The sequence below is a fragment of the Streptococcus pacificus genome, assembly GCF_016481305.1.
GTDB lineage: Bacteria > Bacillota > Bacilli > Lactobacillales > Streptococcaceae > Streptococcus > Streptococcus pacificus.
Window position 1 is genome coordinate 115,344 of sequence record NZ_JAENBO010000001.1, and the last position, 57,671, is coordinate 173,014.

56 protein-coding genes, 1 pseudogene and 1 riboswitch (2 of these 58 cut by a window edge) are annotated in these 57,671 nt (G+C 35.3%); of the genes and pseudogenes, 36 read left to right on the forward strand and 21 right to left on the reverse strand.

Features of this window, described 5'->3' with window-relative positions:
* Positions 1-123, forward strand: the 3' end of a protein-coding gene (gene ftsY, locus JHK62_RS00555; RefSeq protein WP_199574742.1) for a signal recognition particle-docking protein FtsY. 1,122 nt of this gene lie to the left of the window's left edge; 123 of the gene's 1,245 nt are visible here — the last part of the coding sequence; its start codon lies beyond the left edge, outside the window; its stop codon occupies positions 121-123.
* Positions 124-162: 39 nt separating this feature from the next.
* Here the strand turns inward: ftsY and JHK62_RS00560 are convergent, their stop codons facing one another.
* The 3 genes from JHK62_RS00560 to JHK62_RS00570 all read right to left on the reverse strand — a co-directional run bounded on the left by JHK62_RS00560 (position 163) and on the right by JHK62_RS00570 (position 2,155).
* On the reverse strand, positions 163-978 hold the full coding sequence (locus JHK62_RS00560; RefSeq protein ID WP_199575226.1) for a TIGR03943 family putative permease subunit: 816 nt from the start codon (positions 976-978) through the stop codon (positions 163-165).
* Positions 978-1,880, reverse strand: coding sequence for a permease (locus tag JHK62_RS00565; protein ID WP_199574743.1), 903 nt, complete (start codon positions 1,878-1,880; stop codon positions 978-980). Before JHK62_RS00565 ends, JHK62_RS00560 begins: the two co-directional genes overlap by 1 nt.
* 140 nt (positions 1,881-2,020) lie before the next feature.
* Positions 2,021-2,155, reverse strand: coding sequence for an SPJ_0845 family protein (locus JHK62_RS00570; protein WP_199574744.1), 135 nt, complete (start codon positions 2,153-2,155; stop codon positions 2,021-2,023).
* 127 nt (positions 2,156-2,282) lie between these two features.
* On the opposite strand from JHK62_RS00570, the gene JHK62_RS07965 reads away from it, so the two are divergent.
* From JHK62_RS07965 to JHK62_RS00620, 10 genes are all read left to right on the forward strand, one after another.
* Positions 2,283-2,393, forward strand: coding sequence for a hypothetical protein (locus JHK62_RS07965; RefSeq protein WP_425507440.1), 111 nt, complete (start codon positions 2,283-2,285; stop codon positions 2,391-2,393).
* A 91-nt stretch (positions 2,394-2,484) separates the two neighbouring features.
* Positions 2,485-2,874 carry a VOC family protein gene (locus tag JHK62_RS00580; RefSeq protein WP_199574745.1) on the forward strand — a complete coding sequence of 130 codons (390 nt, stop codon included), beginning with the start codon at positions 2,485-2,487 and terminating at the stop codon, positions 2,872-2,874.
* 161 nt (positions 2,875-3,035) lie between these two features.
* Positions 3,036-3,350 carry a TfoX/Sxy family protein gene (locus JHK62_RS00585; protein ID WP_199574746.1) on the forward strand — a complete coding sequence of 105 codons (315 nt, stop codon included), beginning with the start codon at positions 3,036-3,038 and terminating at the stop codon, positions 3,348-3,350.
* 213 nt (positions 3,351-3,563) lie between these two features.
* Positions 3,564-5,690 carry a Tex family protein gene (locus JHK62_RS00590; protein WP_199574747.1) on the forward strand — a complete coding sequence of 709 codons (2,127 nt, stop codon included), beginning with the start codon at positions 3,564-3,566 and terminating at the stop codon, positions 5,688-5,690.
* Positions 5,677-6,111 (forward strand): SprT family protein, encoded by a 435-nt coding sequence (locus JHK62_RS00595; RefSeq protein ID WP_199574748.1) that lies wholly within the window; start codon positions 5,677-5,679, stop codon positions 6,109-6,111. The genes JHK62_RS00590 and JHK62_RS00595 overlap by 14 nt, the downstream gene beginning before the upstream one ends.
* 104 nt (positions 6,112-6,215) lie before the next feature.
* Positions 6,216-6,485, forward strand: coding sequence for a PspC domain-containing protein (locus tag JHK62_RS00600; RefSeq protein ID WP_281389845.1), 270 nt, complete (start codon positions 6,216-6,218; stop codon positions 6,483-6,485).
* Between the two features lie 167 nt (positions 6,486-6,652).
* On the forward strand, positions 6,653-7,588 hold the full coding sequence (hprK, locus tag JHK62_RS00605; protein ID WP_199574749.1) for an HPr(Ser) kinase/phosphatase: 936 nt from the start codon (positions 6,653-6,655) through the stop codon (positions 7,586-7,588).
* A complete protein-coding gene (gene lgt, locus JHK62_RS00610; RefSeq protein ID WP_199574750.1) occupies positions 7,581-8,384 on the forward strand; it encodes a prolipoprotein diacylglyceryl transferase in 804 nt (267 codons plus the stop codon). Before hprK ends, lgt begins: the two co-directional genes overlap by 8 nt.
* A gap of 17 nt (positions 8,385-8,401) precedes the next feature.
* Entirely contained in the window at positions 8,402-8,791 is a 390-nt protein-coding gene (locus JHK62_RS00615) for a DUF948 domain-containing protein (RefSeq protein WP_199574751.1), read from the forward strand.
* An 11-nt stretch (positions 8,792-8,802) separates the two neighbouring features.
* Positions 8,803-9,336: a YtxH domain-containing protein gene (locus tag JHK62_RS00620; RefSeq protein WP_199574752.1), complete on the forward strand. Its 534-nt coding sequence runs from the start codon at positions 8,803-8,805 to the stop codon at positions 9,334-9,336.
* A gap of 104 nt (positions 9,337-9,440) precedes the next feature.
* Here the strand turns inward: JHK62_RS00620 and JHK62_RS00625 are convergent, their stop codons facing one another.
* Complete coding sequence (locus tag JHK62_RS00625) at positions 9,441-9,728, reverse strand: DUF3270 family protein (RefSeq protein WP_199574753.1); 288 nt, start codon at positions 9,726-9,728, stop codon at positions 9,441-9,443.
* A gap of 117 nt (positions 9,729-9,845) precedes the next feature.
* Here JHK62_RS00625 and JHK62_RS00630 point away from each other — a divergent pair, with 117 nt between their 5' ends.
* Together JHK62_RS00630 and JHK62_RS00635 are read left to right on the forward strand one after the other, a co-directional pair.
* Positions 9,846-10,775, forward strand: a complete 930-nt coding sequence (locus JHK62_RS00630; protein WP_199574754.1) for a peptidase U32 family protein — start codon at positions 9,846-9,848, stop codon at positions 10,773-10,775.
* A 22-nt stretch (positions 10,776-10,797) separates the two neighbouring features.
* Entirely contained in the window at positions 10,798-12,087 is a 1,290-nt protein-coding gene (locus JHK62_RS00635) for a peptidase U32 family protein (RefSeq protein ID WP_199574755.1), read from the forward strand.
* Between the two features lie 26 nt (positions 12,088-12,113).
* Here the strand turns inward: JHK62_RS00635 and JHK62_RS00640 are convergent, their stop codons facing one another.
* Positions 12,114-12,437 (reverse strand): hypothetical protein, encoded by a 324-nt coding sequence (locus tag JHK62_RS00640; RefSeq protein WP_199574756.1) that lies wholly within the window; start codon positions 12,435-12,437, stop codon positions 12,114-12,116.
* Between the two features lie 155 nt (positions 12,438-12,592).
* On the opposite strand from JHK62_RS00640, the gene JHK62_RS00645 reads away from it, so the two are divergent.
* The gene (locus tag JHK62_RS00645) at positions 12,593-12,805 is read left to right on the forward strand and encodes a YdbC family protein (protein ID WP_199574757.1); all 213 of its coding nucleotides are present in this window, start codon (positions 12,593-12,595) and stop codon (positions 12,803-12,805) included.
* A 3-nt stretch (positions 12,806-12,808) separates the two neighbouring features.
* On the opposite strand, the gene JHK62_RS00650 is transcribed toward JHK62_RS00645, so the two are convergent.
* Both JHK62_RS00650 and lysS read right to left on the reverse strand, forming a co-directional pair.
* Positions 12,809-13,348 carry a biotin transporter BioY gene (locus JHK62_RS00650; protein ID WP_199574758.1) on the reverse strand — a complete coding sequence of 180 codons (540 nt, stop codon included), beginning with the start codon at positions 13,346-13,348 and terminating at the stop codon, positions 12,809-12,811.
* 121 nt (positions 13,349-13,469) lie between these two features.
* Positions 13,470-14,960 carry a lysine--tRNA ligase gene (gene lysS, locus JHK62_RS00655; RefSeq protein WP_199574759.1) on the reverse strand — a complete coding sequence of 497 codons (1,491 nt, stop codon included), beginning with the start codon at positions 14,958-14,960 and terminating at the stop codon, positions 13,470-13,472.
* Positions 14,961-15,097: 137 nt separating this feature from the next.
* Between lysS and JHK62_RS00660 the strand changes: the two genes are divergently transcribed.
* Complete coding sequence (locus JHK62_RS00660; RefSeq protein ID WP_199574760.1) at positions 15,098-16,000, forward strand: HAD family hydrolase; 903 nt, start codon at positions 15,098-15,100, stop codon at positions 15,998-16,000.
* A gap of 34 nt (positions 16,001-16,034) precedes the next feature.
* Here the strand turns inward: JHK62_RS00660 and JHK62_RS00665 are convergent, their stop codons facing one another.
* From JHK62_RS00665 to pepF, 7 genes are all read right to left on the reverse strand, one after another.
* Positions 16,035-16,682 carry a histidine phosphatase family protein gene (locus JHK62_RS00665; RefSeq protein ID WP_199574761.1) on the reverse strand — a complete coding sequence of 216 codons (648 nt, stop codon included), beginning with the start codon at positions 16,680-16,682 and terminating at the stop codon, positions 16,035-16,037.
* Between the two features lie 43 nt (positions 16,683-16,725).
* A complete protein-coding gene (locus tag JHK62_RS00670; protein WP_199574762.1) occupies positions 16,726-17,202 on the reverse strand; it encodes an aminoacyl-tRNA deacylase in 477 nt (158 codons plus the stop codon).
* Positions 17,199-18,041 carry a DUF368 domain-containing protein gene (locus tag JHK62_RS00675; protein WP_199574763.1) on the reverse strand — a complete coding sequence of 281 codons (843 nt, stop codon included), beginning with the start codon at positions 18,039-18,041 and terminating at the stop codon, positions 17,199-17,201. The genes JHK62_RS00670 and JHK62_RS00675 overlap by 4 nt, the downstream gene beginning before the upstream one ends.
* Before the next feature lie 77 nt (positions 18,042-18,118).
* Complete coding sequence (thiT, locus tag JHK62_RS00680) at positions 18,119-18,664, reverse strand: energy-coupled thiamine transporter ThiT (RefSeq protein ID WP_199574764.1); 546 nt, start codon at positions 18,662-18,664, stop codon at positions 18,119-18,121.
* Between the two features lie 41 nt (positions 18,665-18,705).
* Positions 18,706-18,801, reverse strand: a riboswitch (TPP riboswitch).
* A gap of 75 nt (positions 18,802-18,876) precedes the next feature.
* Positions 18,877-19,722, reverse strand: a complete 846-nt coding sequence (locus JHK62_RS00685) for a glycoside hydrolase family 25 protein (RefSeq protein ID WP_199574765.1) — start codon at positions 19,720-19,722, stop codon at positions 18,877-18,879.
* A gap of 46 nt (positions 19,723-19,768) precedes the next feature.
* On the reverse strand, positions 19,769-20,245 hold the full coding sequence (locus JHK62_RS00690; protein WP_199574766.1) for a glutathione peroxidase: 477 nt from the start codon (positions 20,243-20,245) through the stop codon (positions 19,769-19,771).
* The gene (gene pepF / locus JHK62_RS00695) at positions 20,238-22,037 is read right to left on the reverse strand and encodes an oligoendopeptidase F (RefSeq protein WP_199574767.1); all 1,800 of its coding nucleotides are present in this window, start codon (positions 22,035-22,037) and stop codon (positions 20,238-20,240) included. Before pepF ends, JHK62_RS00690 begins: the two co-directional genes overlap by 8 nt.
* Before the next feature lie 162 nt (positions 22,038-22,199).
* Here pepF and ppc point away from each other — a divergent pair, with 162 nt between their 5' ends.
* From ppc to tpiA, 6 genes are all read left to right on the forward strand, one after another.
* Positions 22,200-24,896, forward strand: coding sequence for a phosphoenolpyruvate carboxylase (ppc, locus tag JHK62_RS00700; protein WP_199574768.1), 2,697 nt, complete (start codon positions 22,200-22,202; stop codon positions 24,894-24,896).
* Between the two features lie 108 nt (positions 24,897-25,004).
* On the forward strand, positions 25,005-26,255 hold the full coding sequence (gene ftsW, locus JHK62_RS00705; protein WP_199574769.1) for a cell division peptidoglycan polymerase FtsW: 1,251 nt from the start codon (positions 25,005-25,007) through the stop codon (positions 26,253-26,255).
* 78 nt (positions 26,256-26,333) lie between these two features.
* Positions 26,334-26,846 (forward strand): sigma-70 family RNA polymerase sigma factor, encoded by a 513-nt coding sequence (locus tag JHK62_RS00710; protein ID WP_199574770.1) that lies wholly within the window; start codon positions 26,334-26,336, stop codon positions 26,844-26,846.
* Positions 26,827-27,876, forward strand: a complete 1,050-nt coding sequence (locus JHK62_RS00715) for an anti sigma factor C-terminal domain-containing protein (protein WP_199574771.1) — start codon at positions 26,827-26,829, stop codon at positions 27,874-27,876. Before JHK62_RS00710 ends, JHK62_RS00715 begins: the two co-directional genes overlap by 20 nt.
* 126 nt (positions 27,877-28,002) lie before the next feature.
* Positions 28,003-29,199, forward strand: a complete 1,197-nt coding sequence (tuf, locus tag JHK62_RS00720; protein WP_199574772.1) for an elongation factor Tu — start codon at positions 28,003-28,005, stop codon at positions 29,197-29,199.
* A 157-nt stretch (positions 29,200-29,356) separates the two neighbouring features.
* On the forward strand, positions 29,357-30,115 hold the full coding sequence (gene tpiA, locus JHK62_RS00725) for a triose-phosphate isomerase (protein ID WP_199574773.1): 759 nt from the start codon (positions 29,357-29,359) through the stop codon (positions 30,113-30,115).
* Between the two features lie 48 nt (positions 30,116-30,163).
* On the opposite strand, the gene JHK62_RS00730 is transcribed toward tpiA, so the two are convergent.
* The 4 genes and pseudogenes from JHK62_RS00730 to JHK62_RS00745 form a co-directional block, all read right to left on the reverse strand.
* Positions 30,164-31,393 carry an aminoacyltransferase gene (locus JHK62_RS00730; RefSeq protein WP_199574774.1) on the reverse strand — a complete coding sequence of 410 codons (1,230 nt, stop codon included), beginning with the start codon at positions 31,391-31,393 and terminating at the stop codon, positions 30,164-30,166.
* Positions 31,393-32,607 (reverse strand): aminoacyltransferase, encoded by a 1,215-nt coding sequence (locus JHK62_RS00735; RefSeq protein WP_199574775.1) that lies wholly within the window; start codon positions 32,605-32,607, stop codon positions 31,393-31,395. Before JHK62_RS00735 ends, JHK62_RS00730 begins: the two co-directional genes overlap by 1 nt.
* Positions 32,607-33,416: a sugar-phosphatase gene (gene yidA, locus JHK62_RS00740; protein WP_199575229.1), complete on the reverse strand. Its 810-nt coding sequence runs from the start codon at positions 33,414-33,416 to the stop codon at positions 32,607-32,609. The genes JHK62_RS00735 and yidA overlap by 1 nt, the downstream gene beginning before the upstream one ends.
* Before the next feature lie 169 nt (positions 33,417-33,585).
* Positions 33,586-34,806 (reverse strand): annotated as a pseudogene (locus JHK62_RS00745) (HD domain-containing protein); the annotation flags it as partial.
* A gap of 125 nt (positions 34,807-34,931) precedes the next feature.
* Here JHK62_RS00745 and JHK62_RS00750 point away from each other — a divergent pair.
* The 6 genes from JHK62_RS00750 (at position 34,932) to ftsX (ending at position 46,661) form a co-directional block, all read left to right on the forward strand.
* The gene (locus JHK62_RS00750; protein ID WP_199574777.1) at positions 34,932-35,324 is read left to right on the forward strand and encodes a YwiB family protein; all 393 of its coding nucleotides are present in this window, start codon (positions 34,932-34,934) and stop codon (positions 35,322-35,324) included.
* Positions 35,325-35,511: 187 nt separating this feature from the next.
* Positions 35,512-38,193, forward strand: coding sequence for a calcium-translocating P-type ATPase, PMCA-type (locus JHK62_RS00755; RefSeq protein ID WP_199574778.1), 2,682 nt, complete (start codon positions 35,512-35,514; stop codon positions 38,191-38,193).
* A 184-nt stretch (positions 38,194-38,377) separates the two neighbouring features.
* Positions 38,378-43,459, forward strand: coding sequence for a mucin-binding protein (locus tag JHK62_RS00760; protein ID WP_199574779.1), 5,082 nt, complete (start codon positions 38,378-38,380; stop codon positions 43,457-43,459).
* Between the two features lie 465 nt (positions 43,460-43,924).
* Positions 43,925-45,020, forward strand: a protein-coding gene (prfB, locus tag JHK62_RS00765) for a peptide chain release factor 2 (RefSeq protein WP_199574780.1) whose coding sequence is annotated in 2 segments (ribosomal slippage) — positions 43,925-43,996 and positions 43,998-45,020 — 1,095 coding nt in all. Because the reading frame shifts where the segments join, the coding sequence is not laid out codon by codon here.
* Positions 45,021-45,046: 26 nt separating this feature from the next.
* Positions 45,047-45,739 (forward strand): cell division ATP-binding protein FtsE, encoded by a 693-nt coding sequence (gene ftsE / locus JHK62_RS00770; RefSeq protein WP_199574781.1) that lies wholly within the window; start codon positions 45,047-45,049, stop codon positions 45,737-45,739.
* The gene (gene ftsX, locus JHK62_RS00775; RefSeq protein ID WP_199574782.1) at positions 45,732-46,661 is read left to right on the forward strand and encodes a permease-like cell division protein FtsX; all 930 of its coding nucleotides are present in this window, start codon (positions 45,732-45,734) and stop codon (positions 46,659-46,661) included. The genes ftsE and ftsX overlap by 8 nt, the downstream gene beginning before the upstream one ends.
* A gap of 49 nt (positions 46,662-46,710) precedes the next feature.
* On the opposite strand, the gene JHK62_RS00780 is transcribed toward ftsX, so the two are convergent.
* Together JHK62_RS00780 and JHK62_RS00785 are read right to left on the reverse strand one after the other, a co-directional pair.
* Complete coding sequence (locus tag JHK62_RS00780) at positions 46,711-47,346, reverse strand: MBL fold metallo-hydrolase (RefSeq protein ID WP_199574783.1); 636 nt, start codon at positions 47,344-47,346, stop codon at positions 46,711-46,713.
* A 101-nt stretch (positions 47,347-47,447) separates the two neighbouring features.
* Positions 47,448-48,893: a UDP-N-acetylmuramoyl-L-alanyl-D-glutamate--L-lysine ligase gene (locus tag JHK62_RS00785; protein WP_199574784.1), complete on the reverse strand. Its 1,446-nt coding sequence runs from the start codon at positions 48,891-48,893 to the stop codon at positions 47,448-47,450.
* A gap of 89 nt (positions 48,894-48,982) precedes the next feature.
* On the opposite strand from JHK62_RS00785, the gene JHK62_RS00790 reads away from it, so the two are divergent.
* The 9 genes from JHK62_RS00790 to JHK62_RS00830 all read left to right on the forward strand — a co-directional run bounded on the left by JHK62_RS00790 (position 48,983) and on the right by JHK62_RS00830 (position 57,242).
* Complete coding sequence (locus tag JHK62_RS00790; RefSeq protein ID WP_199574785.1) at positions 48,983-50,620, forward strand: putative polysaccharide biosynthesis protein; 1,638 nt, start codon at positions 48,983-48,985, stop codon at positions 50,618-50,620.
* 136 nt (positions 50,621-50,756) lie between these two features.
* Complete coding sequence (gene upp, locus JHK62_RS00795) at positions 50,757-51,386, forward strand: uracil phosphoribosyltransferase (protein WP_199574786.1); 630 nt, start codon at positions 50,757-50,759, stop codon at positions 51,384-51,386.
* A gap of 79 nt (positions 51,387-51,465) precedes the next feature.
* Positions 51,466-52,056 (forward strand): ATP-dependent Clp protease proteolytic subunit, encoded by a 591-nt coding sequence (locus JHK62_RS00800; RefSeq protein WP_199574787.1) that lies wholly within the window; start codon positions 51,466-51,468, stop codon positions 52,054-52,056.
* A 276-nt stretch (positions 52,057-52,332) separates the two neighbouring features.
* A complete protein-coding gene (locus JHK62_RS00805; protein WP_199574788.1) occupies positions 52,333-52,584 on the forward strand; it encodes a DUF2129 domain-containing protein in 252 nt (83 codons plus the stop codon).
* A gap of 108 nt (positions 52,585-52,692) precedes the next feature.
* A complete protein-coding gene (locus JHK62_RS00810; protein ID WP_199574789.1) occupies positions 52,693-53,862 on the forward strand; it encodes an ABC transporter substrate-binding protein in 1,170 nt (389 codons plus the stop codon).
* Between the two features lie 80 nt (positions 53,863-53,942).
* Positions 53,943-54,812, forward strand: coding sequence for a branched-chain amino acid ABC transporter permease (locus JHK62_RS00815; protein WP_199574790.1), 870 nt, complete (start codon positions 53,943-53,945; stop codon positions 54,810-54,812).
* A 41-nt stretch (positions 54,813-54,853) separates the two neighbouring features.
* On the forward strand, positions 54,854-55,771 hold the full coding sequence (locus JHK62_RS00820) for a branched-chain amino acid ABC transporter permease (RefSeq protein ID WP_425507442.1): 918 nt from the start codon (positions 54,854-54,856) through the stop codon (positions 55,769-55,771).
* Positions 55,771-56,535 carry an ABC transporter ATP-binding protein gene (locus tag JHK62_RS00825; protein ID WP_199574791.1) on the forward strand — a complete coding sequence of 255 codons (765 nt, stop codon included), beginning with the start codon at positions 55,771-55,773 and terminating at the stop codon, positions 56,533-56,535. Before JHK62_RS00820 ends, JHK62_RS00825 begins: the two co-directional genes overlap by 1 nt.
* Before the next feature lie 2 nt (positions 56,536-56,537).
* The gene (locus tag JHK62_RS00830) at positions 56,538-57,242 is read left to right on the forward strand and encodes an ABC transporter ATP-binding protein (protein WP_199574792.1); all 705 of its coding nucleotides are present in this window, start codon (positions 56,538-56,540) and stop codon (positions 57,240-57,242) included.
* 68 nt (positions 57,243-57,310) lie between these two features.
* Here JHK62_RS00830 and JHK62_RS00835 read toward each other — a convergent pair whose 3' ends face one another.
* A protein-coding gene (locus tag JHK62_RS00835; RefSeq protein ID WP_199574793.1) for a sulfatase-like hydrolase/transferase crosses the window boundary here: on the reverse strand, positions 57,311-57,671 show its 3' portion. Its footprint extends 1,805 nt past the window's final position; only the last 361 of its 2,166 coding nucleotides appear in the window; its start codon lies beyond the right edge, outside the window — the gene reads right to left on this strand; the stop codon is at positions 57,311-57,313.

The following is a 57,671-nucleotide window of genomic DNA, read 5'->3' on the forward strand; positions in this document are numbered from 1 at the left end:
CTTGCTATTCGTGAAGAGCTTGATATTCCAGTAAAATTAATTGGTTTTGGTGAAAAAATTGATGATATTGGTGAATTTAATTCGGAAAACTTTATGCAAGGGTTATTAGAAGGACTTATCTAAAAAATCTCAGAGAGTTAATCTCTGAGATTTTTCATTCGATTAAAACACACGATAAACATAAGGATTATCAGGTTCTTGTACGGATTGAATGTTTTCAATAGAAAGTACTGGCAAGGTTTGGTCAAGATTTTGATTGTATTCGAGATTTAGTTTTCCCTTTACACTAACCCAGTTATTGTCTTCTAAATCAATATTTTCCCCCTTGGTTAGTAGACCATAGACACCCGAATCTGCGATACAGTGTATAATGCCAAAGCGAAAAAGGAATTGATAATTTTCTGTTTTTGGGTCATTATAGACAAAACCTAGATAGTTAATCTCACGACCAACAAATTCATCAGGGAAAAGATAAATCAGTTCCATGACTTCCATATAATTGTCACTTGTGATTTTTAAAGGTTTTGAGCCCTTATACTTGTTAAGTGCTTTTTTCATTTCGTTATTATAAGAAGCTTTAGTGAAATAAAGACTGGTATCCGGTTTTAAGTATTGAACACGCGTGCCATCACTGCTCTCGCCTGTTGGGGAGGAGCCACTGGCAAGTGGGAAGTGATAGCCTTTTGCTGAGACGGTTGTGGAATCAAGAGTGGCTGTCGGTACTAAAAGCCCAACTGCAATCGGAAATAGCAAGATAAAAACACTAGCTAATTTTGCCGACTTAGTCCTTAGATGACTAGGCATTTCAAGTTGTTTCATCCAGATAATCAATTGCACAATGGCAAGAATTAGTGATAAAACCATTGAAATGTATGCAAGATAGGAATAATGGATGTTGATGTATTGGTCCAACTTACCAGACAATTGCAAATACATCCCTAATTCAAAATAACCAACTAAAATTAAGAATCTAAACATCATATCACCCCCAATAATAAACAATAGAGAATAACCACCACACTAGAAGTTGTGATAAACTGAACGATAAAACATTTTTTGAATGAATTAACCATCATGAGCAGATTTTTAATGTCAATCATCGGACCAATCAGAAGAAAAGCCATGACGGGTGCCATTCCAAAAGTTGATAATAAAGAAGCACCAATAAAGGCATCTGCTTCACTACAAAGCGATAAAATGAAAGCAAGTAACATCATGATTAAAATAGCAGTTAATTGATTATGTCCAATAGACGTTAAAATGCGTGTTGGGACATAGATTTGCATACCTGCTGCCACAAGACTTCCAAAAATCAGATAGCGACCAACATCGAAAAATTCATCTACGGCATGTGCCAGCGCATAAAAGAGTTTTTGATGCCAGTTTTTATCCGAATAGTCGTGGAAATGAGTATTTTTTCGATCAGGTTTTTGAATGTTACTGTCAACCACAAAGCCTAACATAATGCCCAAACAGGTAGCAACAATCATTGCACCAATAAGTCTTAAAAATAAGAAGCGAAAAGAATTGCCAAAAGCTGAGTAAGTTGCAAATAAGACGATAGGGTTAATGATTGGAGCCGTCGCTAAAAAAGGAATGGCGGTGTAACTAGGAACCCTTTTTTCAATGAAGCGATTGACAATGGGCACTATCCCACACTCACAGGAAGGAAAGACAAAACCAATAACAGTGCCAAAGAAAATCCGCAGCCACTTGTTTTTTGGAAGGTATCTCGTTACCATATCAGGCGTTAGATAAACTTCAATCGCCCCAGCTAAAATACTCCCTAAAAAAACAAAAGGGAGAGCCTCAATAATGATGGATAAAAAGATTGCGAACCACTGCAAAACGCTACTTGGTAATTGATTGAAAATCGACATGAACTAAATCATCTCCTTATTGTTGGGATAACAAACAAGTTATCGTGAGATAAGTAGTATTCATTATAACATTTATTTTTTTTTTCATCAGTGTTTAAAAATAGAATGTTCATCAAAAAAGACCACCGTAAAGATGATCTTTATTTTTTGTCAGTTTGCTTATCTTCCTTTTTCTTTTCTGCATCAGGAGGAGAAGGCTTTGTTGCTGTTGGTAAGGTTGCAAAGTTTTCCAACATTTTTTCTAAATCATCTTGCTTTTTATGAGTAATTGCCATAGGAACCCAACTTTCTAGTTTAAGATATTTCTATTATACTACAAAATCAATAAGAAGACATCAATGCTTACTCATACTATTAACTGCAAAGGAATGATATATAGACATTAAGGAGGATAGTCAAAAGATAAATGAAAAGACCTTTGTAACCGGACTATATTTTGACAAAAATAGCAAAGAAATATTTCAAGATAAGCTATTTAAAGTAATACATTCTAAGGGAAATAGTAGCGAGTGAGTTGGAAGTATAGCAATAGAAAAAACACCTAAAAAATGCTATAATGGTAATCAATATTAATAAACAAATTTGAATTTGTCGGGGAGGGAATGTGGATTTTAATAGGATGATTCCTGAATTATCAGTTTTTGATATTGATCGGACTAAAAAATTTTATAGTGAATTAGGATTTAAAATTGAATATGAACGTGCTGAAGATAAATTTGTTTTCATGTCTTTTCAAGATAGTCAGTTTATGTTCGAACAAATTCACGATCATGGCTGGAATATAGGTGAGTTAGAATATCCTTTAGGAAGAGGAATAAATTTTTCAATAGCTGTCGATGATATTGAGGAGTTTTATCAATTAGTGACTAATTTGAACATAGAATTATACAGAGAACTAACTAGAAACATATATCAAGTTAATGGAATAGAAGAAATGCAAATAGAGTTTTTGATACAAGATCCCAATGGGTATTTGTTAAGATTTACAAATTAACAAATACCAGTTTGCGTAATTAACAAACTTAATAAAAAACAATCCAGGAATAGTAACACAGGTAAAAAAACAAGAATTAGATCTGTAAAACCAATTGAAAATATGGTATAACATTAAAAATATTGAGTGAAACAAATTAGAATTTGATGGAGGCAATCAAGGTGAATGAATTTAATGAATATGTGTGCGATAGTTTTTCTGAATCCGGTGATATTGTCATAAAATTTATGATGGGCGGATACCTTGTATATTTTAATGGTAAGCTGATAGGTGATATTTGCAATAATGAACTGTTTTTGAAGAGAACGCCAACATCGGATCGACTTCTTGCAGACTCAGAACTGCGATATCCTTATGATGGTTCAAAGACATTGATGTATGTATTTGATAAATTTGAAGATACTGATTTGATTGTAGAATTATTGGGAGGCATGTATGCGGAACTGCCCGAAAAGAAATCAAAGAAAGCCAAATAAGACTGACAAATCCCAGTTTGTCTAATTGAATATAACAATTTGAGAAACAGTAAATTAAAATAGGCTTACTGTTTTTTCTTTGCCTAAAAATGAAAAAAATCTTAAAAAAGGTAGTTAACAAAACGCTTCTTGAGGGAAAGAGCATTGCTTTTAAAACGTCAGAAAAATAGTAAATAATATCCATTCATTAGTAAAGATGATATAATATAGGGTATGGAAAATAGTCAAATTATCGCTCAAGAATTGGGCATCAAACAAACACAAATAACAACCGTTTTACAGTTAACGACAGAAGGAAACACCATCCCTTTTATTGCGCGTTATCGTAAGGAAATGACTGGTAATCTTGATGAAGTTGACATCAAAGCGATTATCGATCGAGACAAGCAACTGACTGCTCTTTCAGAGAGAAAAGAAACCGTTCTTGCTAAAATTGCTGAACAAGGGAAGTTGACTTCTGAGCTTGAAAAAGCCATTACTGAGGCTGAAAAATTAGCAGATGTTGAGGAACTTTATCTGCCTTATAAGGAAAAACGTCGTACCAAAGCAACGATTGCGCGTGAAAATGGTTTATCTGATTTAACACGTCTTATCTTGCAAAATGATGCGAACCTAGAAGAAAAGGCCAAGAATTTCCTCAATGAAACCTTTGATACAGTTGACAAGGCTTTAGCTGGCGCTACTGATATTTTAATCGAATTTATATCAGAAGATCTTAAATTGCGCTCATGGACCTATAACGAAATCTGGCAATACAGTACTTTAACGTCAAACTTAAAAGATGAGACGGCAGACGAAAAGAAAATCTTTCAAATCTACTATGACTTTTCAGAAAAAGTTAAAGATTTGCAAGGCTATCGTGTGTTAGCATTGAATCGTGGTGAGAAATTAGGTGTTTTAAAAGTTTCTTTTGAACATAACTTGGATAAGATGACACGCTTTTTTGAATACCGTTTTAAACAACAAAGCGATTATATTAAACATAGTATTCAGCAGGCCCTTAAAAAGAAAATTATTCCTGCTATGGAGCGTCGAATTCGTTCAGAATTGACTGAAAAAGCAGAAGATGGCGCAATCTCACTCTTTTCAGAAAACTTGCGCAATCTTCTTTTAATTGCGCCATTGAAGGGAAAAATAGTGCTAGGGTTTGACCCAGCCTTTCGAACTGGTGCTAAATTAGCCTTAGTTGATCAAACAGGCAAATTAATTTTGACTCAGGTCATTTACCCAGTAAAACCAGCCAGTCAAAAACAAATTGAAGATGCCAAGGTTGTTTTGAGACAATTAATTGAAAACTATGGTATTGAGCTGATTGCTATCGGAAATGGAACAGCTAGTCGAGAAAGTGAAACCTTTGTTGCTGAAGTTTTAAAAGATTATCCTCAGGTTTCGTATGTGATTGTCAATGAAAGTGGCGCTTCTGTTTACTCAGCAAGTGAGTTAGCAAGACATGAGTTTCCTGATTTACCAGTTGAAAAACGTTCAGCCATATCTATTGCCAGACGTCTCCAAGACCCTCTAGCAGAATTGGTTAAAATTGATCCTAAATCAATTGGTGTGGGTCAATACCAACATGATGTGAGCCAAAAGAAATTATCAGAAAACCTTGATTTCACAGTTGAAACTGTGGTTAACCAAGTAGGTGTTAATGTTAATACCGCAAGTCCAGCCCTCTTGTCTTATGTTTCTGGTTTTAATAAAACTATTTCAGAAAATCTTGTTAAATACCGTGAAGAAAATGGTGCCCTTACTTCTCGATTTGACATTAAAAAAGTACCTCGTTTGGGAGAAAAGGCGTTTGAACAGGCAGCAGGGTTTTTACGTATTCCAAATAGTCCAAACATCTTGGATAATACAGGTGTTCATCCAGAAAGTTATCCTGCCGTTGAGCGTTTATTTGCTTTGTTAGAAATTGATGAGCTTAATCAAGAAGCACAAATGAAACTAAAGGCACTTAATTATCAAGAAGTGGCCCAAAAAATTGCTATCGGAGAGGTAACCTTAAAAGATATTGTCCAAGACCTTTTAAAACCAGGTAGAGATTTACGTGATGATTTTGAAGCACCGACACTTCGTCAGGATGTTTTAGACTTAAAAGATCTTAAAATTGGTCAAAAACTTGAAGGAACCATCAGAAATGTAGTCGATTTTGGCGCATTTGTGGATATTGGTATTCATGAAGATGGCTTAATCCATATTTCTCAGATGAGCCGTCAGTTTATTAAGCATCCTAGTCAAGTGGTCTCTGTCGGTGATATTGTTACTGTATGGGTTTCAAAAATTGATGAGGAACGAGGAAAAGTTAATCTTTCCTTGGTAGAATTAGATGGATCTCACTGAATATGTTAAAAGAGTCTCTCTTGATGATTTCAAAAAACCATTTAAACACAAAGCCCTTTGGAATACTCGCTTAATAACAACAGGTGGTCGCTTTTTCCCAAAAGATGGCCACTTAGATTTTAGTTTAAAAATCTATCAGGAATATGGTCCAGCCTTGTTTCGAAAAATTGTTCGGCATGAATTATGTCACTATCATCTCTTTTTTGAGAAAAAAGGTTATCGTCACCGCGATAAAGAGTTTAAAGAGTTACTTAAAAAAGTTGATGGCATTAGATATGTTCCACGTAAAAAACAAGTAATAAGATATTATTATATTTGTCAAAATTGTGATTTTTTATACCCTCGTCATCGTCGTATAAATCCTGATAGGTATCGATGTGGCAAGTGTCAAGGCACTCTAATCTTAAAAAATCATTCGTAAGACGGATGCTTATTTTAACAATAAAGTTTATACTAAAATAGTATCCTAAAGATAATCATTTCTATTGGTGATAGTAGCAATAATTTAGCAAAAAGGGAGAGATTATGATGACAAAATGGTACAAAAAAAGAGAGAATAGTTGGCTTGCCGGTGTTCTTTCTGGAATATCAGATAAGTTTTCGATAGATTTAGGATTTTTAAGATTTCTCTTTCTTATCATTTTTTTATATGCTAGAGGTGCCCTATTAGTCTATTTCATTTTGGCACTTGTCCTACCTTACAAAGAAGATGAAACACATAAAGCTTATCATAAAGGGCCTCGTAAGAGAAAAGATGCTGAGCCTCTTGATGAAAAAGAAGATTGGTTTTGGTAAATCATCTAAATATTAGTTAGATAAAATATGGCTTTATTTAGGTATTTTTCAGAGCTACTTATACCCAGTAAAAAGTGACTGATGCGTTCAAAACTTCCTTTTTATTAGTAGGCATCCAAACTTATCATTTTCTCCAAAGTATGATAAAATGAATAAAAGGAGAAAAAATGAAAGTTACAGTAAAGATGTTAGCAGAAAAGATAAAGCTCAACGTCATTTATGGCAATGATTTGCTTTTAAATAAGGAAATTACTACGTCAGATATTTCCCGTCCTGGTTTAGAGATGACTGGTTATTTTGATTATTATACCTCAGAACGTGTTCAATTATTAGGGATGAAGGAATGGTCTTATTTAATGGCAATGACATCTCATAACCGTTATTCTGTGTTAAGGATGATGTTAAAACCAGAAACACCAGCCATTATTGTTTCACGTGGCCTAGAGATTCCGGAGGAACTTCATCAAACTGCCAAAGAAAATGGGGTTGCACTCTTACAAAGTCGTGTGCCAACGAGTCGTTTATCAGGAGAAATTTCCTGGTACTTAGATTCATGCCTTGCTGAGAGAACTAGTATTCATGGTGTGTTAATGGATATATACGGAATGGGCGTTCTCATTCAAGGCGATAGTGGTATCGGTAAGAGTGAGACAGGTTTAGAACTGGTTAAAAGAGGCCATCGTTTGGTTGCTGATGACCGTGTTGATGTTTTTGCCAAAGATGAAGAATCGTTATGGGGAGAACCAGCAGAAATCTTGCGTCACCTTCTTGAAATACGTGGTGTAGGAATTATTGATGTGATGAGTTTATACGGTGCAAGTGCTGTCAAATCTTCCTCTCAAGTCCAATTAGCTATCTATTTAGAAAATTATGAAGCTTGTAAGGAGTTTGATCGTTTAGGTAATGGTCAAGAAGAAATTGAATTATCTGGTGTTAAAATCCCTAGAATAAGAATTCCTGTTAAGACCGGACGAAACGTGTCAGTTGTTATTGAAGCAGCTGCCATGAATTATCGGGCAAGACAAATGGGGTTTGATGCCACAAAGAGTTTTGAGAAACGACTAACAGAATTAATTAAGAAGAACGGAGTATCAGATGATTAATCCAGTAGCTATTGAGTTAGGTCCAATTAGCCTACGCTGGTATGCTATTTTTATTGTTTCAGGTTTGATTTTAGCGGTCTACTTAGCGATGAAAGAAGCCCCTAAAAAACGCATTAAGCCAGATGATGTTTTAGATTTTATCCTAATTGCTTTTCCTTTGGCCATTGTTGGAGCTAGGCTTTACTACGTTATTTTTGAGTGGTCCTATTATGCCAAACACCCTTTAGAAATCTTTGCCATCTGGAATGGTGGGATTGCCATTTATGGTGGGTTAATCACTGGGGCCTTGGTATTACTGGCTTTTTCATACTATCGTATGATTAATGCCTTTGACTTTTTAGATATCGCTGTTCCAGGGGTCCTGATTGCTCAAAGTATTGGTCGTTGGGGTAATTTTGTTAACCAAGAAGCTTACGGGAAAGTGGTTTCTAATTTAGATTATCTTCCAGATTTTATTAAAAACCAAATGTTCATTGAAGGTAGTTACCGAGTACCAACCTTTCTATACGAATCTGTCTGGAATTTGATTGGATTCATCATCATCATGATTCTAAGAAGGATACCAAAATTGCTAAAAGAGGGAGAAGCTACATTCTTTTACCTCATTTGGTATGGTATTGGTCGCTTCGTTATAGAAGGTATGAGAACTGATAGTTTAATGCTCGCTGGCTTAAGAGTATCACAATGGTTGTCAGCTGTCTTGGTACTAGTAGGAATTGTCATGATTGTTCTAAGACGTTCAAAAAAAGAGTTACCATTTTATTTTGAACCAACGAGTAGTCAGTTATCAAAATAGGGATATAGGAGAAATATATGGATTTAGTTGGACTATCTTTGTTAATCATCGCGATTGCATTTGTTGTTTTGGTGTTCTTTGCCGTTAAATTGATAAAAAATGTTTCAGAAACGGTTGAAGAAAGCAAAAAAACAATCACACTATTAACCGGTGACGTTAACGTCACTTTGAAACAAACGAATGACTTACTGGCAAAAGCTAATGTTTTAGTCGAAGATGTCAATGGAAAAGTAGCAACCATTGATCCTTTGTTTAGTGCAGTAGCAGAATTATCGGAAAGTGTTTCCGATTTAAATACTCAAGCCAGAACATTGGGGCAAAAAGCAACTGACACCTCATCAAATGTTAGTCATATGAGCAAGGCTTATACGGTTGCAAAAATTGCAAAAAAAATATTTAAAAAATAAGGAGAACAATCATGGGTAAATTTATGAAGACAGCAATTATTGGTGCTATTTCAGGGGCCGCTGCAGCTTACTTTTTAACCACTAAAGAAGGAAAAAAAGTTAAAGATAAAGTAACAGATGCCGTTGAAAAATTTAAGGAAGATCCTGAAATTTACCAAGAACTAGCTAAAGAAAAAACAAAAGAATATAAAGATTTTGCTGTTGATACCTTTAAAGAATACAAAGAAAAATTAGAATCAGGAGAAATCACACCTGAAGATATTGCTAAAAATATCAAAGAAACAGCAAAAGAAGGTTTTTCATCTATCAAAGAAACGATTAAAGATATTCAGTTGACAGATGACAAAACTGTTGGTGATGAGTTAGAAGAAGAAGATATTATTATTGATTATGATCAAGTTGTCGAAGACGTGAAAGAGACAGCTAGTGACGTTAAAGATGATATTGAAGAAAAAGCATCTGATGTCAAAGAAAATGTTGAAGAAACAACAAGTGATGTCAAAGAAGCTGTCGAAGAAAAAATTGATGATATCACCAAAGACTAGTAATTGTAATTAAAATTATTAAAATCCCCGCCTACTACTAGACGGGGATTTTGATATTAGGTTATAAAATATAAAAACTTTCCTCTATCTACCATAAAAGAAAGTTAAGTGTTAAATAATTCAATTAAATGAGGGATAAGATTAATTATCGCCAAACTACTAACAAAAGCAATTGGAAAAGCAAAGAGTGGTTGAAGGTTCACTGAAAGAAGTACAAATGTTAACGCAACAGTTGTAAGACAAAAAAAGGCTACTTTTAAGAAAAAAACAAGTTCTCTAAATTTTCTTTTTTTAGTATTTATAATTTTATAATCACTATATTTGGGGGCAGAATTGGGATAAAATTCTTTATCTTCTTCATAACTATTCTGCCTATTTAATGGCACTGGCATAGGCATCTCCTTTAAGTACCTTATTATAGTATCATAAAAAAGTAAAGTTTTTGTTACAATTTTGTTACATTCTATAAAAAAGGCCCATTTTTAGCGATTTTTGATAAAATATTAGGTATGAATAGAATTATTGTAACAGCTACCGCTGAAAGTATTGAACAAGTTAACTATTTTTTAGACTTGGGTGTTGATCGTATTTATATTGGCGAAAAAAATTATGGCTTACGCTTAGCCAATACTTTTGAACTCGATGAGATAAAAGAAATAGCAACTCTTGTTCACCAAAAAGGAAAAGAACTAACCGTTGCTGTTAACGCCTTGATGCACCAAGACATGATTGATCATTTACCTACCTATCTTGATTTTCTAGAGGAGATTAAAACAGACTATATCACAGTGGGTGATACAGGTGTTATCTATCTTGTTAATCAAGAAAAAAGACCATTTAAAATGATCTATGATGCTTCAACCATGGTTACCTCTAGTCGACAAATCAATTTTTGGGGTAAAGTCGGAAAAGTTTCAGAAGCAGTTTTAGCGAGAGAAATTCCTTCCGAGGAACTTTTTAAAATCGCCGATAATTTAGAGATACCAGCAGAAGTTTTAGTCTATGGTGCTAGTGTTATTCATCATTCCAAGCGTCCCTTATTACAAAATTATTATAATTTCACGAAAATTGATGATGAAAAAGGCAAGGCACGCGATTTGTTTTTAGCAGAACCAAGTGATCCTAATTCTCACTACTCTATCTATGAGGATAATCATGGCACACATGTTTTTGCTAATAATGATATAAATCTTATGACCAAATTAAATGAGCTAATCGCACATGATTTAACACACTGGAAACTAGACGGTATTTACACACCAGAAAAATCTTTTTCAGAGATTGTTAACTATTTCGTTAAAGCTAGAGATTTAATCTCATCTGATCAATTTGATCAAGCGCAAGCTCTTTTATTGGATGAAAAGATAAGAGAACATCATCCTAAAAATCGTCAACTAGACACAGGATTTTATGATTTTGATCCTAATCTTGTAAAATAATTTGTTTTGAGTGAGGAAAAAAATGACAGGAGTAGAAAAAAAACGTCCCGAAGTCTTAGCTCCAGCTGGGACTCTTGAAAAATTAAAGGTTGCTATCCATTATGGGGCAGATGCCGTCTTTATCGGTGGTCAAGCCTATGGTTTAAGAAGTAGAGCCGGTAATTTTACCATCGAAGAAATGGCGGAAGGTGTTGCTTTTGCTAAAAAATATGGGGCAAAAGTTTATGTTGCAGCTAATATGGTTACTCATGAAGGCAATGAAGAAGGTGCAGGAGAGTGGTTTCGTCAATTGAGAGATATTGGCATTGCTGCGGTTATTGTTTCTGATCCTACCTTGATTGAAATTTGTGCCATGGAAGCTCCAGGTTTAGAAATCCACTTATCAACTCAAGCTTCAGCAACCAATGTTGAAACTTTCAAGTTTTGGAAAGATTATGGGTTGACTCGTGTAGTTTTAGCCCGTGAGGTATCAATGGCAGAGTTGGCTAAAATTAGAGAACGTACTGACGTTGAAATTGAAGCCTTTGTTCATGGTGCGATGTGTGTGTCATACTCTGGTCGCTGTACCCTATCAAACCACATGAGTCACCGAGATGCCAATCGTGGTGGCTGTTCACAATCTTGTCGTTGGAAATATGACCTCTATGATATGCCTTTTGGTCAAGAACGTAAAAGTTTAAAAGGCGAAGTGGTGGAGCCATTTTCAATGAGTGCTGTTGATATGTCAATGATTGATCATATTCCAGATTTTATTGAAAATGGTGTTGATAGTCTCAAAATCGAAGGGAGAATGAAATCGATTCATTATGTCTCTACCGTCGCTAATTGTTATAAGGCAGCTGTTGATGCTTATATGGAGAGCCCTGCTAAGTTTGAAGCAATCAAACAAGACTTAATTGATGAGTTATGGAAAGTCGCACAAAGGGAATTATCAACTGGCTTTTATTATGGTACTCCAACTGAAAATGAACAACTATTTGGTGCACGTCGTAAAATTCCTCAATACAAGTTTGTTGGCGAAGTGATGGCTTTTGATCAAGAAACAATGAGAGCTACCATTCGCCAAAGAAATGTCATCAATGAAGGGGATATTGTTGAGTTTTATGGACCAGGTTTTCGTCATTTTGAAACAACCATTACTGACTTACGAGATGAAGAAGGAACCAAAATTGATCGTGCTCCAAATCCTATGGAGTTACTATCAATAAAGGTTCCAGAAGCTGTCAAACCTGGTGATATGATTAGAAGTTGTAAAGAAGGATTAATTAATCTCTACAAGGAAGATGGCAGCAGTCAAACTGTTAGAATATAAAAAGGTTCACTAATTAGTGAACCTTTTTAATAATCTTTTAATTGATTTTGTGAGGCTTTTATAGAGGGTGGTACAATAGAGATTTTATGAATATCGCTAATCGCAATGATAGCTGATAAATTACGTTGAAAATTCTTCAAAATGAGTTTTTCACTATTCTCTTCAAAACGGACAATATCCCCTGTAAAACTCTTATCTTGGTAAATCACATGGACAGAAGAGTCATTATCAAGAGCCTGCTTAATAACATCAAGCAGTTGTTTTTTTGTGATATCTTCTAGGGAAGGTTTTTCTTTAGGGTCAATAAAGTCTTTAAAAGCCTCTATTATTGGTTTAAATATCTTTATCATAGTATTTTCTCGTTTAAATTGATACAATGATTATACAATATTTTATGGTTAAATAAAATAGCAATTACAATAAAAATAGGTTACAAAATCATATTATAATGATAAGTCTGTTTTTATGAACATTAATTTCGAATAGGCCATTAGGAGGATTTAATATGTCAGAATTTAGCTTTGAAATAGTAGAACACCTACTCGTTTTATCAGAAAATGAAAAGGGTTGGAAAAAGGAATTAAATAGAGTCAGCTACAATGGTGCAACACCAAAGTATGATATTCGTTCATGGAATGAAGACCACACCAAAATGGGAAAGGGCATTACTCTCACAAATGAAGAATTTGAAGTCCTTTTACGAGCCTTTAAAAAATAGAATTTAGTTGTAATAACTTTGACTTTTTAGAAGATTAAATAGTGGTTTTGAAATAAGAGTCACAAGAACTAGTTTTAAAATTTCTGGCAGAATAAAAGGAACAAGACCTGCTTTTAGTGCATCTGAAAGATTGAGTTTTAAAAGAAACATCAAGCCTAAGAGACCAAAAATAAAAACGATTAAATCACCTAGAATATTGGCTAACAGTACTTTGGGAAGAGAAGACTTTGTGTTAGTTAGTAGTGACGTGATAAAAGCAAATCCAAGCATTCCCCACAAAAAACCACCGGTTGGCCCAACTAAGACCTGAAAGCCAGCTGTCCCACCAGCAAAAACTGGAAGCCCAATTGCTCCTAAAATAAGATATAATAATGTTGCAGTGGTAGCTTCTTTGGGTTTTAATAGAGTAGCCACTAAACCAATAGCGAGCGTTTGAAGACTGAAAGGAACACTACCAAAAGGAATGGTGATTTGTGCTAAAATCGCAATTAAAGCAGCAGCAATAGCTGTTAAAGTGAGTGAAAATGTTTTTGAATGTCTCATAAATACCTCTTTAGTTAACCTAAAATTTATAATAGTTAACTAAAATTATAGCAATTTTTAAAAAGAAGTCAATATCAAATTAAAAAAGTTTAGAGGATGATATCATCCTCTAAACTTTTTCTTATTTCATTGTTGGGAAAAGAAGCACATCACGAATAGTAGTTGTATCTGTCAACAACATGACCAAACGGTCAATTCCAATTCCAAGTCCACCTGTTGGTGGCATACCATATTCAAGTGCTTCAACAAAATCATAGTCAATACCTGTTGCTTCATCATCACCAAGTTCTTTGGCTTTCGCTTGTGCTTCAAAGCGAGCTAATTGATCAATCGGATCATTTAATTCGGTGAAGGCATTAGCATATTCTTTAGTCACGATAAAGAGTTCGAAACGATCAGTGAAACGAGAATCTTCGGGGTTCTTTTTAGCAAGTGGTGATACTTCAACAGGATGACCATAGATAAAGGTTGGTTGCATCAGTGTTTCTTCAACAAATGTTTCAAAGAAAGCATTAATCACGTGACCAACACTGGTGAAATGTTTCTCAAGTGGTACTTGTTTTTCTTTGGCAAGAGAAACAGCTTCTTCAAAGGTCATTTCTTGCCAGAAATCAATACCTGTAACCTCTTTAATCGCATCAACCATATGAAGACGTTTGAAAGGCTCGTGGATATTGATTTTTGTTCCTTGATAATCGATTGGCCCATCTCCTTTAACAGCCTTCGCAGCATGTTGGATGATGCCTTCAGTAAGGGTCATGATATCTTTATAATCAGCATAGGCTTCGTAAACTTCAATAGAAGTGAATTCGGGATTGTGTGTCGCATCCATCCCTTCATTTCTAAAAATACGACCAATCTCATAAACACGTTCCATACCACCAACGATAAGACGTTTTAAGTGAAGTTCCGTTGCAATACGAAGCACCATGTCAATGTTTTGAGCATTATGATGGGTAATAAATGGTCTTGCAGCTGCCCCACCAGCTTCATTGTGGAGAACAGGTGTTTCAACTTCTAAAAAGTCAAGACCATCAAGATAACGTCTAATTTCTGAAATAATTTTAGAACGTGTCACAAAACGCTCAAAGCTCTCACGATTGGAAATTAAATCTAAATAGCGTTTACGGTAGATAGTTTCAATATCTGTTAAACCGTGGAATTTTTCGGGTAGTGGACGTAGGGATTTTGAGAGATGAGTTAGCTTTGTTGCTTTAATAGAAAGCTCTCCCATATCTGTTCGCATGATTTCACCTTCAACACCTAGGAAGTCACCTAGGTCAGCTTTTTTGAAAATCTCATAATTTTCATCACCAACAGAATCTTTACGAACATAGATTTGAATTTGGCCATCTCTATCTTGAATATGGGCAAAGCCAACTTTTCCTTTGCCACGTTTTGTCATTAAGCGTCCTGCTATGATGGCTGTTTCTCCAAGGTCATGTAAGTCTTCTTTGGTTTTATTAGCATACTTTTCTTTTAATTCTAGTGAATTAGCTGTACGTTCAAAACGTTTACCAAAAGGATCAATTCCTTGTTCAGCTAAGGCAGACATTTTCTCACGTCTAATAATTTGTTGATCATTTAATTCTTCATTGTATGGGTTAGACATCTTCTTCCTCCAATAATTATTCCATCCTATTATAACATAAAAGAGACTAGAATAGGCGTCCCAATTCTCAAAGTATGTTTGAAATTTATTTAAAAAAGCGGTATAATCTATAAGATACTAACTTCTTAGGAGTAATTATGATAACTTCAATTGTTTTTGACGTTGATGATACAATATATGATCAAAGACGTCCCTATCAATTAGCTGTTGAAAAATGTTTCCCAGAGTTTGATATGAGTCATATCAAAGAGGCTTATATCCGTTTTCGTCATTATTCTGACACAGGCTTTCCAAAAGTTATCGCGGGAGAGTGGACAACGGAATATTTTCGTTTTTGGCGTTGTAAAGAGACGTTAATGGAATTTGGTCATCCAGAAATTGATGAAGAAATGGGGATTCATTTTCAAGAGGTTTACGAGCATGAATTGGCAAATATTACCATGCTTGATGAGATGAGAATGACGCTAGAGTTTTTAAAGTCAAAAAACGTTCCTATGGGTATTATTACCAATGGTCCAACAGAACATCAACTGAAAAAAGTTAAAAAATTGGGCCTTTATGAGTACATTGATCCTAAAAGAGTAATTGTTAGTCAGGCCACTGGTTTTCAAAAGCCAGAAAAAGAAATTTTTAATCTTGCTGCTCAACAATTTGATATGAACCCAAGTACAACTTTATATGTTGGTGATTCTTATGATAATGATATTGTCGGTGCTCATAAAAGTGGTTGGCACTCAATGTGGTTTAATCACAGAGGAAGAAGTTTAAAACCAGGGACTAAACCAGTTTTTGACCTTGAAATTGATAATTTTGAACAACTTTTTGGTGCCGTTAAAGTATTATTTGACCTACCTGATAATAAGTTTATTTTTGACACCAATGAAAAGAGTAATCCTATCTTGCAGATGGGGATCAATAATGGTTTAATGATGGCGGCTGAGCGTTTACTTGAAAGTAATATGAGCATTGATAAGGTTGTTATCCTACTTCGCTTAGATAAAAAACAAGAACAATTTCTTAGGATGAAATATAGTCACTAAAAAAGAAACAGAAAAAATTTTTTTCTGTTTCTTTTTAATTTGGTGTGACAAGTGTTTCTTCAATCATTTCAAGATGATTTGTGTTGTTCCACTCAATCAACTGATAATCTTTTAGGTTGGTTGTTTCTAAAATGGTGAGACTAGCATTGTCTAAATGGCCTAATTTTTTAAATTCGCTTGGTTCATAACCTAGTAAGCAATGAATAGTTGCACTAAGACTAGCTCCATGACCAACAATCAGAACATTGTCATGGTTCTTATCAAGTGATTGAATAACATCAATAATACGATGGGTGACTTGATAAAGCGTTTCTGCGTCAAAAACAGAAGGAGAAAATTGCGCTAAGTTATGATAAAAAGCTTTAATTTGCTTAGGATAAATAGCCTTAGCTATACTAATTTTTTTCCCTTCAAGGCTCCCAAGATACCATTCACGAAGTTTTTCTTTTGTTTGAAAGGAGTGAAGGTAGTCATTGTTTTCTAAAATAACTTCAGTACTTTTAATAGCTCTAGGTAAATCACTGGAATAAACCTCATCAAATTTAATGTGACGAAGTTCTTGTCCTAAAAGGTTAAGGTCGTCATAAGCTTCAGGAAGCAGTTCAGAATCCATCGTACTACCTTGAAAACGTCCTTCGAGGTTTGAGTAAGTTTTACCATGTCGAATAAAATATAATTTCATAGGGCTCCTTCTTGTCTTATTGTTAATTAATCTTATTTCTTTTTTACTCTATCAAATCGGCAAACTTAGCATCAACAAAATCAGCTAATTGTTGACTATTGATTTTGATAGAGTGCCCGATTTCCCCTGCAGATACAATCATTTCACCATAAGAGAGGGCAAGTTGATCAATATAGATGGGGTAGTCGTGTCTTTGTCTAATGCCTACAGGATTATTAGCCCCATGAACATAACCGGTTGTTGCTTGCAAAGCCTTTTGTGGAATCATTTTTACTTTTTTATTGCCAGAAATTTTTGCTAATTTTTTTTCAGACAAATGTTTTTGAACGGGAATAATTCCAATAATAGGACCAGTTTTATCACCTGAGAGGGCTAAGGTTTTGAAAATTAATTCTGAATGGTTGGTTTGGCTCGTTGGTTTGCCTTCTTTAAGTGTAATAAAAACATCTTCGTATGAAATGTTTGCCTTGTCAAGAATTTGATTGACTAGTGTTTTTTTAGGTTTGGTTTTCTTACTCATTTATATTTTTCCTCAAGTTGACTCATCCAAAAACCTAGTACTATACCACCTATGAAAAAGAGGATGGTTAATAGTAATGTCCAAACAGTAACACTACTGTATGAAATGCTTTCACTGTTTTTGGCATTTGGAATAACGATTAAAAGAGTACTAGATAGTACGAGCCCAATGATAAAATGATAGACACGTGAGTGGTAATGATTTAAAGCATAGTCCATGAGTTTTGAAAATGACAACATGGTGATAGCACCACCAATAGCTATCGGTAGAAAAACACCAACTAGGTCAAGATTTTTAAAACCAGTTAACATTGGCGCGTAAAGTCCCATAATTAGTAATAGATTTGAGGGGCTTAATCCAGGAACCAAGACACCCAACGCAATCAATGCACCCGCTAGAATGAAGGTTGTGAAATTAGCAGGGATTACACCAATCAAATCATTTAAAAAGTACAATATGAGACCAGAAATAATGAAAGTTCCTACTAAAATAGTGAGGTCTACACCATCTCTTTTTTTACCAGTAACAGACTCTTTGAAAAGACTAGGGAGAGTGCCAACAATGGCTCCAGAAAAAGCCCATAATACAACAACTTGATGGTGTTCTAAAAGATATTCAAGTGGTGCAGAAAAAAGAGCGATACCTAGAATGCCACCAATACCAACGGGCACAAAAAATAAGAGGTTTTTGATAAAGTCTTGGCGAATGTGAGCCAAAAAGGAGATGATGCGTTCATACAATCCTAAGATGGAAGCTAGTACACCTCCAGAAACACCAGGCAAAATAAAACCAAGAGCGATAACAATCCCCTTTAGTAGTCTTGTTAACCAAGAAATCATGATTTCCTCCATAAAAAAAACAGTATAATATAATATTATACCATTTTATAACAATTATTGAAGCCTATTTTTGGCTTTTAGTTGGCTTTAAAAAATGTTGGCTTCACTTTAAGAAGAATAACTAATAAAATCAAGGCAATGATTGCTGAAGGAACAAGATAGCTAGCGTTATAAGTTAATGAGTATATCCAAACCGGTGTTCCTTTAGGAGCATAATCACTCCAAAAGACGATTCCAGCAAGAAAGTTTGAAAACAATCTTCCCAAGCTACCAACAAGAATTCCTAAACTTAAAAAGAGCATTTGGTTATTTTTTGAGGCCTTAAATTGATTGTAAAAGATACCTGCTAGACCAACAGCACCATATGAAAGAATATAATCAAGAAGCACTTGAGGAACGCTTAGGTAGTAACCACCAAAGAATAATTGGATGAAACCAACCAAAAGGCCACCAGTAAGCGCAGCAGCTAAACCTCTTCTATAAGCCAAAATAAAGATAGGGAGCATGGTTAAAGAAACACTTCCTCCTTGAGGCATATGAAAAAGCACAATTTTATCTAAAATAATAGCAAGAGCAGCCATGATAGCAACTTCAGTGAGAACGGATAATTTTAATTTTGACATAAAAAGACTCCTTTGATAATACAAAGGAGTCTTGAAACATTGTCATTAGGTATCACAATTCCTACGCTAGTCTTAACTAGATCAGGTTCTCAGGATTTCGCAAAACGATCTCAGCAAAAGCACTCCCTTGTGTTTATTATTTAATTATACCTATTATAAAATGTTTGAAAGATATTTGTCAAGTTGATTGCTCTGTAAAACACGCTTCATTATTATTCTTTGATTTTGCCAAATAATTTCTCAAAGGTAGCTTTTCGATCTTTGAGAACAGAAATTTGGTTAAGATCAAGAGTATTAGGAAAACCGTTAATATAGCCTCTTGAAGTGTATTGATGCAAGTCATAATCAATGGAAGTATCAGGAGCAGCTTCATAATATCCTGAATCAGTCCCATAAGTTGGAATCCAAACAGCATCAAATTTACTGGTAGAAATATCATGTTCTTCTAAAAAATAGGTTCCAATATAGATACCGACATTTTTGGCACCTAATTTTTTAAGTTCTTGACGAAAAGCCTCAACACCTTTATTCATGTCAGACATGGTTTTTTCTTCAACATCAATCCAATAAAAGGTTGGATTGTAAGGCGAAGCATTCTCATAAAATAGTCTAGCTTCTTCTTTCATATCTTTAACATTTTTACCAAGTGCATAGGCGTAAACGGCTACAGGAACATCTCTTTTTTGAAGTTCCTCAATATGTGTTTTAAACGATTTATCAATCCCAGTTGTATACGCAGCATTATTTTTTTTGGTGATTTGGGATCCCCCAAAAACACGAACAATAGCTCCTGAAATATTTAGTGACAAGGTATCGTAATCTATATCACTAGGAAGCTGCCAACCAGAAAGATCAATAATCGGATTAAGCACAAACGGCTCTTCCTCAGTCGTTTCGACTGTAGGTATTATGGCTTGGGTTACTTTGGGGATGTTATTTTTAGCCATTTCTAATGTCGCATTGTTTTGTGCTTCAATTGTCAGTTTTGACTTGACCAAAAATAAAATTATTAAACCAAAGAAAATTACCACAATAATCGGTTTTATTCTTTTTCTCATTGCTTCTATTTTATCCTAAAGCTATTAAAAAATCAAAACAACAGAATTACAAATAGTTTTCAATCGTTTCAATCATTGATTCTGGCTCTGTTTTAGAAGAAAAACGTTCAACAACATTTCCATTTCTATCAACAAGAAATTTAGCAAAATTCCATTCAATGGCCTTACCAAAAGGTCCTTTTTTCTCATTCTTTAACCATTGATAAAGTGGGTGAGCATCTTTACCATTCACTTTGATTTTGTTAAAACGATAAAATGAGGTGTTGTAGTTTAATTGGCAGAAGTGATCGATATCCGAAATATCTTCTGAAGCCTGATTTTTAAACTGATTACACGGGAAATCTAAAATCTCAAAACCTTGATCGTGGAAACGCTCATAAAGTGCCTGTAAGCTACTGTATTGAGGGGTAAGTCCACATTTTGTGGCCGTGTTTACAATTAAGGTTACTTTGCCATCGAATTCAGATAGACTAAAATCCTCATTTGTAATTGTTTTTACAGTAAAATCTGATAGTTTAGTCATTTTCTAACTCCTTACTGTATTTGATGATTTGGTTAACAGTTTCATCTAAAAATGAAATTGTTTGTCTTAGGGGCTTTTCTGTTGCAATATCTGCTCCAATTATTTTGGCTGTTTCAAGTGGTGTTTGACTTCCTCCTGATTTTAAGAAATCTAACCACTCTTTAGCACCATTGGAATTATTTTTGATATTTAAATAACCAACAGTTGAGATGACAAGTCCAGCTGAATAAGTGTAGCTATAAAGTCCCATATAATAATGACTTTGTCGCATCCAAGTTAAAGCTGCGTTTTCATCAATAATAAGAGCATCCCCCCAAAATTCTTTTAAAACAGATGCCATCAGTTGATTGAGTGTCTCTGCACCAAAGGTTTTTCCTTCATCGATAAGAGTATAGACTTTACGCTGAAAGGCTGCTTCTAAGAGATGGGTAATGAAATTATGGAAGTAGGTATCTGTTAAGCGGTGTGCTAGAGCAAAACGTTTTTGCTTAGGGTGATCAAATTGTTGTTCAAGGTAGTCACTTAATAATAGTTCATTCAGTGTAGAAGGAGCTTCAACATAGTAGGTTGACATATGAGTATTAAAGTAACTTTGGTGATTATCAGAAAAAATAAATTGGCCTGAGTGTCCGATTTCATGGATGAGCGTATAGACGTCACTCATTTTTCCTGTCCAGCTCATCAAAACATAAGGATGAACCTTATAAGGATCGGCAGCATAACCACCTGAGTCCTTACCACTATTTGCAGCAAAATCAACCCAACGCTCAGTTTGATAGCGAGCAATTTCTTTTTGGTATTCTTCACCAAGAGGTGCTGTTGATTTCATTACTAGGTCATAAGCATCCTCAATAGATACTTCTGGATTCATTTTGGCATCAAGATCAAGTTTCCAATCAGCAAAAGTCATCTTATCAATCCCATTCACCTTAGCGACATGTTTGATATATCGTTGAGCAATTGGAGCAAACTCAGTCATAATTAAGTCAATTTGACGGTCAAACATGGGACGATCAACTTCTTGTTCAGCCAATAGATAGTCAAATACGGAGTTATAACCACGCATATCGGCTATGATTTTTTCAGATCTAACTTGTGCCAAATAGCTTGCGGCAGCGGTATGTTGATGTTGTCTTAGACCTTCTGAAAAAGAACGAAATGCCTTTTGCCTAACCTCAGCATTTTCATGGTTTTGATAAATATTTTCATAAGTAATAAAACTATTAGAGTAGGTTTTGTCTTCCACAGTAAAACTGGACATGGCAAAGTCACTCGCTCGCATTTTGGTATAAATATCTTGCGGGCTGTTAAAAATTTCGCCAAGATTAGCTAAGGTTTTTTCGACAGCAGGCTCAAGATAGTGTTTTTTCTTGATTTTTGCTTCACGAATATAGGCACTAAAGTAAGGGTTTTGTTCCAATCTTTCCAAGATAGTATTATCTGCCATTACCAACTCATTTTCAAAGAAATTCAGAAGAACGGCTGCTTTTGTTGTGAAATCACTACCAATTTGAGCGATTTGAGCAAATTCTTCATTGTTGAAATCAGTGGTTTGAGGCATGAAAGAGTAAGTGCTGATATGACTGATTTGAATATAAATTTGTTCTAATACCATTAGGGCTTCTGTAAAGTCATCTACGGTATGTAAATTATCTTTATAATTGAGTGAAAATTGTTTAATCTCCTCAAGGGCTTTTTCAACAGCATTGATAAAATCTTCTCTGTCTTTATAGAGAGCTGTTAGATCCCAAAGCTCATTTTCAGAGAATTCTGAACGTTTCTTTTGTTCCATTGCTAACCTCCTTTTTGTTAGAACTAGTATAACAAAAAAGTAAGAAGAGAGTGAATCTTGTATCTTATTTTTAAAAAGAATTAGAAGGGCTCTCTCTTTGGTTTACTTTTTTTGGTAAAATGATATGATAGTTAATAGAAAAATAGGGCAGGAGTAGAAATAGTGGTTATTAGAAAACTAGAAAGTAGAAACAATAAAGAACAAATCAATGAAGATGTGATTGTTTTAACCAACTTGCTTGAAGACGTTACTCGCCAAATGGTGGGAAATGACTCTTTTGAAACGATTAAATCATTGGCTAAATTATCTATTCGCCATGATTATCAAGCTTTAGAACAGGCTATTTCTGGTTTAACGACAGAAGAGACGGAAATTGTTTCTCGTTATTTTTCTATTCTCCCTTTATTAATAAATATTGCTGAAGATGTTGATTTAGCATATGAAGTTAACTATCAAAACAATACTAAAAGAGATTATTTAGGAAAGCTTTCTTTAGCTATTGAAGATGTTTTAGCCAATGAACAAGGACAGGAAATATTAGAAAATCTAAATGTTGTTCCCGTCTTAACGGCTCATCCAACTCAGGTTCAACGTCAATCGATGTTAGATTTGACCTATGAGATTTATCTTTTATTAAGACAACATAGGGATACAAAAGATGGTTTACTTGATAGCGAGAAGTGGATTGATGATCTTCGTCGTCATATCGAGATGATTATGCAATCGGATATTATTCGTGAGAAAAAACTAAAAGTTAAAAACGAAATTAGAAATGTCACTGGCTACTATGACAGATCGTTAATTGTTGCCATTACTGACTTGGTCTCTGAATACAAACGACTTGCTAGACAAAGAGGTGTCATTCTTGAACACCCAAAACCCATCACAATGGGAATGTGGATTGGAGGAGACCGTGATGGTAATCCTTATGTTACAGCACAAACCCTACGTCTTTCAGCGATAACTCAAGCAGAAGTTATTTTGAATTATTACATTGAGAAAGTTCAGTCTTTATATAGCTTGTTCTCAATTTCTGTAACCATTTCTAAAACATCAAAAGAATTAGAAGAATTAGCAGCGTGTTCAACAGATAAATCCGAATTTCGAGAAAAAGAACCTTATCGAAGAGCTTTTCACTATATTCAATTAAAATTGCAAAATACCTTAACTTATTTGACAGAAGATAAAAAAATCTCTCCTTTTTATGACAATGTGACTGAGTTTGAACAAGACTTACTAGTTATCAAAGACTCCTTGTTAGTTAATAATGGAGATAATTTAATTAAAGGTGATTTTGGGGAATTATTACAGGCCGTTGATATTTTTGGTTTTTATCTAGCCAGTATCGATATGCGTCAAGATTCAAGCGTACATGAGGCAAGTGTTGCTGAATTATTAAAAACAGCTAACATCGTCTCTAACTATAGTGAATTATCTGAAACTGAAAAGTGTCAGTTGTTGTTACAACAATTAACACAAGATCCTCGTATTTTGTCCGCCACCCATTATCCAAAATCTCCAAGTCTTGAAAAAGAATTAGCTATTTTTCAAATGGCTAAAGAATTGAAAGATAAAATGGGTGAAGACATTATTAAACAACATATTATTTCTCACTCTGAAACAGTATCTGATTTGCTTGAGTTGGCTGTCTTATTAAAAGAAGTGGGATTGATTGATAATGAGAAAGCACGTGTTCAGATTGTCCCTCTTTTTGAAACAATTGAGGATTTAAATAAGTCCCCTCAAATTATGGAAGAATATCTTTCAATTGATCTGGTCAAAAAATGGCTAGAACATAACAACCGCTACCAGGAAATTATGCTAGGTTATTCTGACAGTAATAAAGATGGTGGTTACTTATCTTCTGTTTGGACACTTTACAAAGCCCAAAAAGAATTAACTGAAGTCGGTAAGAAAAATAAAGCAAAAATCACCTTTTTCCATGGTCGCGGAGGAACAGTTGGTCGCGGAGGAGGCCCTTCTTATGAAGCTATTACCTCACAACCTTTTGGAACCATCAACGATCATATTCGTGTGACAGAACAAGGGGAAGTGATTGGAAACAAATATGGTAATAAAGATGCTGCCTATTACAATCTAGAGATGCTGATGTCAGCAACGTTAAATCGTATGGCGACACAGTTAATTGTTGACCAAACGGAATTAGAAGAGTATCGAGAGATTATGGATGCTGTTGTTGAGGATAGCTACCATAGTTATCGTCGATTGGTCTTTGGTCATCCGAACTTTTACGATTACTTTTTTGCTGCGAGCCCTATTCGAGAAATCTCAAGTTTAAACATCGGTTCTAGACCAGCAGCGAGAAAAACAATTACTGAGATTAGCGGTTTAAGAGCTATTCCATGGGTCTTTTCTTGGTCTCAAAATCGTGTGATGTTCCCTGGTTGGTATGGTGTTGGCACAAGCTTTAAACATTTTATCGACAAAAAAGAAGGTAATCTTGAAAAATTACAGATGATGTATGAGAGATGGCCATTCTTTAGATCTCTCTTATCAAATGTTGATATGGTGCTTTCAAAATCTAATATGAATATTGCTTTTCGTTATGCACAAATGTGTGAAGATGACCATATTAGAGATATCTATCATACCATTTTAGATGAATGGCAATTAACAAAGAATACCATTTTAGCTATTGAAAAACGTGAAGAGTTACTAGAAGATAATCCTTATTTGAAAGCTAGTTTAGACTATCGTCTACCTTACTTTAATGTTTTGAATTATGTTCAAATCGAACTGATTAATCGGATGAGACGAGGTGAACTAAGTGAAGCAGAAGAAAAACAAATCCACATCACCATCAATGGTATTGCGACTGGTCTTAGAAATTCAGGCTAAAGTCTTCTTAGTTCTCACAAGGCTTAATTTTGGTACATCATAGAACATAGCATTTGAGGGTTAAAAATGATATAATGCTCATACAATTTGTCACTTTTAGGAGAAAATATGAAAATTGATAAAAGACATCTCTTAAACTATTCTATTTTATTACCTTATCTAGCCTTATCTATCATTGGTTTAATTATAGTTTATTCAACAACGAGTGCTAACTTGATCCAAGAAGGTATTAGTCCCTTTAGTTTAGTGAGAAATCAAAGTTTATTTTTGGTGCTTAGTTTGGCTGCTATCACCTTTATTTACCGTTTAAAATTAAATTTTTTAAAAAATGGTCCCTTATTACGATTTGCTCTTTTTGTCGAGATGATCTTGCTAATAGCGGCAAGGTTTTTTCCACGTGTGAATGGGGCATATGGTTGGATTTCTGTGGGTCCCATTACATTTCAGCCTGCTGAATATTTAAAATTCTTGATGGTCTGGTATTTAGCTTTTAGTTTTTCTAAGGAACAAGAAGCGATTGAAACATATGATTATCAAGCATTGACAAAAGGCTATCTCTTACCAAGAAGTTTTGTAGACTGGCGCTTTGTTTCATTTGCTTTAATCGCTCTTGTTGTGGCTATGCCTGACCTTGGTAATGCAACCATTATTTTATTAACAGCGATTTTGATGTATAGTGTTAGTGGTATTGGTTATAAGTGGTTTTCAGCAGTCTTAACAACGTTAACAGCTGTTTCAGCAGCAATATTAGGATTTATCGGTATTGTCGGTGTTGAAACTATTGAGAAAATTCCTATTTTTGGCTATATTGCCTCACGATTTTCAGCCTTCTTTGATCCTTTTCAAGATGCTCAAGGATCTGGTTTGCAACTTGCCAATTCTTATTATGCAATGAGTAATGGTGGCTGGTTTGGTCGTGGACTTGGGAACTCTATCGAAAAAAAAGGCTACTTACCAGAAGCCCATACTGACTTTGTCTTTTCAATTGTTATTGAAGAACTTGGTTTGATTGGAGCAGGATTGATTCTAGCTTTAGTATTTTTCTTAATTCTAAGAATTCTTTTAGTAGGAATAAAATCTAAGAATGCATTTAATTCCATTTTATCACTTGGTGTAGGTGGTTTATTATTAACACAGGTTTTTGTCAATGTGGGAGGGATTTCTGGTTTAATTCCATCAACTGGGGTGACTTTTCCATTCCTATCACAAGGAGGAAATAGTCTCTTGGTTTTATCTGTTGCCATTGGTTTGGTTTTAAATATTGATGCCAATGAAAAACGAGATGACATCTATCGAGAAATTGAAGAAAGTTATGAAGATGTTGATGACACTTACTATGATGATACATACTACCAATAATGAAATCTGCCTTGAGCAGATTTTTTTTTAATCATTGTAACTTTTAGGTCATCTTATTCGTTATATTAGTGAGAGGAGGTGAGGATAATAAAACTAGATGCTTATGAGACTGAGTTGATAAAAATTGCAAGAGAAGTTAGTTTTTATCTGAGAAAGTCAGCCATTTCAAAAGAAGATAGTCTTGATATTACACAAGATATTTTGGTGAAGTTACTTGAAACTGATATTGTCCTCCCTTTTGATAAATTACGTTCCTGGTTTTATCGATCAGCCATTAGATTATACATTGATCGCTATAGACGAGATAAAAAATATCATGAGCTTGTTCAAAAAGCTTTCTTTAGTGATAAAGACTTACTTCCTTATGATGATACTAGTTATGCTTATTTGTACGAAGCTATTGAGGAATTGGATGAGCGCTATCAGCTGGTTTTGGACTGTTTTTACTTTCAGGGATTTAGCATTAAAGAATCAGCAAAAATTCTTGGGATGACTCAATCGCAAGTCAAGACGAATTTGCATCGGGGACGCCAAAAATTAAAAATGTTATTGGAAAAGAAGGGGTATTCAAATGGAAACAATTATCTTTGAAAAAATTGTTAAAAAAAATAAACGTAGGCAGTTTATTAAAACAGTAGGTGCGAGTATTTTAGCTATATTTGTCCTATTAATTATAGGCTACAAAGGATTGAATGAACTAACAAAAACTCACGGTGAAGACATAAAGGATCGCTATCTTTTACTTTCAGAGATTGCTTATCCAAATATCGATTATAGTAATTGGCATTTTAATGTGACAAGTCAATTTGCAGGTGTTTTTGAATCACATCGTTATAAGAATATAGATGGTATTGAAGTTCCTTTTGAACCTTATCAAGGATACTATTCATTGGGAGGAAATCTTGATAACAATAATGATAGTGAATACTTATTAGAAGGTGATAATGGTCAGTCAAGTTATACCCACGGTAGTCACTATAAAGTTCCTCGTTTCTATAATATTAATTTCAATTACAATGAAGATAGCTACAATCAGCTGACCCAAGATATTACTTATGTCTCTGATTTAAATGGAGAAGCAGTTGAGGTTGCCATTACTTTTGATAAACCCTATACCTATGATGAAATCAAGACAATGATACCTGATAATTTAATGATTAATTGGTACTGGATTGGTACCACTAGTGACCTTGATACGGTTAACTTTCAGCCAAAAGATTTATTTGGAATGACTGACTATCAACAAATCTATAAAGAATCAAAAGAAGTGCCATTTGAAGAAATCTACAATAGTTTTATAAAATACTTGAAATCAGGACTATATAATCAATGGATTTCAGGGAATTATAGTAGGGAAAACGACTCGTTAGAGGAAACAGAAGGTAATTCAAATTTTACTGAAGAAAAAATGAACACTGATAAAAATAACTATTTTGATGTCAAAGAAGATGTTCAAAATTTTATTAGTAATAATCCCGACAGTAAAACTGCTAAATTTTCAGGAGTTATTTTAACTGGACGCTCCGAGAATTTTGAGGCGTTGAAAAATAAAGAATGGATTTATGCTTCTAATATTGGACAAACGGTAGAAATCAGACCTTATCATCACCTAACAAAATAAAGAAATTGGCAAAAGAGTCATAAAAAGCTTGCTTTTTCGCTGTAATTTGTTAAAATAGTAGGGTAAAGTTAGACTGTGTAAGTATGGTCTATCTATAAAATATATTTTATTGGAGGCTTTTCCTAAATGGCAAAAGAAAAATACGATCGTAGTAAACCCCATGTTAACATTGGTACAATTGGACACGTTGACCATGGTAAAACTACCCTAACTGCAGCAATTACAACTGTACTTGCACGTCGTCTTCCTAGTGCTGTAAACCAGCCTAAAGACTATGCTTCTATTGATGCTGCTCCAGAAGAACGCGAACGCGGAATCACTATCAATACTGCTCACGTTGAGTACGAAACTGAATCTCGTCACTATGCGCATATTGATGCCCCAGGACACGCGGACTACGTTAAAAACATGATCACTGGTGCTGCTCAAATGGACGGAGCTATTCTTGTTGTGGCTTCAACTGATGGACCAATGCCACAAACTCGTGAGCATATCCTTCTTTCACGCCAAGTAGGTGTTCAACACCTTATTGTTTTCATGAACAAAGTTGACCTTGTTGATGATGAAGAATTGCTTGAATTAGTTGAAATGGAAATCCGTGACCTATTGTCAGAATATGGATTCCCAGGAGACGATCTTCCAGTCATTCAAGGTTCAGCTCTTAAAGCTCTTGAAGGTGATTCAGCAGCAGAAGATGTTATCATGGAATTGATGAAAACTGTTGATGAGTATATCCCAGAACCAGAACGTGATACTGACAAACCACTTCTTCTTCCAGTTGAGGACGTATTCTCAATCACTGGACGTGGTACTGTAGCATCAGGACGTATCGACCGTGGTACTGTTCGTGTTAACGACGAAATCGAAATCGTTGGTATTAAAGAAGATAAAACTAAAGCAGTTGTTACTGGAGTTGAAATGTTCCGTAAACAACTTGACGAAGGTCTTGCAGGAGACAACGTTGGTGTTCTTCTTCGTGGTATCCAACGTGATGAAATTGAACGTGGACAAGTTATCTCTAAACCAGGTTCAATCAACCCACATACTAAATTTAAAGGCGAAGTGTATATCCTTTCTAAAGAAGAAGGCGGACGTCACACTCCATTCTTTAACAACTACCGTCCACAATTCTACTTCCGTACAACTGACGTAACAGGTTCAATCGAACTTCCTGCAGGTACAGAAATGGTTATGCCTGGTGATAACGTGACTATCGATGTTGAATTGATTCACCCAATCGCCGTAGAACAAGGTACAACATTCTCAATCCGTGAGGGTGGACGTACTGTTGGTTCAGGTATCGTTTCAGAAATCGAAGCTTAAGAAATTAAGTTCCCAGATAACAATTATTTGTCAGACAACAAATAAAAAAAGCTCTATCTTGATAGGGCTTTTTTCTGTTGTGATCAGATAAATCTTTTAAAGATTCTTAAAATGTGATATAATATACAATGTAAATAAAGAAAGAAGAGGTAGTGAAATGTCACGTAAACCAATTATTGCAGGAAACTGGAAAATGAATAAAAATGTGCAAGAAGCAGTAGATTTTGTAAATGCTGTGAAAAATAACTTGCCTTCAAATGAAGTGGTAGAGTCTGTTATCGGTGCTTCGCCAGTTTTACTTCATAGTGTTAAAGAAGCAAGCAAAGGTAGTCAATTAAAAGTCGCTGCACAAAATACTTATTTTGAAGATGCGGGAGCTTTTACTGGTGAAACAAGTCCTAAAGTTCTCTCTGATATGGGAATGGATTATGTTATTATTGGTCATTCAGAGCGTCGCGAATATTTCCATGAAACTGATGAAGACATCAATAAAAAAGCACTTGCTATTTTTAACAATAAGATGACACCAATTATTTGTTGTGGTGAAACACTTGAAACTTATGAAGCTGGTAAAGCAGTTGAATTTGTTGGTGCTCAAGTTTCTGCAGCATTAAAAGGATTGTCTGACGAACAAGTGGCTTCATTAGTCATTGCTTATGAACCAATTTGGGCAATCGGTACTGGTAAATCAGCTACTAAAGATGATGCTCAAAAGATGTGTCAAGCAGTTCGTGAAGTGGTTGCTGCTGACTTTGGTCAAGCAGTAGCTGACAAAGTACGTGTCCAATATGGTGGTTCTGTTAAGCCTGAAAATATTGCTGATTACATGGCTTGCCCTGATGTGGATGGCGCTTTAGTCGGAGGAGCATCACTTCAAGCAGATAGCTTTTTGGCACTTCTTGAATTTGATAAATAATGATATCATCAATAAAACACTTGCACTAGTGCAAGTGTTTTATTTTGCTTATCTGCCTAGAATCTTCTTAATTCCTTGCAGTAACTTAAATTTTAATGGGATTGGGTAATATCTAAATGTTCCCATTTTACGAGTAATATAGCCATTGAAATTTTGTTTAAATCTTAAAACACCATCTTCTTTTTCAAAATCTCCAGTAATACCAAGGAAATTATACAGAGGAATTTGTTTTTTGATAGCTTCTAACATAACATATTCTTGTAGAAGTGCTGGTGCATAAAACTTGTTGAAGGCAGGATATGAGCCACTAAAGAGGTAAACAGCTTCTTGCTTGGTATAAATAAATAGACTACCTGCTAGAACAACTTCTTGATCACCATATTCAGAAATAAATTGTTTGGCTTCTTTTTTTCGAATGTCAAATGTTTTAATTTGTTCTTTTAATTCGGAAAGTTTGTTTTGTGTCTTTGTTGATGGTGTTTTTTCAAAGCGTTGGTGGAGTTGTTCTACTTTTGTTTTCAATTTTTCCTGATCTTGATTAAGACGTTTAAGATAGGTGTTGAAATTTAGCGTCGCTACCATAAACTCTGCTTTATCTTTAAAACTATCAAAGAAATCTTCATAATAATCAAGGGGTTTGTCAACATTTCCATATTTTTCAGAAGTAGAGAGAGTTATCTCTTTGAATAGATGAAGCTCTTCACGTTTCAATTTTTTCAAGTTAATTCCGAATGTTTTTGCTTTCTTAACAAGTGGTTTTCCTTTTTTGCTAAAGGAGTTTATCAGATTATCACTTGTTATGTCATTAAGATCTTTTACATAGTGCCAGTCTGGCTCACCGCCCGGGTAGCCTGTCAACAAACCATCATGGTGGTAACCCAAATTGGTTAGTGTTTCAATCAATTCTTTTTTGGGTTTACTTGTTGGTTTACCATCACTATCAAAGGTTTGATAGGTATCAAAGGGTTTAACAATTAATTCAAGCGCCCCTTTTTGTTTAGCAAAGGTGGTTAAACCTTGATAAAAATCTGATAAAAAATGCATATCTGAGGAAACAGGACCACTGTTGATTTCCATATGAAGACCACCAGTCATTGGAATCATATAGACTAGTGCAGACACTTTGATGTCTTGTTCAACTTTTAAACCAACGTATGAAACCTCATAACCTCTTTTTCTAAAGAGCGTAGCCATTTCTTCTGATTGCATAAATGATTTGTAGCTGACTGATTCGATGTGGTGACGAAATTCTTCTTTTGTGAGTTCGGTAAAGGCCATTAATGCTTACTCCTCATTTGTTTGCGTATTTGATAGGCTTTTTTTGATAATCCGTATAAAATAGAATTGACAGGGATATCAAATTCACCAATATATTCTTCAATCATAGGATTAAAATTAGACTTGAATTTTGTTAAGCCATCATCGAGAGTTCCTTCAATTCCACCCATATTAGCCCAGATAATGCCATCTTGGTAGGCATCTTCAAAGACTTTTGGGTATAGGGTATATTGTGGGAAGAAACTCTTGAATTCATCATTCATTCCAGCATATAGCATTTCCATGACATTTCCAAAACGAATGGATAAAATACCTGCAATCACTAATTCATCAGGGTATTTTGTGACAAACTCTCTAAATTCAGCAATGTATTTACTAACAGATTCTTTTTGGTCTGTTAATTTGTTTAATCGTTTCTTTTGGTGAGGTTGGGTTTGAGCAATCTGTTCATTAATAGCTTTTAGTTGTTCTTCATAATCAGAAAGGCCCTGTTTCAAATTGACTTTTGCTAGGTGGAGGTAGGCATCATCACCAAAGATTGTCATCATTTTTTTGAAATACTCTTTGTTACGAAGAGCTACGCCTTTTCTTTCTTCGGTTATAGCAACAACCTCAGCAAAAGCATCAATATTATCTTTTGTTCCCCTATAAGTAATCACACCACGGCTGTTAGCTTTTTTTAACAGCCTTTTGGTATGTTTGGGGAAGCTTTGTTCGATATCTTTTTGTGTATAGACATTGGCTTGAAAGCGCGGTTGAATACTGTCATCAATTTTTGTGGTACAGCCACTCCATGAAGCACCTGCCAGCTCAAGTGTTGAGATGATTTCAAGGGTTTCTTGATTATCTTTAGCCTCTTCACCGAGATGGTACTGACGTAATAAGATAGCTGGATCAAATTTAATAAAAAGTGCTTTTTTGGTTTTTCCATATTTTTTAAGTGACGAGATGACAAAACGGACCAAATCTTTGTCGGTATAATCCATCACTGGACCTCTAGGGATATATAACATGGTCATTCCAAGTGGTAACTGTTTGATTAAAACAGCAGCACTGGCAACTAATTGTTCGGCTCTATAAAAACCAATAATGTCATTGTCCCAGTTATCTTTTACTTTGGACCACTGACTGCTTTGTAAGAGGTTGGTTTGTGGACTATTTTTGACAAAGTCGTCATGTTCTTTTGGTGATAGTCCAATTTTATAGGTTAACATTATTTTAATACCCATTGACGTATGGCATAAGCTACGCCACTTTCTTCGTTTGATTTAGTAATGTATTTGGCTATTTTTTTAAGATTTGGGTTACCATTTGCCATCACAACAGGATTAGCGACAACTTCTAACATTGCACGGTCATTTTCCTCATCACCAATAGCCATGGTTTCCTCCATCGCAATCCCCAATTTTTCAGCCAAATGAATAATGGCATTGCCTTTACTGACTTTTTTATTAACAACTTCTAAATAGAAGGGCTGTGATTTAACTAAGCCGTATTTTTTTTGGAATCTTTCAGGAATATTTGCGATAGCTTGATTTAAAATCTCAGGTTCATCAATAAACATGATTTTGATGATGTCTTTAGTCGCCATTTCTTCTGGTGTGCGATAAAAAACTGGCATGCTAACCAGAGTCGCCTCATGAACGGTATATTTTCCGATATTTTTATTAGCGGTATAGATGCCGTCTTTTGTAATGGCATGCATATGGACCCCTAATTTACGACTCAGCCATTCCAGATCAAGGTAGTCATCATAGCTTAATCCTTCTTTAACCAGTTCATCTTGAGTAAGTGTTTCTTGAACTAATCCGCCATTGAAAGTAATGACGTAGTCACCCTTTTCGTTGAGATTGAGTTGCTCCAATAATTTTGTGACTCCAGCAATAGGTCTTCCTGTTGTAATAACAATTTTAACGCCAGCTTGTTTGGCCTCTTGTATAGCTTGATAGACCTCGTCGGTAATTTCTTTTTTACTATTGACTAAGGTGCCATCAATATCGATAGCGATTAGTTTAATGGTCATTGTAACTCCAATATCTTTTTTTATAAAATACTCAACTACTATATTACTAAAAATCTTCTTTTTTGTCATGGACTACTCTTATAATAGAAAATGACTGATAGTCATCAGTCATTTTTTGGTATTTTAAGGATAATAATTAATTAGTTTGTGAAATATCTAGTTGGCTACCTAGCATTTCTTTAGGGAAGTAAAAGCGTTGATCACCGTGTATAGTACCAGAAAGTGCTGCTACTAAAGTTGAGAGTTTTGATAGCTCAACAATTTCTCCGTTTTGTTGTTTGATTTCAATCTGAGTTCTAGGATTTTTGACGTCTGGACGATACACATCATAAGGTAAATCAAAATTTCGATGAATGGCTGTATAGTAGTCGGGATCGTAGCCGGCTTCGTTCACCATGTCTTTTAGTCTATCAATCGTAGTTTTTCCCTTACTATCAAAGGTTATCGATTTGAATACTTTACGATTGACAAAACGATTAGCTAAGTCAGAAAGAATGGGATCTGAACAGTTAATCCATGTTTGAAAATAAGTATTCATTACACCATCATCTAAGCTGAGATAGTCTTCAAGAGTAAAATCTTGTTCAAAAAAAGGAATGAGGTGTGGTGATGTTGTTTCAAAAAATTCTTTTTGTTCTTTGTAAAGAAATTTTGCTCTTTTAAGAAGATTTTGTAATAGCACTTCCATAGCTCGGCTAGCAGGGTGAAAGTAAACCTGCATATACATTTGATAACGACTAATGATATAGTCTTCAACAGCATGAAGTCCGCCTGCATCAAAAATAATACCATTTTCAGTTGGTTCAATACTACTTAAAATTCTTGTTAAATCAAATTCACCATAGCTAGCGCCAGTAAAATATGAATCCCTCAAGAGATAATCCATTCTATCGGCATCAATTTGGCTTGAGATAAGTTGTACCACTTGTTTATTCTGGTAAGTATGATTAATAACGCTGGCCACTTTTTCTGGAAAATCTGTCGATACTTTTCGAAGAATAGCATTAATTTCAGTAGTAGGGCTAGTCACAATTTTTTGGGTAAATTCTTCATGGTCAGTACCAAACAAGCCTTCAAAAGTGTGAGAGTATGCCCCATGACCAATATCGTGGAGTAGAGCTGATACAATCGTTAATAGTGTATCCTCAGTATGCCAGATGGTTTCGTAATTAGCATTAAAACGCTCTGCCATTCGTCTTGCAATGTCATAAACACCAAGACAATGAGAAAAACGACTATGTTCGCCACCATGAAAGGTATAACTGGTCGTTCCTAGCTGTTTGATACGGCGCAATCGTTGAAATTCTTTGGTGTTAATTAAATCATAAATAATCTGTTCTTTGACAATAATGTCGTTATGAACAGGATCTCTAAATATTTTTTCCATCATAAAGCTATTATAACAAAAAAACGTAATAGCTCCCAGAATTAACCGGTAAAAGAGAAGGCTTTTTGTCATTGCTAAGCTTCGTTAAAATTGATACAATAGATAACAATAATTAAGGATATCATAAAATGAAAATTAAATTACAAAATACCGTTACTATTGATGATCAAGTTGATGTTGTTACTGAAGAATATGAGGGTGAATTGGTCATAAAAGGCAAAACACACTATTTTAGTTATTTTAATAATGAGAACGAAAAGGTAGTTATTAAATATAAAGAAAATGAACTTGTTATGAGTCGTTTCTCCAATCCCACTTCTATCATGAGGTTTCATCACAAAAACTATGACAGTGCTAATATTGCAACACCTATGGGGTTACAAAAACTAGCGACCAAAACTCATCATTTATCACTAGATAAGGACAATCAAAAGATTCTTTTAAATTATGATTTATTAATTGGCGTTGAATCCGGAGCTGTTTTAGCGTCCTATCAATTGTCGCTTTTTTGGTTTGATTAACCCCATTTGACTTGTTATTCAAAATAAATTCCTGTATAATAAGAAGATATCAAGGGAGTAGCAGACGGTTAAACCGTGATATGGTCGTCAATCCGAAAGAAATTTCCGGCCATATCTTAAACAGCGAGACTTGTTTTGAAAAAAACAGGTCTTTTTCTATGGAAAAAGACCAAAGGAGGAAACAATTTTGTCTAAAAAACAAAAACGTGAGTTATTTTATACCCAAGATGAGAATGCTGTTTTAGCGACTCTAAATTCTTCAAAAGAAGGTTTAACCAATCAAGAAGCACAAAAACGCTTGGCTGAGTTTGGTCGTAATGAATTGGATGAGGGAGAAAAAAGATCAGTCCTTGCCAAATTTATTGATCAATTTAAAGATTTAATGATTATTATCTTAGTTGCTGCAGCACTTTTATCAGTGATTACTTCTGGTGGTCACGATTGGGCCGATGCTATTATCATCATGGCTGTTGTTATTTTGAATGCTGCCTTTGGGGTTTACCAAGAAGGAAAAGCTGAAGAAGCGATTGATGCCTTAAAATCAATGTCTAGTCCAGTGGCTCGCGTCCGTCGTGATGATCACGTGATTGAGGTTGACTCAAAAGATTTGGTACCTGGGGATGTGGTTTTATTAGAGGCTGGAGATATTGTTCCTGCTGATATGCGATTGTTAGAGGCTAATTCTCTTAAGATTGAAGAATCAGGCTTGACTGGTGAATCTGTTCCAGTTGAAAAGTCATTAGAGGTTGACTTAAAAGAAGATGCACCAATTGGTGACCGTGCGAATATGGCTTATCAAAACTCAAGTGTTACTTATGGGCGTGGGATAGGTGTGGTGACAAACACCGGTATGTTTACCGAAGTGGGTCACATTGCAGGGATGCTTCAAGATGCTGATGAAACAGATACTCCTTTAAAACAAAACTTGAATCATTTATCAAAAGTATTGACCTATATTATTTTAGTCATTGCTGTGGTCACCTTTATTGTTGGCGTCTTTTTAAAAGGGCAAGATCCACTTAAAGGTTTATTAACTTCTGTGGCCTTAGCCGTTGCTGCGATTCCAGAAGGTTTACCAGCTATTGTTACTGTTGTTTTATCACTAGGAACGCAAGTGCTTGCTAAACGAAAATCCTTTGTTAGAAAATTGCCAGCTGTAGAAACACTTGGTTCAACTGAAATAATCGCTTCTGATAAAACAGGCACACTAACTATGAACCAGATGACTGTTGAAAAGATTTACACCAACGGTCAAATACTATCATCAAGTGAAAAATTAGCAGAAGATAATACCACCTTACGTATTATGACCTTTGCTAATGATAGCAAGATTGCTCAAGATGGTAATTTAATTGGTGACCCAACAGAAACTGCCCTCATTCAATTTGGCTTAGATCAAAATTTTGATGTTCGTGAGAAATTAGTAGACGAGCCTCGCGTGGCAGAGATGCCTTTTGATTCAACAAGAAAATTAATGTCTACCATTCATCGGTTAGAAGACAAACGCTATTTTGTTGCTGTTAAAGGGGCTCCCGATCAATTGTTGAAACGCTTGAGTCATATTGAGGAGAATGGTAATATTCGCCCGATTACAGATGCAGATAAAGAAACCATTTTAACTGTTAACCATGATTTGGCTAAAAAAGCTCTTCGTGTCTTGATGATGGCATACAAATATGAAGAAGAAGTTCCTCAATTAGAATCACAAACTCTTGAAAACAATCTCGTTTTCTCTGGTTTGGTGGGGATGATTGACCCAGAAAGACCTGAGGCAGCAGAAGCTGTTCGTGTAGCGCGTGAGGCTGGTATTCGACCAATTATGATTACTGGTGACCATCAAGATACCGCTGAAGCGATTGCTAAACGACTTGGCATTATTACTGATGATTCATCTGATCATGTTATGACTGGGGCGGAACTTAATGAGCTATCCGATGAAGATTTCCAAAAAGTGGTTAGTCAGTATTCAGTTTATGCCAGGGTATCACCAGAACATAAAGTTCGTATTGTTAAAGCTTGGCAAACTCAAGGTAAGGTTGTTGCCATGACAGGTGACGGGGTTAATGATGCGCCAGCACTTAAAACAGCAGATATCGGTATTGGTATGGGGATTACAGGAACAGAAGTTTCAAAAAGTGCTTCTGATATGGTTCTTGCTGATGATAACTTTGCGACAATTATTGTGGCTGTTGAAGAAGGACGAAAAGTCTTTTCAAACATTCAAAAAACAATTCAGTACTTGTTATCAGCGAATACTGCTGAAGTGTTAACTATCTTCTTATCTACCTTGTTTGGTTGGGATGTGTTACAGCCAGTTCATCTGCTATGGATTAACCTAGTGACAGATACTCTTCCAGCAATTGCCTTAGGAGTTGAACCGGCTGAACCGGGAGTAATGAGTCACAAACCACGCGGTAGAAAATCAAGTTTCTTTGCTGGTGGTGTGATGGAAGCGATTATCTATCAAGGTATCCTTCAAACTATTCTTGTTCTTGGTGTTTATGGTTTTGCTCTTATGTTCCCTGAACATAGCACTTATCAAGAAATACACGCAGATGCCTTAACGATGGCTTACGCCACACTTGGTTTTATTCAGCTATTCCATGCTTATAATGTCAAATCAGTCTATCAATCCATCTTTAAGGTTGGTCCATTCAAGAACAGACTCTTTAACTGGTCTATTATCATCGCCTTTTTACTACTCTTGTCAACACTTGCAATACCAGGATTTAATCAATTCTTCCATGTTAGCTTACTAACACCAGGTCAATGGTTAGTCACTTTTGTTGGTAGTTTCTCAATGATTATCATTGTTGAATTAGTTAAATGGGTGCAACGAAAACTTGGTATGGATAAAAATGCGATTTAACAATTAATTAGGTTATAACGTCAAGTGACTAGGATTTCCTAGTCACTTTTTGTGTTTAAGAGGCTATTGTTCATTTGATGCAAACACTTTCAAACAAATCCAAAAAATAATCTCAAAGGACTTGACAAGTTACGAAAACGGTTGCATAATAAAGATATACTATATCTAAAGGAGAATTTATCTTATGAAAAAACCGACTGATGCTAAGATAACACGTTTTAGAATGTGGAAAAAAGGTAAACAGTGGTTGTTTGGTGCCTCATTACTATCGGCATTTTTTTTAACCGCAAATGTGCAAGCGTTTGCCCAAGAAAATCAAAAGGAGAATGCAGCAGCTGAAATTAATTTGTTGCAGGACATACCAGATTCTCAGCCAGCGACTATTAATACTCCTATTGAAATCTCAACTGGTGAAGAATCAATCAAAGTTGTTGAAGAAAATGATGATAAGACAGGTACTTTGCCTGATTCTGAAAAACTGTCAACTTCAGAACTAACACCTGCTGTTGATGGACTTAATCAAGAAGATAATAAGCAAAAATTAGACCAAAAAGCTGTAACAACAGAGAATTCTCCACAAACCAACTCTGTGTCTGATACTATGAGTGAAGATTTACTTGGTGATTCAGATAAGCCCACCTCTGAATTCAATGATCATTTAGAAGATCAATTTTCAGTAGATACTATTATTCCAGTCAATGCCTCAGAGAAGCTAGACGTGTCTACTCCAAAAGCTGTTAATATTTATTATGATACAGATCAAAGTGATGGAGGTTCTTATTATCTGCATTTGTGGGATACTGGACAAACTGAAGTAGACTTTACCCCAATGTCTTCGTCTATTGTTGATGGGAAAAAAAGATGGCATTATGCGGTTAATGTCGCACAAGATAAATCAGTCTTTAAATATATTATCGTAAGAGACCGTGATTGGGATCAAAAGAAAACTCAAGATATGGCCGCCCCAGTTAATACCATCACAGAGACTAATATCTATCACAGTAATGATTATTACTCGCATTTTATGAATGTTCAAAGTGAAGAGTTTGATAAAAAATTTGGCTATAAAGATAAGGTTGTTGATGGCGATTCAGAAGATGGATTCCAAACAGTTGGTAAATGGGGTCGATTAGGGGCAACTAAAAATGAAGACGGCACCGCTACCATTAATTTGTGGGCACCAACTGCTCAAGAAGTAACATTGAATCTTTATGAATCCGTTGCTAAAAATGCTAGTCTAGATAAGACAATCATTATGCAAAGAGGAAGTGATTTTAATGAAAATGACCACACTCAAAATACGGTTGGTGTCTGGACAACAACGATTTCTAAAGAAGAGTATGACCGGTTAAATAAGAATGGCAAAGGAGTAGCCTATGATTTTAGTTTGACCATTCCCAATGCCTATTTCATTCAAAAATCAGCCTATATGAAAAAAGGTAATGATGGTAATTACTATATTGACCATTATATCTATAGAAATTCTGCCACTAAAGAAGTAATTAATGATCAGGCAAATGACAATGCTTCACGAGAACAAATTGCTGCCTTTTACCTAGGAAGAACTGATGGTAATGTCGGTGCTATTTCTGAACAAATTACTCGCACCGTTAAAACACAAGACCCGTATTCACAGGCTGTTGTTCAGGATGGCTCACGATCAGTTATTATAGCATCATCAGACCTTGGCGATAAAGTAGCTATTACTCAAAACAAACGAGTAACCTCTAACACTCAAATAAGTGTGCTTGAAGTCGATGTTCGTGACTTCTCCATTGATGAGAGCTCGGGAGTTGATGAAAAAGATCGTGGTAACTTTCTTGGAATGGTTCAATCTGGAACAACAAATGCGTCAAACGGGAACCACATGACTGGAATTGATTACCTAAACTATTTAGGTGTTAACTATGTTCAAATCATGCCTATCTATGATTTTCAAACTGTTCCTGAATTAGACAAAGATGATCCAGAAAACATCACCATTTCACCTAAAGAAGATCATGGTGTTCACAATAATCAGCAAAACTGGGGTTATGACCCTAAGAACTACAATGTTCCAGATGGCTCTTATTCAACTGACCCTGCTGATCCACTTGTGCGTATTAAAGAAGCTAAAGAAATGGTTCAAAAGCTTCACGACGCTGGGATTAACGTTGTCATGGATGTAGTTTACAATCATTTATATGATGGGCAAGAAAATCCATTTGAATGGACAGTACCTGGTTATTTCTATGCTGTCATGCCTGATGGAGCCATGAACAATGATGTCGGTGTCGGCAATGCTGTTCGTTCCAATTCAGAAATGATGCGTCAATATATCGTTAATTCTGTTATTTATTGGGCTAAAGAGTATGGTATGGATGGCTTTAGATTTGATGCCATGTCTGATTTGGATGTTAATACCTTAAACCTTGTTCGTGACGCGATTAATAAAATTGATCCTAAGATTGTCACCTACGGTGAAGGTTGGGATAGTATGGGGAAATACCTAGCCAAAGATGGTGAAACACCAGGTAGTGATAAAAATGCTAAACAAACACCAACTTACGGCTTTTTCGATTCCATTGGTCGTGATGCCATTGCAGGTTCTCATTATGACAATGGCAACCCTCCAGGATTCGTTAACCGCCATAGTGATTACAAAACAAATAGCAATAATCTTTCTAGATTAGTTGATAGTATGCTTGGAGGTCATGGTCGACATTTTGGAAGTGCCTCACAACAATTGAACTATGTTGAAGTCCATGATGGAATGACACTTAGTGATTTATTAAAACACTATAACCCAGAAGACACTGCAGAAGAACACCAAAAACGTGTAGAGTTAGCTTCTGCGATGAGTGCCCTCTCACAAGGAATTCATTTCTCACAAATTGGGCAAGAATTTTTGAAATCAAAAGAAAAATCTCATAATACTTATAATGGTGGCGATGAATTAAACCGTATTCAGTGGGGCTTAGTAAAAGACAATGTTGATGTTGTTAACTTTTATAAATCTATTGTGGCTTTGAGAAAAAATGAATCGTTGCTTCATTTATCAGATTATCAAAAAGAAGTCTTTCCTCATATGGTAATCACAAATGTTCAAGTCAACTCAGGCATTATTACTTATGAGCTTAAAAAAGACAATGGTGACAAGTATTTAATGGTATTTAATAATAATACCGATACATCGAACCCTTCATTAATACTTGGTGGCGATAATTGGTATTATGGTAGAACTGGTGCTGGAAATGGTGTCATTAATTCTGGTGACAAGCGTAATGATTTTTCTAATGCTTACATCGTTACCACAAATTCAGAAAATTTATATGACAAAATTGGTCAATTTAATGGTGAAAAAACCATTAAATTTAATCCATTGTCAGCAAGTGTTCTCTATATTCCAGCCAAAGAAGAAACTGAGTTAATTACTAAACAACAAACAATAAACTATGTTGATACAAAAGGAACCAAAAAAGCAGATTCAAATGTTCAAAAGGTTACTTACTTAACGATTAAATTCCATGATCCAAATTCAAAATTCACTTATACTAAATCTGAAATCGAAACAAAAGCGGATGATTTAGGTCATTTGAAAAATGTTTTAGACACGTCAACCAATGAGATTGAAACAGTCGTTAAAACTTACTATGCAACAAATGAAGCTGGTGACATAATTGAAGTTACTGAACTTCCAGCTATTGAAAATGGTAAGCCAAAAGATACGGCGACTATCAAGTGGATTGAAGCAACTGCACAAACAAAACTAATAACACATCCTGTCATAGCTGGTTATCGTGTTATTAGTAACACAGATGCCTCAAACGACTTGGTACAAACTCCGTCTCATTCTTTACAAAAAGAGGCTTCTAATCAAACCATTACTGTAACCTATGCAAAAGAAACAAAAGCAGTTATTGTCTCAGAAAATGATCCAGAGAAACGTCTACCAATATCAATTAATGATCTTGAAAGTAAAACTAATCTTATTTTTGAAGGGGTATCTGGCGATACTATTAATTGGAAAAATGTTGATTTGACACGTGAAGGATATAGTTTTACTGTTAATCATCAAGCTAGTTTAGACCTTGCTGTCAAAGCAATTAATAATGGTCATTTAGGCGACGAAGATATTATCTATACTGTGGTATACACAGCAAATCCTGCGAAGATTAGTATTCGCTATGTTGACAATGATGATAATGATAAGGTTGTTAAAACTGAAACACTTGACGGTGTCACTAACCAAGTAGCAAGCTTTACTTTTGAGGTGCCAGCAGGTTATGAAAAGGTTTCAGATAATGCTGCTACCATTAAGAGCTTTGATACTTTAGACGATTCAGCAACAGCCAGCCAAGTTGTAACAGTAGCTCTTCGTCATAAGCATGAAAAGAGTACTTATGAAACAGTTAATACAGTGACTTATATCGGTGCAGGTGAGTCAACACCAGCTCAAGCAACTGTGAAGGTAACATGGGCAGTAGATAAAGATTTAGTCACACAGATATCAAACTACACTGCGGTAGAAAAAACTCAAACGGTAACAAGTCCCGCAATTTCAGGTTATGAGGCAAATAAGTCAAGTGTTGTCTTTAGTAATACGGCAACAACCAGTCAACCAGCAAACCAAGAAGCAACTGTCACTTATACAGAAAATAAACCTGCTCCAGAGACAAAAGTCCCTGATACTTATCCTGTAGTAGAAGATAAAGTGTCTGATTTTGTACCAGAGACAAAAGTCCCTGATACCTATCCTGTAGTAGAGGATAAACTATCTGACTTTGTACCAGAGACAAAAGTTCCTGATAGCTATCCTGTAGTAGAAGATAAAGTGTCTGATTTTGTACCAGAGACAAAAGTCCCTGATACCTATCCTGTAGTAGAAGATAAAGTGTCTGATTTTGTACCAGAGACGAAAGTTCCAGATACCTATCCTGTAGTAGAAGATAAAGTATCTGATTTTGTACCAGAGACAAAAGTCCCTGATACCTATCCTGTAGTAGAAGATAAAGTGTCTGATTTTGTACCAGAGACAAAAGTTTTTGATACTCACCCTAGGGTAAAAGATAAAGACTCAAATCTTATGTCAAAACCAATAGTATCAATAACTAAAAAAACTGTTGAACAAACTTCTCATACACCTTATTCTAGAGTTTTAAAACATCAAGAGCTTCCTATGACAGGAGACAATGATGATTCTAATAGAGTGATTGTGGGACATGTTCTAGTCACTTTGACCATGACAGGATTAATTTTCTTTAGACGTCGCAAAAGTAATCAGTAATATTGTGGTCTGATAATATAGCTAAAAATTAGGGAGGATAAATCTCCCTAATTTTTTGTTAAAAAAAGAGATTAGCTTTTAAAAGATAAATCAGAAGTATCAAAAGCTTTAAATGTTAACGACTTGCAACAAAAGTAACAATTGGTAATGATATCGTCTTGCAGACTTTATAATTTTCCTTTAAAATAGTATTATAGAAATTGCGCCCTATTAGTTTATAGATTGAAAAGTATTTCATCTAATGGTAGTTAAACGATAAGAAAAAGTGATTCTACCAGGGAATGGCACTATAAGGTAATTAGAAATAAAATAAAGTGCTATAGTCTACTATCAGACTAGTATTTTTATTTTGTCGAAGCTTTTATCGTTTAAACATTAAAATTTTTTTAAAAAATGGCTATAAGAATGGCAATACTAAAGCATCTATGATAGAATAAGTAGAATTATATAAAAGAGGTATAGACCATGGATATTTCAGAAATCCGTCAGAAAATAGTAGAAAATAAAGAGAAGTTGACTAGCTTCAGGAGGTCTCTTTGACCTAGAACAATTAGAGGAAGACATTGCTCTCTTAGAAAACGAAATGACTGATCCCCATTTTTGGGATGATAATATTAAAGCGCAAAAGGTGTCTCAGGAGCTAAATGAATTAAAATCTAACTATCAAACTTTTCATACAATGGTTGAACTTAGTGAAGAAGTTGATATCTTAGAAGAAATGGTTTCAGAAGATGCTTCTGCTCAAAATGAGCTAGAAGAAACCTTGGATAAGCTTGAAAAAATGATGACTAGTTATGAGATGACCTTATTGTTATCAGAACCCTATGATAGTAGTAATGCCATTTTAGAAATTCATCCTGGTTCAGGGGGTACAGAAGCTCAGGACTGGGGGGATATGTTGCTTAGAATGTATACACGTTTTGGCAATGCTAGAGGCTTTAAGGTTGAGGTGTTAGATTATCAAGCAGGAGATGAGGCGGGTATTAAAAGTGTTACTCTTTCGTTTGAAGGACCCAATGCTTATGGACTTTTAAAATCAGAGATGGGGGTTCATCGCTTGGTGAGAATTTCACCATTTGATTCTGCCAAACGCCGTCACACCTCTTTTGCGTCAATTGAAGTGATGCCAGAATTAGATGATACCATCGAAGTAGAGATTAAAGATGATGACATTAAAATGGACACCTTTCGTTCAGGCGGTGCTGGTGGTCAAAATGTCAATAAGGTGTCAACAGGTGTTCGCTTGACACATATTCCAACGGGAATTGTTGTGTCTTCTACAGTTGACCGTACGCAATATGGTAACCGAGACCGTGCCATGAAAATGCTTCAAAGTAAACTCTATCAATTAGAGCAAGAGAAAAAAGAACAAGAAGTCTCAGCTTTAAAGGGAGATAAAAAAGAAATTACATGGGGAAGTCAGATCAGATCATATGTTTTCACGCCGTACACTATGGTGAAGGATCATCGGACAAACTATGAAGTCGCTCAAGTTGATAAAGTGATGGATGGTGATATTGATGGCTTTATCGATGCCTATCTCAAATGGAGAATAGAATAAATAGGAAAAAATGAGAGGAAAAAATAATGGCTTTAATAGAAATGAGAGATGTGAGCAAGAAATATCATCGCTCAACAACAGCACTAAGAAATGTATCTATTACTGTTGATAAAGGTGAGTTTGTTTATATCGTTGGTCCTTCAGGGGCAGGGAAATCAAGTTTTATCAAACTACTCTATCGTGAGGAAAAATTAACCAAAGGCTCTTTAAAAGTAGCCGGTTTTGATTTGACCAAATTGAAAAGAAGAGAAGTGCCATACCTGCGTCGTAGTATTGGCGTTGTCTTCCAAGATTACAAACTACTTCCAAAGAAAACAGTTTTTGAAAATGTAGCTTACGCCATGGAAGTTATTGGTGAAAGACCAAGAAATATTAAAAAACGTGTACCAGAAGTTTTGGAACTGGTTGGTCTAAAACACAAAATGAGATCATTTCCTGATCAATTATCAGGTGGTGAGCAACAACGTGTAGCAATTGCTCGTGCGATTGTTAACAACCCTAAATTATTGATTGCCGATGAACCTACAGGAAATTTAGACCCTGATAATTCTTGGGAAATCATGCAATTACTAGAGCGCATTAACCTTCAAGGGACAACGATTTTGATGGCAACGCATAACAAGAACATCGTTGATACATTGCGTCACCGAGTGATTGCGATTGAAGATGGTCGTGTGGCTCGTGATGAAGAAAAAGGAGAGTACGGATACGATGATTAGAAGATATTTCAGACATTTATGGGAATCCATGAAAAATCTCAAAAGAAATGGTTGGATGACTTTTGTTGCCATTAGTTCAGTATCAATCACTTTAATTCTTGTGGGAATTTTCTCTGCCGTTATCGCAAATACAGAACGTTTAGCAACTGGTATTGAAAAAAATATTCAAGTCAATGCCTTTTTATTGGTTGACTCAACAGATTATGTGGAACAAATTCCTAATCAAGATGGCACATTAACACCTAATGAGAATTATCATAAAATTTATGATCAGATTGCAGCTTTGCCTGAAGTCCAAAAAATTGATTTTTCTGACAAAGAAGAGCAATTAAAAAATCTTCAAGAAACACTTGGTGATTCTTGGGAAATTTTTGAAGGAGATGCCAATCCTCTTAGTACCGTGTATATCATTACAACAACTTCACCACAGGCTGTTAAAACGGTTGCTGAACAGGTTGAAGGAATTGATGGGATTGATTCCGTTGAATATGGTGGAGCTAACACAGAGAGAATCTTTAGGATTGCTGGTGTTATCAGAACTTGGGGGCTTGTAGGAGCAGGTTTACTGCTATTTGTTGCTGTTTTCCTCATTTCTAATACCATTCGTATCACCATTATTTCTCGTCGTAGAGAAATTATGATTATGCGCTTGGTAGGGGCGAAAAATTCTTATATTCGCTGGCCTTTCTTTCTTGAAGGTGCTTGGGTAGGTCTTATTGGAGCAATTTTACCTTCGTTAATCCTGTTCTATGGTTATCATTTCGTTTATCAAAAATTCAATGTGGCTTTAATCAAGCAGAATTTATCAATGTATGAACCTGATGTTTTCCTTTTATATGCTATGGGAGCTCTTTTCCTTATTGGAATTTTGATTGGTTCTGTAGGATCAGTTTTATCAATGAGACGTTACTTAAAAGCCTAATTAAGATGTACAATATAAAAAAACCTATAGGAATAGTCCTATAGGTTTTTTAAGTGAGATAAGGGTTAAACATTTTTTCATGGCTAATGACAGTATTTTGCCCGTGCCCGGGAAAAACACGATAATGCTTAGGTAAGGTTAACAGTTGTGTTTTAATGCTAGTGATTAACTGATTAAAATTCCCGGTTGGTAGGTCAGTTCTACCAATTGTTCCTTTAAAAAGAGCATCTCCTGTAAAAACAGCTTCACTTTCAGGGAAAATCAAGGACACACTGCCAATCGAATGACCAGGTGTTTCAACAACCTTAAACTGAAATCCTTCGATGTTATAGTCTGTATCATAGTCATAGAGACAATCAGCAGCTTTAATAATCACATCACCCATTCCCTCAAATCTTCCAAGAGCAGAAAGATTATCTTTAGGAGATCCTAACCAATCAGCTTCTTTTTTTGACACATAAACTGGAGGGTGGTTAAAAGTTTCTCTCACTGCATCAACACTAACTATGTGATCGAAGTGCGTATGCGTGAGAAGGATGGCAACCACAGGTTTTCCTAGAGTGGTCAGCTTTGTTAAAATAGCTTCTGTGTTACTACCAGGGTCAATAACAATTGTCCCATAATCATTGCTTAAAAAATAGGTATTTTCACCGGCCATACTATTAACAGATTTTAAAATTTTCATTGTTAAAATAGTCCTCTCATAGAAAAAATAGCTGAAAATGCTAACCGTAAATCGCTAGGTTAATTTGGAAATTGATAGCTTTCTGATCTTCTTCTCATCCTCTATAGATAGTTTTTAGCAATAACAATGTCGCCTTCATAGGCTACTTTTTGCCCATCAACAATCTGATAAGCATCAGCCCCTTTTCCTGCGATAACAACAGCATCACTAGCTTTATTTGTAAGCGTCATGGCTTTTTTAATGGCAGATTTTCGGTCTGCGATGATATCTACTTGTCGTGTAATGTGACTTGCAATTTCTTGTGCGATAACAATCGGATCTTCATAATTAGGGTCATCCGACGTTAAAATCACATGAATCTGTGGAAATTGATTGATAACCTCACCAAAATCTTTTCTGCGACTTTCACCTTTATTACCAGTGGCACCAATAATAAGGACAATTTGGCCAGTTTGATGCTGGGTAACAACTGAAAGAAGTTGTTTCAGACTCACACCATTATGCGCATAATCAACGAAGACTCTGGCACCATTTGTTTGAGTTAAAACTTCCATTCTTCCAGGCACGACTGTTTCGGCAATGCCTTTTTTGATATCTTCCAGGCTAGCTCCCAATTCAAAGGCAGCTAAGGCACTTGCTAGTGCATTTTCTTGGTTAAAGTGTCCGATTAATTGACTATCGTAGTGTCCAGCTAATTTACCTGTCACTTCAAAGGAAAATGATTGACTCTTGGAAATAGTGTTATCAGAGTTTTTCCCATAGAACTCATGGGGTTGGTTAGCGACTTGTTCTCTAATCAAATCAAAATGATCCATTTGATGATTAATGACAACAAAGCGACTATTTTCTAATAAAAGACGTTTGTGGTAAAAATAATCTTCAAAAGTAGGATGTTCAATAGGACCAATATGATCGGGGCTAATGTTTAAAAAGACACCAACATCAAAGGTTATACCGTAGACACGTTTCATCAAGTAAGCTTGACTTGAAACCTCCATGATGAGATGAGTACGACCATTTTTAACTGCTTGGGCCATCATGGCCAAAAGGTCAATACTTTCTGGCGTGGTTAGGGCAGATTTAAAAAATGTTTTACCATCCAAGGTGGTGTTCATTGTTGATAAAAGAGCAGGCCTATGATTTTGCTTAAGAATATGATAGGCATAATAAGCAGCTGTTGTTTTACCCTTTGTGCCAGTAAAAGCCAAAAGTTTCAATTTGTTTTGTGGGTAATCATAGAAAGCTTGAGCAATCAAACTCATTGCCTGTTTGATGTCATTAACTAAAATAACTGGAATGGTTAGCTCATAATCAATTTCAGACACATAGTATTGTAAACCATCAGAAATCGCCTGTTCTAAATAGCTTTTATTAAATTCACGTCCTTTAGCAAAGAAAAGGGTAGATTTTGAGACGTTTCTACTATCGTAGCTAATGGCATTAAATGTTTCTTCTTGCCAGTCAAAATAAAAGTGATTATTCCATACAATCTCTCTTAAGTTACTGTCGTTTTTTAAAATCGTTAAGGTTTTTTTCATTGTAATCATACTTTATATTTTAGACTTAAAGTTCTCGATTTACAAGTCTTAAGCAAAAGTTTATAATAAAATTATTACGAATGAGAAAGATTAAAAACATGAGCAAACAAAGATCAAAAATGACACAACAAGAGCAGATGGTTCAAGGAACGGCTTGGCTAACTTTTGGTAATTTTTTAAGTCGCCTTTTAGGGGCAATCTATATTATTCCATGGTATGCTTGGATGGCGCCTCACGCGGCTGAAGCCAATGCTCTTTTTGGCATGGGTTATGAAATCTATGCGCTCTTTTTATTGGTGTCAACTGTAGGTATTCCTGTAGCTGTTGCTAAACAAGTGGCAAAATATAATACGTTAGATAAACCTGAGATGAGTTTTTATTTGATTCGAAAAGTCTTTTTGTTTATGCTCTTATTGGGGTCATTTTTTGCCATTTTAATGTTCTTTGGCTCTCCTGTTTTAGCAGGATTAAGCGGTGGTGGTAAAGACCTTATTCCCGTTATGCAAAGCTTAACTCTTGCAGTCTTGGTCTTTCCTGCTATGAGTGTTTTAAGAGGATTTTTCCAAGGATTTAATAATCTAAAACCATATGCCATTAGTCAAATTGCAGAACAGGTTATTCGAGTTATCTGGATGTTATTAACGGCCTTTTATATCATGAAGTTGGGTTCTGGAAACTACGTCGCAGCTGTCACCCAATCCACTTTTGCGGCCTTTGTTGGGATGTTTGCTTCTTTATCTGTTTTGCTCTATTTCTTGTGGAAAGAAAACATGCTCCATCAGGTTTTTGTTAGAGCACCAAAATCGATTACTCTTGATACTAAATCGATTTTACTAGAAACCATTAAAGAAGCGATTCCTTTTGTGATTACTGGCAGTGCCATTCAAGTCTTTCGCTTGATTGATCAAATGACCTTTATTAATAGCATGCAGTGGTTTACAGACTATTCTAATCGTGAACTACGAATTATGTTTGCTTATTTTTCATCTAATCCTGGTAAGTTAACCATGATTTTAATTGCAGTAGCAACAGCCATAGCCGGTACTGGTATTCCCTTATTAACAGAAAATATTGTTAAAAATGATAAGAAAGCAGCAGCTAAACTTGTTATCAACAATACACAAATGCTCTTTTTATTCCTACTACCAGCCATTTTTGGGTCAGTTGTTTTAGCCTTGCCGCTTTATACTATCTTTTATGGAACGCCAGATAGTTTAGCCTTACATTTATTTATCGTTTCTTTATTGCAAACTATCTTTTTAGGACTATACACCGTCTCATCACCGATGCTACAAGCCTTGTTTGAAAATCGTAAAGCAGTTATTTATTTCTTATATGGTGTTATCGCTAAACTAGTCTTACAAATTCCTTTTATCTTTGTTTTTCATTCTTACGGTCCCTTATTATCCACAATTGTTGCTTTAATCATTCCTATTGTGCTTATCTATAAACGTATTCATGAGATTACTAACTTTAATCGCTCTTTATTGGTTAAAAGTAGTACCTTAATGATTATAATGACAACTGTGATGCTTGTAGCAGTCATTGTTATCAATAGTCTCTTTGGCTTAATCATTGCTCCAAATAATCGCTTAATCAGTGCGTTATACTTATTAATAGTTGGTGGTGTAGGAATTGTTGTTTATGGTGGGCTTTCCTTATGGAGTGGAGCGCTTGATTTATTGTTCGGGGCAAAAGCCGTATCCTTAAGAAAAAAATTGGGCTGGGAAAAATAACGACTTATCTTTCGAATGATTAGGCTCGTTTATCAAAAATCCTTTTAAAAGATTAAAAATATCACTTTTTATCATCCTCTTTTAGAGGATTTTTTGATATAATAGGGAGAATAAAAAAAGAAGGCGGTTTATTAACATGGGAAAATTTCAGGTTATGTCACATCCACTTATTGAGCACAAATTATCCATTTTAAGACGGACAACAACATCTACAAAAGATTTCCGTGAGCTTGTTAATGAGATTGCAATGTTAATGGGTTATGAAGTTTGTCGTGATTTGCCTCTTGAGGATGTTGAAATTGAAACACCGATCACTAAAACAGTTCAAAAGCAATTGACTGGTAAAAAATTAGCAATTGTTCCTATTTTGAGGGCTGGTATTGGGATGGTTGATGGTTTGTTAAGTTTAGTCCCTGCTGCTAAGGTTGGTCATATTGGTATGTACCGTGACGAAGATACCTTAACACCAGTTGAATACTTAGTGAAACTTCCTGATGATATTGCACGTCGTCAAATTCTTTTGGTTGACCCAATGCTTGCTACTGGTGGTTCAGCAATTCTTGGCGTTGATTCTCTTAAAAAACGTGGGGCTAGTCATATTAAATTTGTTAGTTTAGTAGCAGCACCAGAGGGTGTAAAAGCACTTCAAGAAGCACATCCTGATGTAGATATTTATACGGCAGCTTTGGATGAACAATTAAATGAAAATGGTTATATTGTTCCTGGTTTAGGAGATGCGGGCGATCGTTTATTTGGCACAAAATAAACAAGTGTTAAATATTTGACCAATTTTGACCAAAGGAGTATAATAAAATCATTATTAGAAATAAAGGAGAAATTGACAAATGATTCCTGTAGTTATTGAACAAACAAGCAGAGGCGAACGTTCGTATGATATTTATTCTCGCCTTCTTAAAGACCGTATTATTATGTTAACAGGACCAGTTGAAGACAATATGGCTAATTCTGTTATCGCTCAGTTACTTTTCCTAGATGCTCAAGACAGTACTAAAGACATTTACCTTTATGTTAATACACCTGGTGGTTCTGTTTCTGCAGGATTGGCCATTGTAGATACCATGAACTTCATTAAAGCAGATGTCCAAACCATTGTTATGGGAATGGCTGCTTCAATGGGAACTGTTATTGCATCAAGTGGTGCTAAAGGAAAACGTTTCATGTTACCACATGCTGAGTACATGATTCATCAACCGATGGGTGGTACTGGTGGTGGCACACAGCAAACAGATATGGCTATTGCAGCTGAACACTTGTTGAAAACACGTCGTACTTTAGAAAAAATCTTAGCAGATAATTCTGGTAAAACCGTTAAACAAATTCATAAAGATGCTGAACGTGATTACTGGATGAGTGCTGAAGAAACATTGGCTTATGGTTTCATTGATGAAATTATGGCTGATAATGAGTTGAAATAATACTAGTGATTAAAGAAAAACAGTTTGAAGATTATTCAAGCTGTTTTTTATTTATCATCAAATAAAAGAGATTACAATGATAATCTAGACTAATCGATTTGAAGAAAAGACAATCTTTTATAAATCAATGGGAAGATTTCTAAAAATACGACTTTGTGCTATAATTTAAAATAGATAAACACTCAATTATGTTTAGTATAAGAGCATTTAAAAAATAAATTTAAAACGAATGATGACTTTTAAATAGATAATAAAGATAGTGAAAGGAAAGTTAAAGTGTTTGAAAAAACAAATCGTGTAGGTATTGTCGTTTCTCTCTATTATAACCGAGATGCAAAAAAAATAATGAAGTATGGAGATTGTCTCTACCATTCTCGTAAAATGAGATATCTTGTCTTGTATGTCAATCAAGATGACGTTGATGCTTTATTAGTTAAATTGAATGAATTGAAATTTGTCAAAGAGGCTTACCCTTCCTATTTTGAAGATATTGACTTCAATTTTGTGGGTAATTTGTGGGAAAAATAAAAATATTCAGAAAATTTTGTAAAAACGAGCAATATCGCTTGACAATTGTCAGATAATTCTGTATTCTTAATAGCATATCTATTTACAATGGTATTAAGGAGAAAATATATGAAAAAGAAATTGTTATTAGCAGCAATGACGTTTTTAACAACAACGGCACTTGTTGCCTGTGGTAGTGCCCCAACAACGTCCTCAAATTCCGAAGGAAATGAAATTGGTGATACTGTTAAAATCGGTCTTAATTTTGAATTAACTGGTGGGGTGGCTGCTTATGGAGTCCCTCAAAAAAATGCAGCTGAATTAGCCGTAGAAGAAATTAATGCCGCAGGTGGTATTGATGGTAAACAAATTGAGTTGGTCTCTAAAGATAATAAATCAGAAAACAGTGAAGCGGCTTCAGTAACCACTAACTTAGCAACAGAAAGTAAAGTCAATGCTATTGTTGGGCCAGCAACATCTGGTGCCACAGCAGCAGCTTCTCCAAATGCAACATCTGCAGGTGTTCCTATAGTGACGCCTTCTGGAACGCAAGATAGTTTGACTGTCAACGAAGATGGTAGTGTTCAAGAGTACGTTTTCCGTGCAACCTTTATTGATAGCTATCAAGGAGACGTCATCTCTAAATTTACGACTGATAACTTAAATGCTGATAAAGTCGTTCTTTATTATGACAACTCAAGTGATTACGCAAAAGGAATTGCTAAAGAGTTTAAAAACACTTACAAAGGTGAGATTGTTAAGGAATTAACCTTCCAATCCAAAGACACTGACTATCAAGCAGCCTTAACTGAAATTAAAGATTTAGACTTTGATGCCATTGTAATGCCAGGGTACTATAATGAAACAGGCCTTTTAACCAAACAAGCGCGTGATTTAGGCATTAGTCAACCCATCGTTGGACCGGATGGCTTTGGTGATGAAAAATTTGTTGAGTTAGCAGGTAATGCAGCGACAACAGATGTTTATTACTTATCAGGTTTCTCTTCAGAAATCTCAGACTCAGCAGCAAGCTTTATTGAAAAATATAAAGAAAAATATGGTGAAGAGCCATCAATGTTTGCCGCATTAGCTTACGATGCTGTCTACATGGTTGCTAAATCAGCTGAAGGTGCTAAAACATCTAAAGAGATTGCCGAAAATCTTGCAAAATTGTCTGATTTTGAAGGAGTGACAGGTTCTATCTCAATTGATGAGAATCATAATCCAGTAAAATCAGTTGTTATGATTGGTCTTAAGGATGGTAAAGAAGATTCTGCAACTATCGTTTCTGCTGAATAACCTTGCCTTATCTTCACAGTCAATATCTGGAAAGGTAAATTCTTTCCAGATATTATTTTTATAGAAAGTTTGGTGAATACATGCTTCAACAACTTGTTAATGGGCTCATTTTAGGTAGTGTTTATGCCCTATTAGCATTGGGCTATACTATGGTATACGGTATTATTAAATTGATTAATTTTGCCCATGGTGATTTGTATATGATGGGAGCTTTTATCGGTTACTATCTGATCAATCAATTCAAAATGAATTTTTTTGTCGCCCTTATTATTACAATGTTAATCACAGCTGCCTTAGGTGTTCTCATAGAATTCTTAGCCTATCGCCCTCTTCGTCATTCAACACGTATTGCAGCTCTTATCACAGCAATTGGTGTCTCGTTCTTTTTAGAATATGGGATGGTTTATCTGTTTGGAGCAAATACAAGGGCCTTTCCTCAAGCCTTAGAAACCGTTAAATATAATTTTGGGCCAATCAGTATTACAAACGTTCAGTTAACCATTTTAGGCGTTTCTTTATTACTAATGATTCTTTTACAATTTATTGTTAAGAAGACAAAAATGGGGAAAGCCATGCGTGCGGTTTCAGTTGATAGTGATGCAGCAGAGTTAATGGGCATTAATGTCAATAGTACCATTAGTTTTACTTTTGCATTAGGATCTGCCTTAGCTGGTGCCGCAGGTGTTTTAATTGGACTTTATTATAATTCGATTGATCCGCTTATGGGAATGACGCCTGGGATTAAAGCCTTTGTGGCTGCTGTTTTAGGTGGCATTGGCATTATTCCTGGTGCCGCTATTGGTGGCTTTGTTATTGGTCTATTAGAAACGTTTTCGGTTTCATTTGGTTTATCAAGTTATCGAGACGCCGTTGTTTATGCCGTTTTAATCATTATCTTACTAGTTAGACCAGCAGGTATTTTTGGTAAAAACGTGAAAGAGAAGGTGTAATGATGAAAAAGAATCTTAAAATCAATCTTCTTTGGGGCCTTATGGTTGTTGCTGTTTTTGCACTAATTGCTATTTTATCTAGTACAGGTTTATTAGGTATTTACTATCTTCAAATTTTAATGGGGATAGGTATCAGTATGATTATGGCTCTTGGAACTAACCTAGTACTTGGTTTTTCAGGTCAATTTTCTCTAGGTCAGGCCGGTTTTATGGCCATTGGAGCTTATGCTACGGCTATTTTAACCAAAACAATGCCTACTTATCTTGGCTTTTATATTTCAATGGCTGTTGGTGTTTTAATTGCAGCAGTAGTTGCTCTTATTATTGGGATTCCTACTTTACGTTTAAAAGGTGATTATTTGGCGATTGCTACATTAGGAGCATCAGAAATCATCAGAATTATTATTGTCAATGGTGGGGAATTAACTAATGGTGCTGCTGGATTATCTGGTATTCTTCAATATACCACATGGCCTGTTGTTTTTATCTTTGTGGCCTTGATTACGATTTTAGTCTTGAACTATCTAAGGAGTCCTATAGGGCGTCAAGTCATTGCCATTAGAGAAGATGAAATTGCGTCTGAATCAATGGGAGTTAACACAACAAATATTAAGGTTTTGACCTTTGTTATTGCGGCAATGACTGCTAGTATTGCAGGGTCACTCTATGTAGGTTATATTGGAACGGTTGTTCCAAAAGACTTTACCGTTATGAAATCAATTGAATACTTGATTATTGCCGTTTTAGGTGGTCTTGGTTCTGTTACAGGAACAATTGTTGCAGCACTTGTGCTTGGGATTTTAAATATGTTTCTCCAAAATGTTTCTGAACTACGTATGATTATCTATTCACTAGCATTGATACTTGTTATGGTCTTTAGACCAGGTGGGCTTTTGGGAACAAAAGAATTAATGTTGTCCAAATGGTTTACTAAGAATGTTAAGGAGGGCAAAAAATAATGGCACTTCTAGAAGTAAAAAATGTGACCAAGAACTTTGGTGGTTTAACGGCTGTTGGGAATGTTAGTATTGAACTTAACAAGGGTGAGCTTGTGGGTCTTATCGGACCAAACGGAGCCGGAAAAACAACTTTGTTTAATTTGTTAACAGGAGTCTATGAACCAACTGAAGGTAGTATTGTTTTAGATGGGACTGAATTGAATGGGAAAACGCCTTATAAAATTGCTTCCTTAGGCTTATCAAGGACATTTCAAAATATTCGTCTATTTAAAGATATGACCGTTTTAGATAATGTCTTGGTTGGTATGGCTAACAATAAAAGTTCAGGTTTTGTAACCTCTTTACTAAGACTTCCTAAGTTTTATCATAAAGAAGAAGAACTAAAAGAGAAGGCTTTGTCCCTGTTAGCTATTTTTGATCTTGATAAGTACAGTGATTATTTAGCTAAGAATCTTCCTTACGGTCAACAAAGACGTCTTGAGATTGTTAGAGCTTTAGCAACGGATCCTAAAATTCTCTTTTTAGACGAACCTGCAGCAGGAATGAATCCGCAAGAAACAGCCGATTTGACTAGCTTAATTAGACAGGTGAAAGAACAATTTAATATCACCATTATCCTTATCGAACATGACATGAGTCTTGTTATGGAAGTCACTGAGAGGATTTATGTTTTAGAGTATGGCCGCTTGATTGCACACGGATTACCTGAGGAAATTAAGTCTAATAAGCGTGTGATAGAGGCTTATCTAGGAGAGGAGGGGTAGACATGTTGACTGTTAAAAATTTATCTGTTAGTTATGGTGTGATTGAAGCCGTCAAAGATGTGTCCTTTGAAGTCAATGAAGGAGAAGTTGTTAGTCTGATTGGCGCAAATGGTGCTGGAAAGACCTCTATTCTTAGAACGATTTCTGGACTAGTAAAACCAAGTCAAGGAGAAATTACCTTTCTTGGAAATCCTATTCATAGAGTGCCTGCAAGAAAAATCGTCGCCTCTGGTCTATCACAAGTACCAGAAGGACGCCATGTTTTTTCTGGTTTAACGGTTTTGGAAAATCTAGAAATGGGTGCTTTTTTAAAGACTAATCGTGAGGAAAATCAAAAGAATTTGAAAAAAGTTTTCTCTCGCTTTCCAAGATTAGAAGAAAGAAAAAATCAGGATGCTGCGACTCTTTCAGGTGGTGAACAGCAAATGCTGGCCATGGGAAGAGCATTGATGAGTCAACCTAAATTGTTGCTTCTTGATGAGCCTTCCATGGGTCTTGCCCCAATTTTCATTCAAGAAATTTTTGATATTGTCTTAGATATTCAAAAACAAGGCACAACGATTTTACTGATTGAGCAAAATGCTCATAAGGCCTTGTCAATTGCTGATAGAGGTTATGTTTTAGAAACTGGTAAAATTGTTCTATCTGGAACGGGTCAAGATTTATTAACGTCTGACGAAGTTAGAAAAGCCTACCTAGGTGGTTAATAAGAAAACATAAAAGAAGCTAGGGCACTTGGTCCTAGCTTCTTTTATTGTGTATTGTAACTACGCTATTACTCAGTCGTATTTGATTGAGCAGTATTCTCATCATTTTCTGTATCTTCATCTAAGTCAGGGTATAGTTCACTATAGCTTGGAGCATTATAGAGATCCTGAGTAGAAGTATTATTATTTTGGTTATAAAGACTTGTTGACTTGTCGCCAAGCTCGTCTTCAATTTGTCTTAAAATCTCAAAAGAATCATTATAAGAAATGACTGAAGGGTCAACGCGTGTTAGACCACTATCATTGTAAAAGCGTAACAAATCACCTGTTTGAATACTATCACTAATATCTAATTGTGTTTTGGCTTTATTTCTAATCTCATCAATAACAAGACTTGTGTTTTCATCAGGATTGGTAATCTCTTCACCA

Bases quoted from the DNA above. Each gene is read 5' to 3' on its own strand.
- JHK62_RS00560 (WP_199575226.1), bottom strand. From the start codon at position 978: ATGTTTAGATTCTTAATTTTAGTTGGTTATTTTGAATTAGGGATGTAT.
- JHK62_RS00565 (WP_199574743.1), bottom strand. From the start codon at position 1,880: ATGTCGATTTTCAATCAATTACCAAGTAGCGTTTTGCAGTGGTTCGCA.
- JHK62_RS00570 (WP_199574744.1), bottom strand. From the start codon at position 2,155: ATGGCAATTACTCATAAAAAGCAAGATGATTTAGAAAAAATGTTGGAA.
- JHK62_RS00590 (WP_199574747.1), top strand. From the start codon at position 3,564: ATGGAAAATAGTCAAATTATCGCTCAAGAATTGGGCATCAAACAAACA.
- JHK62_RS00595 (WP_199574748.1), top strand. From the start codon at position 5,677: ATGGATCTCACTGAATATGTTAAAAGAGTCTCTCTTGATGATTTCAAA.
- JHK62_RS00600 (WP_281389845.1), top strand. From the start codon at position 6,216: ATGATGACAAAATGGTACAAAAAAAGAGAGAATAGTTGGCTTGCCGGT.
- hprK (WP_199574749.1), top strand. From the start codon at position 6,653: ATGAAAGTTACAGTAAAGATGTTAGCAGAAAAGATAAAGCTCAACGTC.
- lgt (WP_199574750.1), top strand. From the start codon at position 7,581: ATGATTAATCCAGTAGCTATTGAGTTAGGTCCAATTAGCCTACGCTGG.
- JHK62_RS00615 (WP_199574751.1), top strand. From the start codon at position 8,402: ATGGATTTAGTTGGACTATCTTTGTTAATCATCGCGATTGCATTTGTT.
- JHK62_RS00620 (WP_199574752.1), top strand. From the start codon at position 8,803: ATGGGTAAATTTATGAAGACAGCAATTATTGGTGCTATTTCAGGGGCC.
- JHK62_RS00625 (WP_199574753.1), bottom strand. From the start codon at position 9,728: ATGCCAGTGCCATTAAATAGGCAGAATAGTTATGAAGAAGATAAAGAA.
- JHK62_RS00630 (WP_199574754.1), top strand. From the start codon at position 9,846: ATGAATAGAATTATTGTAACAGCTACCGCTGAAAGTATTGAACAAGTT.
- JHK62_RS00635 (WP_199574755.1), top strand. From the start codon at position 10,798: ATGACAGGAGTAGAAAAAAAACGTCCCGAAGTCTTAGCTCCAGCTGGG.
- JHK62_RS00640 (WP_199574756.1), bottom strand. From the start codon at position 12,437: ATGATAAAGATATTTAAACCAATAATAGAGGCTTTTAAAGACTTTATT.
- JHK62_RS00645 (WP_199574757.1), top strand. From the start codon at position 12,593: ATGTCAGAATTTAGCTTTGAAATAGTAGAACACCTACTCGTTTTATCA.
- JHK62_RS00650 (WP_199574758.1), bottom strand. From the start codon at position 13,348: ATGAGACATTCAAAAACATTTTCACTCACTTTAACAGCTATTGCTGCT.
- lysS (WP_199574759.1), bottom strand. From the start codon at position 14,960: ATGTCTAACCCATACAATGAAGAATTAAATGATCAACAAATTATTAGA.
- JHK62_RS00660 (WP_199574760.1), top strand. From the start codon at position 15,098: ATGATAACTTCAATTGTTTTTGACGTTGATGATACAATATATGATCAA.
- JHK62_RS00665 (WP_199574761.1), bottom strand. From the start codon at position 16,682: ATGAAATTATATTTTATTCGACATGGTAAAACTTACTCAAACCTCGAA.
- JHK62_RS00670 (WP_199574762.1), bottom strand. From the start codon at position 17,202: ATGAGTAAGAAAACCAAACCTAAAAAAACACTAGTCAATCAAATTCTT.
- JHK62_RS00675 (WP_199574763.1), bottom strand. From the start codon at position 18,041: ATGATTTCTTGGTTAACAAGACTACTAAAGGGGATTGTTATCGCTCTT.
- thiT (WP_199574764.1), bottom strand. From the start codon at position 18,664: ATGTCAAAATTAAAATTATCCGTTCTCACTGAAGTTGCTATCATGGCT.
- JHK62_RS00685 (WP_199574765.1), bottom strand. From the start codon at position 19,722: ATGAGAAAAAGAATAAAACCGATTATTGTGGTAATTTTCTTTGGTTTA.
- JHK62_RS00690 (WP_199574766.1), bottom strand. From the start codon at position 20,245: ATGACTAAACTATCAGATTTTACTGTAAAAACAATTACAAATGAGGAT.
- pepF (WP_199574767.1), bottom strand. From the start codon at position 22,037: ATGGAACAAAAGAAACGTTCAGAATTCTCTGAAAATGAGCTTTGGGAT.
- ftsW (WP_199574769.1), top strand. From the start codon at position 25,005: ATGAAAATTGATAAAAGACATCTCTTAAACTATTCTATTTTATTACCT.
- JHK62_RS00715 (WP_199574771.1), top strand. From the start codon at position 26,827: ATGGAAACAATTATCTTTGAAAAAATTGTTAAAAAAAATAAACGTAGG.
- tuf (WP_199574772.1), top strand. From the start codon at position 28,003: ATGGCAAAAGAAAAATACGATCGTAGTAAACCCCATGTTAACATTGGT.
- tpiA (WP_199574773.1), top strand. From the start codon at position 29,357: ATGTCACGTAAACCAATTATTGCAGGAAACTGGAAAATGAATAAAAAT.
- JHK62_RS00730 (WP_199574774.1), bottom strand. From the start codon at position 31,393: ATGGCCTTTACCGAACTCACAAAAGAAGAATTTCGTCACCACATCGAA.
- JHK62_RS00735 (WP_199574775.1), bottom strand. From the start codon at position 32,607: ATGTTAACCTATAAAATTGGACTATCACCAAAAGAACATGACGACTTT.
- yidA (WP_199575229.1), bottom strand. From the start codon at position 33,416: ATGACCATTAAACTAATCGCTATCGATATTGATGGCACCTTAGTCAAT.
- JHK62_RS00750 (WP_199574777.1), top strand. From the start codon at position 34,932: ATGAAAATTAAATTACAAAATACCGTTACTATTGATGATCAAGTTGAT.
- JHK62_RS00760 (WP_199574779.1), top strand. From the start codon at position 38,378: ATGAAAAAACCGACTGATGCTAAGATAACACGTTTTAGAATGTGGAAA.
- ftsE (WP_199574781.1), top strand. From the start codon at position 45,047: ATGGCTTTAATAGAAATGAGAGATGTGAGCAAGAAATATCATCGCTCA.
- ftsX (WP_199574782.1), top strand. From the start codon at position 45,732: ATGATTAGAAGATATTTCAGACATTTATGGGAATCCATGAAAAATCTC.
- JHK62_RS00780 (WP_199574783.1), bottom strand. From the start codon at position 47,346: ATGAAAATTTTAAAATCTGTTAATAGTATGGCCGGTGAAAATACCTAT.
- JHK62_RS00785 (WP_199574784.1), bottom strand. From the start codon at position 48,893: ATGATTACAATGAAAAAAACCTTAACGATTTTAAAAAACGACAGTAAC.
- JHK62_RS00790 (WP_199574785.1), top strand. From the start codon at position 48,983: ATGAGCAAACAAAGATCAAAAATGACACAACAAGAGCAGATGGTTCAA.
- upp (WP_199574786.1), top strand. From the start codon at position 50,757: ATGGGAAAATTTCAGGTTATGTCACATCCACTTATTGAGCACAAATTA.
- JHK62_RS00800 (WP_199574787.1), top strand. From the start codon at position 51,466: ATGATTCCTGTAGTTATTGAACAAACAAGCAGAGGCGAACGTTCGTAT.
- JHK62_RS00810 (WP_199574789.1), top strand. From the start codon at position 52,693: ATGAAAAAGAAATTGTTATTAGCAGCAATGACGTTTTTAACAACAACG.
- JHK62_RS00815 (WP_199574790.1), top strand. From the start codon at position 53,943: ATGCTTCAACAACTTGTTAATGGGCTCATTTTAGGTAGTGTTTATGCC.
- JHK62_RS00820 (WP_425507442.1), top strand. From the start codon at position 54,854: ATGGTTGTTGCTGTTTTTGCACTAATTGCTATTTTATCTAGTACAGGT.
- JHK62_RS00825 (WP_199574791.1), top strand. From the start codon at position 55,771: ATGGCACTTCTAGAAGTAAAAAATGTGACCAAGAACTTTGGTGGTTTA.
- JHK62_RS00830 (WP_199574792.1), top strand. From the start codon at position 56,538: ATGTTGACTGTTAAAAATTTATCTGTTAGTTATGGTGTGATTGAAGCC.